Origin of the sequence: Glycomyces niveus (assembly GCF_017592475.1) — a bacterium.
GTDB classification, from domain to species: Bacteria; Actinomycetota; Actinomycetes; order Mycobacteriales; family Micromonosporaceae; genus Glycomyces; species Glycomyces niveus.
This window is the reverse complement of the sequence record NZ_JAGFNP010000004.1, coordinates 284,465-341,624: the sequence shown is the minus strand read 5'-3', so window position 1 is coordinate 341,624 and position 57,160 is coordinate 284,465. Positions and strand designations below refer to the sequence as shown.

Sequence of the window (57,160 nt, the reverse complement as noted above, 5' to 3'; positions counted from 1 at the left end):
TCGTGCCGCCAGTACGTGGAGGACATCAACGCCGCGCGCGCCGCCGTCGGCGACACCGCGCCGGTGATCGACAAGATCCGCCACTTCTTCGACCACCCGGGCTTCGTCGGCGGCTTCGCCGCGCAGCTCAAGCGGAGCCTGGGGGAGATCGAGGACCAGTCGAAGACCCGCGTGGTCTTCACCGCGCACTCGATCCCCGACGTCATGGAGGAGTGCTCGGGCCCCGAGGGCGCCCGCTACTCCGACCAGGTCGCCGAGGCCGCCGCGCTCGTCGCGTCGCACGCCGGCTGGACCGGGCCGTTCGACGTGGTCTGGCAGTCCCGGTCGGGTCCGCCGTCGATGCCGTGGCTCGCGCCCGACATCAACGACCACCTCAAGGTCCTCGCCTCTGAAGGCGTCGACACCGTCGTGGTCAGCCCGGTCGGGTTCCTCTCCGACCACATCGAGGTGCTGTGGGACCTCGACAACGAAGCCAAGGACACCGCCGCCGAACTCGGCCTGCGCTACCTGCGGGCGGGCACGCCCGAGGTCGGCGCGGACATCGTCGGCATGTTCCGCGACCTCATCGCCGAACGCGTCCAGGGCGCGCCCCTGCAGCGCCTCGGCAAGCTCCCGGTCTGGGACCCGATGGTCGAGGGCTGCTGCCCCGCCCGACGGCCCCCGGCTCCCGAAAAGCACCGCAGCCGCTAAGCGCTGATCGACCGGGCCCGCGTCCGCACGGACGCGGGCCCGGCCCGCAATCACCGCAGGTCGCTCCCCTCGGCGACGCTGGCGAGCCGGAAATGTGCTCCGCATGACATGCTTGTGGTGTGGAACCTGTCTTCTATTGGATCATCGCCGCTGTGATCCTCGGCGCCATCGAGCTCTTCACCGGCACCCTGGTCCTCGCCATGGTCGGCGTCGGCGCCGTCCTCGCCGGCATCGGCGCCTCCCTCGGCGCCCCCTTCTGGCTCCAGGCCGTCCTCTTCGGCGCCGGCTCGGTCGTGTCCGTGTTCGGTCTGCGCCCCTTCCTGAAGCAGGCCCTCGAAAACGACGCCCGCGGCGACAGCACCCCCCGCGCCTTCGGCTCGCGCGCCATCGAAGGCGCCCAGGCCCGCGTCGTCAAGAAGGTCGACGCCGACGGCGGCCTCGTCGAGATCGAGGGCGCGAACTGGACCGCCTTCCCTCTCGAGCCCGACCAGTCGCTGGAACCCGGGATGAGCGTGACAGTGGTAGAAATCAAGGGAGCCAGCGTCATCGTCTGGAAGCAGAGCTGACTGGTAGCCCCCGTATAGCCTTGCCGCACGAAGACCCGAAGCCAAGTGAAGAGCCCGCCGATCCCAGACACTGGAGGCTGAGAACAATATGGACGCCGTAGGCATACTGCTGCTGATAGTCGCGATCTTCTTCATCATCGTGCTGTTCCGCTCGATCAAGATCGTTCCCCAGCAGTGGAACTACATCATCGAACGCCTCGGCAAGTACCGCCGCACCCTCGAGCCCGGGCCCCGGCTCCTGGTGCCGTTCGTCGACAACGTCCGCGCGAAAGTGGACCTGCGCGAGCGCGTCGTCAACTTCCCGCCCCAGCCGGTGATCACCGCCGACAACCTCGGCGTGCAGATCGACACCGTCCTGTACTACATCATCACGCAGCCCACCGCGGCCGTGTACAACATCGACGACTACCTCGCCGGCGTCGAGCAGCTGACCACCACCACCCTCCGCAACGTCGTCGGCTCCATGGACCTGGAGAAGACCCTCACCAGCCGCGAGGAGATCAACGCCCGCCTCGCCGCCGAGCTCGACAAGGCCACCGACAAGTGGGGCCTCAAGGTCACCCGCGTCGAACTGCGCTCCATCGAGCCGCCGCTGAGCATCCGCGACGCCATGGAGAAGCAGATGCGCGCCGAGCGCGACCGCCGCGCCGCCATCCTCAACGCCGAGGGCACCAAGCGCTCCTCGATCCTCATGGCCGAGGGCGAGCAGCAGTCCGCGGTCCTGCGGGCCAAGGGCGAGCGCGACGCCGCGGTCCTGCGCGCCGACGGTGAAGCCAAGGCGATCCAGACGGTCTTCGCGGCCATCCACAACGCCAAGCCCACCGACCGGCTCCTGACCTACCAGTACCTCCAGACGCTGCCCACGATCGCCCAGGGCGACGCCAACAAGGTGTGGGTCATCCCCGCCGAGCTCACCAAGGCCCTCGGCGGCATCGGCAACGCCTTCGGCGGCGCCGACTCCTCCGGCCCCGCCCAGGAGGAGGAGGTCGAGGTCGACACCAGCGCCCTCGAACTCGACGACTCCGCCGCCCAGGCCCTCGAAGCGGCCCAGCAGGCCGCCCGCGAGGTCCAGGACCTCGGCGAAGGCAAGACCCGGGACGAGCTGCCGCCCGCCCCCGCTTAGCAGCACGAGACGCCCGGGGAGCCGCTCCCGAGAGCGGGCACCCCGGGCGTTCGCGCACCCGTAGGGCAGAATCACCGGGTGCCCGACGTCATCACCATCGAAGACCCCGAGGACGACCGCCTCGGCGACTACCGCGCCCTCACCGACCTGGCCCTGCGGACCCGCTTCGAGCAGCCCCACGGCCTCTTCATCGCCGAGGGCCACCAGGTCATCGGCCGGGCGCTGCGCGCCGGCTACCGGATGCGCTCGATGCTCATCGACGCCAAACGCGCCGACCAGCTCGCGCACCTCGCCGAGGACGCGCCCTGCTACACCGCCGGGCCGGACGTCCTCGAGTCCGTGACCGGCTTCCACGTGCACCGGGGTGCGCTGGCCTCGTTCCACCGCAAGGAACTCCCCGCGCCGGCCGACCTCCTCAAGAGCGTCGAACGCCTAGTCGTCCTCGAAGGTTTGAACAACCACACCAACATCGGCGCCGTCTTCCGGGTCGCGGCAGGACTTGGTTTCGACGGCGTCCTCCTTGCCCCCGATTGCGCGGACCCGCTGTACCGCCGGAGCGTGCGCGTGAGCATGGGGGAGGTGTTCGCGGTCCCGTACGCCTACCTGGAGCCGTGGCCGAGCGGCCTCGCTCAAATCCGCGAGGCCGGCTTCACCCTCCACGGCCTCAGCCCCTCGCGTGGTGCGATCGACATCGGCCAGGTGACCGCCGAGGAGCGCGAGCGCCCGGCCCTGATGTTCGGCGCGGAAGGCCCCGGACTGACGGCGGCAGCCCTGGACGCGTGCGACCGCACCGTGGTGATCCCCATGCACGCGGGCGTCGACTCCCTCAACGTCGCCGCGGCGACCGCAGTGGCCTGCTGGGAGCTGTCGCAGCCCACGCCCCGCTAGAGGCTCACCGTCGCGAACTCGGACTCGCAGGGCGGACCCCACGTGTACGAGAACCGCTTGGCGTCCAGTTCCAGGTGCGCGGCGAACGCCGTATGCGTCTGCAGCTCAACGGGATCGGTCTCGACCGGGTGACGGCAGAGCCCGAGCGGCCCGCCCTCGTGGTCCCGCATGGCGGCGTACAGCCGCTCGCGGGACACCGGCGACTCCTTGGCGAGCAGGGTCTCCATCCGGTCGCAGCGGTGATAGGTCGACACCCGCCCCGTCTCGAGCCAGCTCTCATAGACCCCGAGCGCGGCAGGATCCCGGAAGTGGTTGGCGTGCACCAGGGGAGCGACCCCGTCCTCGTAGATCACCCGAGACCCCAGGGGAGAGGTCTCAACGGTCAGAACCCCGTCCGCCGCGCTCCCCAGGAAGAAGTTGGCCGAGCAAGCGGGCCGAGGCGCGAGGGCATGCCCGACGGCCTCCCCAAGACTCGAGGACTCCAAGACCCGCTGCGCCCGAAGATGGAACGGCACGGTGTCGAGCCGCCAGTCGTCGGCTGAAGCCCCGAGTCCGTTGATGCACAACCCGATCCCATGGCTGTTGAGCCCGATCTTCGCCCCGGCGACACCGGCCTCGGTGAACCCGATCACCGTCGTGTCCCCGTGCTCCCACTGCAGGAGCGCCCCTTCGACCCCGGTGAACCAGTCCCAGTTCTGCCCGATCTGGGTGCCGCCGGAGGTGAACACGCCGTCGGAGCCGCCGAACGAGGTGCACTCGGACCGGATGCTGTCGACCGTGGGCCGCCCGAACTCGCTCCAGGCGCTGTACAGCAGCTCATACCGGGCGTTGAGCAGCACGATGTCGAGCAGATCCTGCCCCGACCCTTCGGCGATCCCGTCCATGGTCGCCCGGTAATCCGCGTCATACCGCGTGAACTGCTCTAGAAACCGCTGCGAACGCTCCGCCAGCTCCTCCTTCGGCACGCCTGAAGTGAGCATCCGGGACCGGTACACCGCGACATTGGTGCGGATCGCCTCCCGCAGGGCCTCGCCGTGCTGCAGCCCACGCTCGAGCGGGCCGCCTTCTAGGTGCAAGAGCGGAAGAGAAGTCATGGATCCGATTGTGACAAAAGCAATACGGATAATCCAGCGACTTCCTCAGCGGCCCATCAGGGCCTGCTCCACCTGCGAGTAGTGGATCGTCCACCACTTCACGAGCCCGGTTTGGCCCGGCAGCAGATGGTCGCATGCCGAGTTGTGCCGCACGTAGTGCCACTCGATGACCCAGTTGTCGGTCAGCCGGTCCCACCACAGCTGGTGCGTGGCCAACCCGATCTCGGGCTCCCCGACATCGAAAACCGACCGATAACCCCCGGCGAACGCCCGGATCCGATCACAATCCAGCCCCCGCTCATCGCCATACGTGAAGTAGAACACCGCCGCTCGCGCCATCTCCCTGGCGTACGACGACACCACCAACCGGTCCCAGTCCAGGATCGCCGAGATCCGGTCGTCCGGCCCGTGCAAGACGTTGTGCGGATGCAGGTCCCCGTGCGTATACCCCGTGTACTGCGGCAGCAGATCCGGCGGCCGCCGGTCCCCGAGCCTCACCAGCAGCCCGCGCTTCAATCGCAGCGTCTGCTCGGCAATTGCCTCGAACCCGGTCTTGTCACCCCGCCCGGCCGCGACCAGCTCCAACAACCGGTCGACCTTCTGCAGCGCCGCTTCAGTAGTCGGCGGATTCTCAGCCTTAGGAGCCCGATCAGCAGGAATGGAAGCGTGCAACGTCCGATGCAACCTGCCGATAACCGACCCGAGATCCCGGCAAGCCTCCCTCGACATGGACAAACCGGACCGGTGCCGTCCCCCCACCCACGGGAAGACGCCGAACTCCTCGCCCTCCAGAAAAATGGTGGTCCGCCCGTCCCGGCTGAGCACCGGCAGCACCACCGGCACTCCCGAGCCCCCGAGAGTCTGCAGCACATGGAACTGAAACTGCAGCTCAGGGCCGGTGACGTCCCGGAACAACTTGAGTAGATAAGACCCGGACGACGTATCGACCCGCCACGACCGGTTCATCAACCCGGTCTGGACCCGCTGCATCTGGTAGATCTGCCCGAGATCCCAATGTGTCAACGCCGCGTCGGGGAGTCGAGGCGCGGTCACGGTCATGCCCCCCAGCCTAGCCGCCGCCGGCACCCCCACCCGACCGCGAACCCCCCTTGGCGAACCCCCGAAAGCATCGTGTAAAGTTTCATCTCGTTGCCGGGGTGATCGAAAAGAACAAACTGGCAGCTCAACACAACCACATATAGAATCACTGTGCACGCGCGGGTGGCGGAATGGCAGACGCGCTAGCTTGAGGTGCTAGTGTCCTATTATGGACGTGGGGGTTCAAGTCCCCCCTCGCGCACAGATTAAAGGCCCTGGTAACAGGGCCTTTTTCGTGTCTTCGGGCGGCCCCGCGTGATGCCTTTGTAGAGGGCCGCGGGGAGCCAATAGGGGAGCCATTCGAGCCTGTTTCTGGAGCCGTTCCGAAGGCGCCGTTGCTGATCGGCTGTTGCTGGTCACGAGCAGGTCTGCCCTTGGACCGGGTTGAGGTGAGTATGGGCCCACTCCAGGGGCCGGGCTTCCTCGGTGCGGACGCCGGTGAACATCGACAGCGCGATGTATGCGTGGATCGGGCGGCCCTTGCTGGCTGACAGGAGCGCCTTGCCCTGGCGCATCGTTGGCGCGGAACCGCACCAATGACCACTAGTCCGGTCAACATGTCGCATCATCCTCGGCGATACGGGGTGATCGCCGAGGTCTCGATGTAGCCGCCGTCGCCGATCACCGTCGCATTGCGGACCGCGTGTTAGATGCCGGACTCGGCGAAGGCCGAGAAAACTCGGTGAGGAGTCGTGTTCCTGCAGGTTGGGGCGTACGGACTGTGACATGACCCGGGCGGGAGTTCAACCAATCGGGAAGAGCTAAGACCCAGTGCTCGACTCGGGGGTGCGCGCCGTGCATTCCTCTATCGCGGCGGCGACTTCTGGGTCGGCTTCGTCGAGCTGGGACTGGTCGTCGCCGAGTTCCACACCGCGCCCCGCGAGGCAGTCGCGGTAGGCGGCGGGATCATCGGGCTCGTCCGAGCCCGGAGCCTCGCCTCTGGGGAAGCCGCCGCCCACGGGCATCTCGTCCGTGCAGGCTTCTTGGGCCGCCTGCCAGTCCTCGTCGCTGACGCCTTCAGGGGCTTCGACTCCGCCGCCGAAGCCGCCGGAAGGCATGTCGCTCGGCATCCCCCCGGACATTTCAGTGGGCATATCCGTCGGCAGGTCCGTCGGAGCATTCTCAGGATCGAAGCTCGGCATTCCGCCGCCGAGGTCGGCCGCCCAGCCCTCGGGCAGCTCGATGCCCTGTTCCTCAATGCAGGCGACATAGGCGCTCATCGCGTCGCCGCTGGTAGAGGCGCTCTCGTCGGGGTTCTCGTCGGTTTCGACTCCGGATCCGCAGGCGGTCAGGAGAAGGCCGGCGGCCGTGAATGCAACCACGTGCAGGAGATGCCGCGGCAAGGAGGAAATGGTGCGCATAGCGGCATACTGTCCGCCCTTGACGTTGAGAACTGCTCGAACTCGGCTCAAGATCAGCTAGGAGTCGGATTCCGAGTCGGCTCTGAGGTCGGCTTGAGCCCGCACCCAGGAACGAAGTCGAAGATCTCCTGCATGGGATTGTCCTCAGCACAGTGATCCTCATATCCGCACCGGGCTCCTTGCTGCGACGCCTCGGCCGAGCCGGACACCAATGAACGGACTTCAGGGAGGAGCTTCGGTGAGCATCTCGCCTGAGCGCAAAGACCGAATTCTGGTCGTCGACGACGAGGAGAACATTCGCGCGCTGCTGTCGGCCACGCTGCGACTCACCGGCTTCGAGGTCGAGGTCGCCCAAGATGGTACCGAATGCCTGCACGCCGCCGACGAATTCGAGCCCGACCTGGTCATCCTCGACGTCATGCTGCCCGATATGGACGGCTTCGCTGTGGCCGAGCGGTTGCGTGCCGAGGGACGCCAGACCCCGGTCCTGTTCCTGACCGCCCGCCACTCGGTGCGCGACAGAGTCACCGGGTTGACCGTCGGCGGCGACGACTACGTGACCAAGCCGTTCGACCTCGAAGAGGTCGTCCTGCGGGTGCAGGCGATCCTGCGTCGCGTCACCTCCGCACCGATCGTCCTCGAACAGGAGGTGCTGCGCTACCACGACCTCGAACTCGACGACACCGTGCACGAGGTGCGCCGTGCGGGAAAGACGGTCGGTCTGTCCCCCACGGAGTTCAAACTGCTCCGCTATCTGATGATCAACGCCGGCAAGGTCGTCAGCAAGGACCAGATCCTTGATCGGGTGTGGGCGTACGACTTCGGCGGCAGCGGCCGCATCGTCGAGTCGTACATCTACTACCTGCGCAAGAAGATCGACATGGTCGACCCGCCGCTGATCCACACCGTCCGCGGCTTCGGATACTCGCTCAGGCTCCCGAGGGCCGATCAGTGAGACCCGCGCTCCGCCGGTGGCGACACTGGACGGTCCGCACTCGCATGGCCGTCACCACCGTCGCACTGTGCGCGCTCGCGCTGGCCATCGCCATAGTGTCCGCCACAGCCCTCCTGGAGGGGGTGCTGACCGACCGGATCGACGAACAGCTGCGGGGCGCCGCCGAGATTGCCGAACGGCGAGCCCCTGTCGACGACCTGCCCGGCGGTGGCCCAGTCCGTGACCCGTTCGCTCCGACCACCGACATGCCGGAGGTGCCGCGCGTCTATGTCTACGACGCCGACGGCGCCTTCGTGAACGCCATCGGCGACGGTGACGAGGAGGTCGACTTCCCCGCCCTGACTGATCTGGGAGACCTGGGGGAGCACACGGAAAGCGCGGCGCCTTACACAGTCGAGGACACCGACGGCAATGCTTGGCGTGTCCTCGTCGAGAAGGACGGCGACACCGGCTATGTCGTCCTCGCACTGTCGGTCGAGCACGTGGAGGCGGCCACCGAGAGCTTGCTGCTCATCGGCAGCGGTGTCAGCCTCGCCATTCTCGCGCTGCTCGCGGTCGGCGCGCTGTGGGTGGTCGGGATCGGTCTACGTCCTCTCGACCGCATGGAGGTCACCGCAGTGCAGATCGCCGAAGGGCGGCTCGACGAGCGCGTGGCCGACACCGATCCCCATACGGAGACCGGCCGGCTCGGCCAGGCGTTGAATATGATGCTCGCGCGCATCCAGGCTGGTCTCGACGACAGCGCGGCATCCGAAGGGCGACTGCGTCAGTTCCTCGCCGACGCCTCCCACGAGCTGCGTACCCCGCTCACCTCCATCACCGGCTTCGCGCAGCTCTACCAGCGCGGCGGCGCCCCGCCCGGCCCGGTCCTCGACGAGGCCGTCGGCCGCATCGTGGCCGAATCGCAGCGGATGCGGCTCCTGCTTGACGACCTCATGCTCTTGGCCGCGATCGACGAGCAACGCCCCTCCGGGCGAGGCGAGGTCGATCTCCTGGGCATCTGCGCCGACGTCATCGGCGATGCGCACCTGCGCGAGCGAGGCCGCTTCGTCTCCCTGGAGCCGTTGAGTGGAGGTACTGAAGACCTGCTTGACGCAGTCGCCGTCGTCGGCGATGAGCCGCGCCTGCGTCAAGTGGTCACCAACCTGGTGGCGAACGCGTTGCGGCACACCCCGTCTCAGGCTCAGATCGCCGTCCGCCTCGGTTGGAGCGGCAGTGCCGGACCGCCATGCCTGGCGCAGGTAGGGGAGGTGCCGCCGCCGCCTTGCGCGGTGGTCGAAGTCGTTGACACCGGCCCCGGTATTGCTGCCGAGCACGCCGAAGCCGTCTTCGAGCGGCTTTACCGCCTCGATCCCGGCCGCGCCCGAGTTACGACTGCAGATGAGGGTGGCTCAGGCCTGGGGTTGTCGATCGTGGCCGCGATCGTCACCACCCATGGCGGTTGCGTGCGCTTGGCGTCCACCCCTGGCGGTGGTGCGACGTTCAGGGTGCTGCTGCCCGAGAGGTGAACCTCCGAATTGCCTTCGAGGCCGCTCCGGAGCCCTGTCGAGGTGGCGGTTGCGGAGCTCTCCGACCAGGTCACCGCCACCGGGAAGGCAGGAGAGGAAGGCACGGTGTCAGCGAATGACGGGACCGAGATCGTCGCGTATCGCATCGACCGAGGGGCCGACGGATTACGTAGCGTCATCCCTTCCGCATGGATATTCCTTATATGGGTGTTTCTCTGAGGCAACTTTGAGTTCACCATGAGTTCACTGAAACCTTCGCCGGGTTGACTCGTCGACGTTCCCAAGCATTCAAGGAGCGTTGATGAGCCAACTCAGCGGAGGAGAAGCCGCGCACCTGCGCCGCACCGCCAGCGCGCTGCACTCGTTCAACCGGTTCGAGATCAAGTACCTGCTCGCGTACGACCAGGTGCCGAGGCTGCGCGAGGAGCTGCGGGCGCGCATGGAGGCCGACCCGTACACCGTGCGCGGCGGCTACCCGGTGACCAGCCTGTACTACGACTCGAAGTCCCTGCGGTACTACTGGGAGAAGATCGAGGGCCTGCACTTCCGCCGGAAGCTCCGCGTCCGCGCCTACGGCGAGCGGCACGAGCTCACCGACGAGACCCCGGTGTACGTCGAGATCAAGCAGCGGGTCAACCGGGTGACGCAGAAGCGCCGGGTCAAGGTCCCGTACCTGCTGGCCCGCAGGCTCTGCGACGAGCGGGTCCTCATCGACCACGAGCCGGAGCAGGGGCCGTTCCTTGAAGAGGTCCTCGGGCTGGTCGAGGGGCACGGACTGCGTCCGACCGCGATCACCGCCTACAACCGCGAGGCCTATCTCGGCTACGACGCCGATCTGGGGCTGCGGGTGACGATCGACCACCGCGTGCGCGGCCGCGATCGGGATTTCCACCTGGGGGCCGAGGTCGAGAACCGGCTGATCATCCCGCCCGCGAGAGCGGTGGTGGAGGTCAAGGCCAACGAGCGGGTCCCGTACTGGATCACCGACCTCTCGGCCCGTTTGGGCATGGCGGTCGTCCGCGTCTCCAAGTACTGCCAGAGCATCGAGGCGTTCGGCCAGGCGCCGCGCTCGGCGTTCCACGTTCCTGTCGAGGACGACTTCGCCGTCCACGCCAAGCAGGAGGGCGCCGGCGCACCGGCGGTCTCCGCTGTCCAGTAACCGATCGGGCATCGCCCACTAACTGCGGAAAGCAGCCGTCCAGATGGATTTCCTGACCAATTTCACCGACCTCTCGGGTGAGTTCAGCGTCGCCGACATCGCGATCTCGCTGTCGCTCTCGTTCGTGCTCAGCTGCGTGATCTCGCTGGTGTACCGCCGGACCCACCGGAACGTCTCCTACAGTCAGTCCTATGTGCAGACGCTGATCATCATGGGGATGATCATCGCGATGATCATGCTGATCGTCGGCTCGAACGTGGCGCGGGCGTTCGCGCTCGTCGGCGCGCTGTCGATCATCCGGTTCCGGAACGCGCTCAAGGAGACCCGCGACGTCGGGTACATCTTCCTGGTGATGGGCGTGGGCATGGCCTGCGGCACGCGGTTCTACCTGCTGGCGATCATCGCGACCGCCGTGATCTGCCTGGTGCTGCTCATCATGCACCGTTTCAACTGGTTTGCGCACAGCGTGGAGCGCCAGGTCGTCAAGGTGCAGGTGCCGGCGCACGAGGACCTGGCCGGCGAGGTCGACGACGTCCTGATCCGCCACGCCGACGAGTACGAGCAGGTGAGCATGGAGACGATCAGGGGCGGGGCGCTGACGGAGATGACGTTCACCGTGAAGCTCAAGTCCGGGAAGAAACCCGCCGACCTGCTCGCGGACCTGCGCGATGTGACGCAGGGCCAGCAGGTGACGGTGCTGACCGGCTACGACCAGACGGACCTGTAGCCATGAGCGCCAAGGCACTGCGGCACCGGATCCCGGTGAGCGTCCGGCACTACTGGCGGCTCATCGCCGGGTCGATCGGCCTGGTCGCGGTCCTGGTCCTGGCGGTCGGCACGATCCGTGTCAGCGCGGTGGTGACCTCGGAGGCGAACGAGGGGTTCGTCGTCACCAACGATGTCCAGGGCACTGTGGACCTGTTCGACACGACGGTGGCGCATGAGATCAGCCTCGAGTACAGCGAGGACGACTACCAGCAGATGATCGACACGTTCCAGGACTCCGGTGAGAAGGAGTGGGTCAAGGCCGACATCACCATTGACGGCGTCACGATCAACGACGTGGGCATCCGTCTGAAGGGCAACTCGACCTTGGCGAGCCTCGGGGGCGAGATCACCGTGGGCGGCCAGGAGATGCCGGAGAACATGGAGATGCCCGAAGGCATGGAGATGCCCGAGGGGATGGAAATGCCGGAGGGCATGGAGATGCCCGGCGGCGGCGAGGGCGGCTTCGGCGGCATGGGCAGTTCGCTGAGCTTCGAGGACCCGGAGTCGCTGCCGTGGCTGGTGGACTTCTCCAGGTTCGTCGAAGGCCAGGTCTACCAGGGCAACCAGCAGATCACGCTGCGCGTCGACTCGGGGATGGGCGGTTCGACCCTGACCGAGTCGGTCGCACTCGAGTTGATCGAGGCCAGTGGCGAGCCGAGCTACGACTGGACCTACTCCAAGGTCTCGGTGAACGGCTCCGAGGCGGTGACCCGCAGGGTCGTCGACGCGATGGACGTGACCTGGGCCGACGAGGAGTACGGCGCTAGCGAAGGCGTGCTCTACAAGGGACGGGCTGGCGGCCAGTTCGCCTACCAGGGCCAGGACCCGAGCGAGTACGAGGACGATTTCAAGCAGGTCACCATGGAGGGCTCCGCGGACGTGCAGCCGCTCATCGACTTCCTGGAGTGGCTCGACTCGGCCGACGACGCGACCTTCGACGCCGAGCTCGCCGACTGGGTCGACGTGGAATCCTTCGCGAACTACACCGCGCTGCAGAACTTGATCGTCAACACCGACGACATGGCTGGGCCCGGCAGCAACTACTACCTCTGGTACGACTACGACACCGGCCTGATCTCGGTCATCACCTGGGACCTCGACCTGTCTCTGACCAACGCCGAACTGGCGCCCGGCGAGTCCGGGTCCATCATGGGCGGCGGCGGCATGGGCGAGATGCCCGAGGGCATGGAAATGCCGGAGGGGATGGAGATGCCCGAAGGCATGGAGATGCCCGAAGGCGGCATGCCCGAGGGGATGGGCGGCGGGATGTCCGCCGGCGCGGGCGAGTTCAAGCAGCGGTTCCTCGACTCCGAGGCGTTCCAGGAGGTCTACATGGAGGCCTATAACGACCTCTATGAACGGATCTACGCCAGCGGCGCGGCCGAGGAGGCGGTCGACACCGTCTCTGCGGCGGCGGAACGCAACGGCGCCGCCGATGTGGCGTCGTCCGCGGAGTCGCTCAAGACGGTCATCCAGCAGCGCGAGGAGTTCCTGGCAGTACAACTCGAAGCAAGCTGAGGGATGGTCCGGCGCGACGGGGGCTCAGGCAGGGGGGATTGCTGCCGGCCCCCGTCGCGTCATCCGAGGCCGACCCACAGGCCGAACTTCGTACAAGCGCCGGTGCACGGTCCGCGCCAGGCGGCGGATCCGGAGCGTCGGCAGCCTGGTCGGCCGTCGCGATCAGGCCCCGTTCGTCTCGATCGGCCAGGAGCGTCGGTGCAACCCGGCGGGGAGGGCCCCGGTCTGGCCTGACGCGTGCTGGAGGATGCCGTCGGCGCCGAACGGGATCTGAACCTCGACCTGGAGGGCGTCCTCCGTGCGGGTCCAGGCGATCGAGGCGCGGCCGTACGGGGTGTCGTGGGCGGCCTGCGCCGCGGTGAGCCCGGTGACGGACTGGTGGCGATGCGCCGCTTCGACGACCCCGACGGGACCATCCTGATCTACACCCCCAACGAATGGCAGGCGTTCGTCGCCGGAGCCCGCGACGGCGAACTGAACCTCGCCGTGCTTGCGGCTGACGCCGAACAAGCCAGAGCTTCATAGGTTCGCCTGATAATCCATAGCCATAAGGACGCGCCGAGGGGACACCACGGCGCGTTCCTTTTGTCTGCTTCTGGGGTCCGGTTGCCGAACCGGCTGGCGGCGTCCGGCCCGCCATGCACGCCAGAATCAATGGTGGCGTCGATGTTCGCGCAGGTCATAGGCTCACTGGCATGAACGGGATCCATGATCTGACTGAGCGCGCCGCCTGGGACGAGCGGCTGCCGCACATGACCCGGCTCGGCGCCGACACTCTCGAACCTCGCGGCGGTCAGGGGTCCGGGGAGTCTGGCGGCTCCCCGGACTCCGCTCCAAGCCATCGACCGCGATATCTGGCCGTGGTCTTTTCAGAACTTCTATCCGACACCGTTCCGGGCCGCGCTCAGGTGGGGGCGCGGCGCGAGGTCACGGTGTCATGCTGCCTGTGCCCCAAGACGATCCGGTTCCCGGCCTCCGGCTACGGGGACATGGCTCGCAAGGCGCAGGCAGTGGGTTGGCAGTACACGCCAGGGCACCCTCAAGGTGAACGCGCCTGGTGCCCGGACTGCCGTCCCGATGCTGAGAGCGGGAACCGATGAGACTCGACACGACCGCTCCGGCATCGCCAGCCGCCGCTCCGGATACTGACCTGGAGCGGCGGCCGGAACCCAACGAAGAACCTCTTCGAAGTCTCCGCGACCGGCGAAGGCGAGCGTTCCACCAACGCCGGAGAGGTGCGCTTCTGTGACGGCTGAACCGAAGACACGAACACCGACTGGTGAGTACCTGGGCAGGTTCCAGCGAGCGCACGTCAAGTTCGTGGTCCTTCGGACCGCACCCGATACATACCGGGTCGACTGCGACGACGGAGTGGGACCGCGCGAGGTCTGCACCTTTACCGGCAGTGCGGAGCACCGCCGGTCTGGCGTGGCGCTTGGAACGGTGACGCGTGGTGCGCCTGGATATTGACTGAAGCCCGCAGGATCGTTCGGAACGCTCCGAGGTGAGACGGCCCCAGCCCGTCATCTACCTCGGGGATGGGCTTGGGGCACTTTCGGGTCGGCCGGTCGGTGGGGACCGGCCGACCCTTCGTCACCAATCAGGCGCGGTCGGTGCAGAAGAGGGTCCGGCAAGGGTTCGCCGCTTTCGGCGTTGGTGGTCAAGAGGGCGCCCTACTCCTCGCAGCGGATGCCAGTGATCTGGTCGGCTTCGGGCGGGATGCCGCCTTGCGGATCGAGGCAGGGCAGAGTGCCGACCCGTTTGACGCACCCGGTCTGAAGGTTCAACTCCATCGGGTCGTCCACGCCCAGGCCCTCGTAGACAGCCAGGCGCAAGTCCTCATCGTCGTGGACGACGATCGCCCAGTCGCCGTTCTGGTTCTGCCTGTCGAACTGCGCCTCGTACCCCTCTCCCAACCAGTATTCGCGCGCGGCCAGCCTGTACTCCGAACGGACCGCCGGGTCGGCTTGTACCGCATCCGAGAACTCATACGACAGCTCGTACCGGAAGTACTCGCCGCCACCGCGAAACTCTCCACCGCACTGGTTGACCTCGAGCGTCCGTGACCTGAATCCGTCGAATCCCGTGAACACAGGGACGACATCAGCCGCGGCGTCTTCGAGGTTCGACCACGCCTCGGACTCGTCGAAGTCGTGATCGCCGCGCTGGCCGGGGAACAAGATGAAGGACCAGACCAGCGCGAGCACCGACGCGATCACCGCGACAGTTCCGAGGAAGACCGCCAGATCCGTAGCAGCAGACTTGAATCGCCTCTTCGTGCCCGATCCCTCACCACGCGTCAGCCAGAGTTGCACTTCTGCTTTGGCGGCCAGCACGAATCCAGCAATCACGACGCCTGCGACGAGCACCGCTCCGCACAGGATCATCGGTACGGCGATGAGCCCAATCGCGTACAAAGCGAGCAGCAGGGCCTGCAGCGCGGCGACTACGCCAGCCATGAACAGGTACACGCGGGCCTTCCGCGGGTATCGATTGAAGTTGTACGCGGCCAGGAAGTTCAGTGGGGCCGATGGCCCGAACAGTGCGAGAAATAGCACCGCGGCGGATTGACCGCTATCGCCGACCATGGCGCTGAAGGCCAGAGTCAATAGCCACAACGGGAACCCGACTAGGACCGACAGCACGCCATGGATCATCAGCAGCGCCTTCAAGGTCAGTGCCGATTCCGGGTACGGAACCGCCGCCGCGCGGTCGGTGACGGATTGGGACGCCGAAGGTGCAGAGTCGATCTCACTCATGAAGAGTCCTCCGGTAGACAAGGGGTGGACAGATGGCTGAACAGGATTCAGGAAAGGGCCAGGCTCGTCAACCCGGGCGCCTTGATTCCAATCAGTACTGCGTACAGCACGGCCATCGCGGGCGAACCAGCGCTGTAGGCAGCAATGATCCGCTCAATCTCGGCCCGCTGCGCCTCGTTCATCGGCTCCACTGTGTGGTTGCCCGTTAGGCCGACGACGGGCCGAAACGATCGCGCCGCTCGGCTCCAGCGGAGAACGGAATTACCGCGGCTTGTGAGCCCTCGAACGGAGCGATCGCATCCGCTTCCGCAGTCGGCTCGTCGTAGTTTTCTCCGCAGGCTCGTCGACCCGCAATGTCGTTTTCGGGGGTCACGCCGCCAAGCGGTGGTGGGCACTCCGATGCGGGTGCCGTCTTCACGCAACCGGACTGGACCGTGAGAGAGACATAGTTGATCGCCCTGAACCAGTAGTTGATGCCGTCAGGACGGGTGACGTCGAGTTCGTAGAAAGCCGGTTCGCCAAATGCCTCGTCACGACGGATGTCGTAGCCTGCCTCGGTCCATTGCTCGCGCAACAGGTTCACGTAGTCCTCGTGGACGAGGTCAGTTGCGGAGTCCTCAGCACTGAATGTATAGGTGAGCTCGAATTGGGTGTACTCCTCGTCGGCCTGGCCGTTGCGGGTACAGCTAAGTTCAAGCAGCTTGCGCGTCTCGAATCCAGGAAAGTCCGGCAGGTCTGCAATCGCTTCGGCGGCGGCTTCCTCCATGCGGCTCCAGGCGGTGGACTGATCGAAGTCACGCTCTGGTGGCGTCTGGACAGGGTTGTCGTTGTTCATACATCCTCCCGTGATGATCGTTGCCAGCGCGGTGACAGTGAGAAGGCGGTGTCGACGCCATGAGGGCCGTCGGGTTTCTTTGGCGGAATTCACTGCTACTCTCCCGGCGGTTTGATGAATTCGGATTGGCCGGTGAGGATGAGCGCCATGTCCTTACGGGCGGCGTTGCCCTCGTCCCAGTAGCCGCCGTGGATTTCACCACCGTCCGCACCGCTTGCGGTGCTGTTGAAGACGTTCCCGCCGAAGTTCTCTCCTGTGGGGTCGTTGCCGTGGATCATTGATTCGCCCGCGGGGAAGGCAATGGCATCGCCTTCGGCCATCGTCGCCCACACGTTGTCTTCGCCGACAGCAAGTTCTGAAGCGCGATCGACGCCGAAACCGGGGGCGGCGACGCCGATGACTTGGTCAGCCCCGGTGTTCGGGTCTTGAGCAGCCTCGCCGACTAGTAGGCCACCGTAGGAGTGTCCGGCGATGGTCGTGTTGGAGGGCTCCCCCTCGTGGGTGGCGTCGAGTCCGTTGATGAAGTGATTGAGCGTTTGCGCGCCTTCCTCGGCCGCCGCGCCATCGCCGGCCTCGGGAGCAAGCTTGCTCAAATCCCACGTATCGCCCTTGAACGCTTCGAGGGGACTGGCCGATTGTGGTGAGTCGTAGTCGAGCCAGGCAATCACCGCGGTTTCCTCACCTGGAACACCGTAGTCCTGAGCATCGCTGGCCATTGCCGTGGCTCGTTCCAGCGCGCCACCGTTGCCTCCGAAGTTGTCGAGGGCCGAGAAGGTACCTGGTACGAAGATACCGGTGTTGGTGGCAGTGTCGGGGTTGCCGATCGAGACGATCGCGCCGCCGTCGTCTTTGGTGTCGAAGCCGAGCAGGTAATGATCCTGGCCGGTCGGTGCTGAGCCCGAGACCGCTTCCTGGAGGTTCGCCAAGGCGTCACGTTCATCGCGCTGTTCTTGCAGCTCGGCGAGTTGGGTTGCGAGCTCAGCGTATTCAGCGGATTGATGAGGGATACCTAGATTCCCCTCGTTGTAGTCGTATTGCTCTCCGTTGGCTTCCATCTCGGCGAGCTGCGCCTCCAACTCGGCGATGTCGCTGTCAAGGCTGGGGCTAAAGCGGTTGATTGCGGTGTCGAGCAAGTCGCGGTTGGCGGCGTCGCGAGTGTCGGTCGGGATGCCATCGACACCCGCGATGAGTGCCGGGTTTCCTTCGAGGATGCCGAGCTGTTCGGTCTCTGAGAGGTTGTTCCACCACTCGTTGATCGCCTCCGGAGAGGCGCCTGAATCGATGAGTTCCTGGAGTTCGCCCGCCTCGTCTTCAGCGTCGTGTGCCAACGCGAGACGTTCCGACTCGCTGAACGTCTCAGCCCACATGCCGACAGCAGCTTTTAACACCTCATTGGCATCGGTTGCCCGTTCCAGAGCAGCGGTGATGCGGGATTGAATGCCCTCGGCGTAGTAGATGTTGTCGGTTCCCGTTGAGGTGTCAGGGATGACCGAACCCGTGTCTGTCAGTGCAACGCGCTCACTGCCGATTTCGGATATCACGTCATTCAGATCTGCCTGGGCACCCTTGAACTCTTCTGCAGCGTCAGCTATGGCGACCGAGACTCTTCGGGCCGCAGCGGAGCGCTCGTCGAGAGCTAGGACGACGTCACGCACACGTTCGCGAGCAGCTTCCCCGGACTGGCCGTCCCAATTGTCGATGCCGAAAGGCGCGTCGTCTTTGCTCTTGAGCTCGACGAGTATCGCGGCTTGGTCGTCGAGGACCTGGTAGAGGTTCCTCCAAGATTCGCCGGTGGCTTCCAGCGCAGTGAAATCGGCTTCCAACAAGAGGTTGTACGTGATGGTCATCGGTTACACCGCCACGCTCTCGCCACCGCGCGGCATTTGGGTTGACGGGTCCGGGGCCGGGCGTTCGGGTGCCGGAGTTGTTCTGCCTTCGGGGAAATATGAGTCGGCGTACTCGCTGAACATCGAGGAGACGTACGTGTCGACCTCTTCGCTGCTCGCGGCACTGACCGCCGCGCACAAGGCGGCATCCTCGATGTCTGCTCGATGCACCGCGATGTAGTCGGATTCCCAGAGCTGCACGGCCTGTACGCATTCGGCGATTCCAGCGAACCCTCCCGCTTCAGCGGTTCCTTCGAGCTTGCCTGAAGCTTCCGCGAGGGTGTTCATTGCCCTGTAGATCTCTTCTGAAGCGGCACCAAGTGTTTCGGCACCTGACTGCACAATCTCGGGAGAGATGCTGAATTCACCCATTGCACGCTCCAGCGCTCGGTAGGTCGCAGTTAGTCAGCGACACTTTGAGTGGTCGTGTGGTGCTGGTCATGTTGTAGCTCAACTGGACTCCTCCTCAGCGACCTTCTGGGCGACGTGCTTCGCGGCGGCTTGGTTGTATAGCGCTTTGATCGCGGCCTCGACATATGAGATGCCATCCTCGGCTTCGGCGCCGAGGTGGTCGATGTCGATGGCGCAGACTCCGTCGGCTTCCAGGATCAAACGCACGAGGCCGTCGGAGGTGGTCTCGTCGAACCGCTTGGGGCTCTCGGGCGCGGGAGCACCTTGGGCGAGCACATCCAGGAGACGGCGCATGCCGGGGCCGGTGTGGAGTTCGGGATTCTCAGGCATCGAGTGATCCTCGGAATGTGCCGATCGCAGCTAGCACCTGGCTGCGAGCTTCGTGACAGGCGGAACGAAGCTCAGTCAGCAAAGCTCCGGCGGCCTGACCGACTTGCTCACAAAAGGCCCAATCCCGGGCGGTGTCGACGGGGAGGTGAATCGCCTCCAGGTGCAGCGCGAGGTTCATCGTGGCGCTGATCGCGAAGGTCGGCGTGGCGGCCGTGACGAGTGTCGAGGCAAGGCAATCCTCGACGACCTGGTCGACTTCGGCCGGGGTCAAGTCTGGGGTGAGGTCTTCAAGGCGTTCGGCGGCCTCGGTCAGGATCTGATCGAGGCTGGGGAGGTTCACCGTCATGGGGGATGCGGATTTCCTTGCGAGCGTCGGGAAGCAAGCCGGAGCGGCTCGCGACTGGGCCTGGCGGTCGGATCGGGGAGGATCGCGCCTGAGCCGCGTTCGACGTTGAAGCACGGCGGTAGGGGCACCGCTACCAGCGGTCAAACCATGATGGCACATTCGAGAGGGCTTGTGTGGTCCGGTCGGTTTGTCGCCTCTGGGTGTCCAGCCCCCACGATCGAACATTTTTGCCCTATTGTGGGTGTCGGTTCGCGTGACCGGCCGCCTACACCCACGAGCGGCACACGGTCCCAACCGTCTCCCACTGCTCGATCGCGACCACCCCAAGGAACCCTTTGTGAGCGACTACAACGACATCGTCGATGCCAATGGCGAAATCATCCACGTCAGCGCCGACGACTCGGCCGATGGCGTCAGGATGACGCAGGATGGCGAGCAGCTGGTGTTGGTCGACGAGGATGCCATCGCCGCGTTCACCACCAGAGCCGCCACCACGTTGACCGACCTGGACACCGCCCGCAGCGTGCTGACCGTCGGCGACATGAACGCGGTCGCGGGCTTGCCGTTCATCGGCGACTCCGTTTTCGTCCAGATCGACGCGAAGAATCTCAAGATCGGGACCTTCCCCGAAGCGCATGCGCTCGCGGAGGCGTACTTCCAGAACTTCTACCTGTCGAGCGCCGACCAGGTCGAGCGGATCTACCACGGGATCGGGACTGGCAAGACCGTCGCCGACGAGACCATGACCGCGTACTTGGACTCCGACGGGAACGTCTCGGCCGACATGTCCGCTCTCGCAGGCGAGTTCACCACGGCTGGTGGCGGTTTGACCGAGGCGGACCTGGCGGAGATGAATACTCACGAGGTCGCCGAAGGCGATGGCACCGGCGGTGAGACCTCGACCGACGGCGGTGCCGGAAACGACGAGGACGTTCGCATCATGTAGCGCTGCTTGGAGCTCCTACCTACCGTGCTCCTACTTGAACTCGCCGCGCTGCGGCTCCGAACCCCCGGAAGGAAACACCTGCGATGGCCGAACCGCTCGGTTTCGCGCACTACCGCGACAGCTACACCGACGAACAACTCTGGGACATGCTGGTGTCCCAGGGCAATCCCCAAAGCGTCAACCTCTCCACCTCGATTTGGCGGACTGCCCGCGGCAGCACCGCCGGCGTCCGCGAAGCGCTCGACGCGCACCTCGCCGAATTGGCGGAGTACTGGAGGGGGCCCGCCTCAGAGGAATTCCAGCACCGGATGCGTCTGGTGATCCAGTACAGCTCGGCTGCCGAAGCACGTATGGCGTTGGCGGAAAGCGAATACCTTCCAGGTCTAGCAGGCAAGTTGGCTGCTGCGCAATCGCGGGCCAAGGGTGACAACACGCTCGGGGAGAGTCTCGACCCAGCCACGGATATCACCGATGCCGAGGTGTGGATGGAGGAGGTCAAGGGGCTCTCGCGCGAGCAGATCGCCGCTCTCGACCCCCAGACCCGCACCACCTACAACAACCAGCACGCCGCCTGGCGCCAAGCTCGCCATGACGAGCTTGCGCAGACCGTCGCCGACCTCGGCGCGCAGTACGCCGACTACACGAACGGCGTCTTCGCTGAACCAGCCGAACCCGCCCCCGACGGGATGCCGGGCAACAGCACCTACCAGCAGCCAACCACCGGCGTCTTCGCTCCGACCACGGTCGACTCAAGCAGTGCCCCGACTGGATCGAGCACGAACTCGAGCACCCTGCAGCCGGAGGCGCCGGTCATCGGAAGCAACGATGATGACGATGTCGCCGATCCCTGGGAACTGCCCTCCTACACCGACATCGACGAACCCAACGGTGGTCTCGCCAGCGGCGGCACCGCTCCAACAGCACCGGTCGGAGGAGCGGGCCCGATAGGCGGCACCCCAGGAACCAGCGGCGGGACCCTCCCTGCAGGCGGGGGCAGCCTATTCGGCCCCGGACGCCCCAGTTCCGGGACCGGCGGCCTTCCCGGTCGCGGCACCGGCAGTACTCTCGGGCGCGGTCCGGCGACCACCGGGCCCACACGGGGATCTCAACCGGCCACGCCTGGTCGAGGCGGCCAACCGGGAACCCCAGGGCGAGGCACCTCCGGACGCGGTGGCCAGCCGGGAACACCGACGCGCGGCAGCACTGCTGGACGCGGTGGCCAGCCCGGAACCCCTGGGCGCGGCACTGCCGGACGCACAGGCACGACCGGGCGCGGGAACCCGCCGGGAACTCCGGGTCGCACCGGCAACACCGGCCGCAATAGCCAGCCGGGAGCCCCTGGTCGTGGCGCTTCCGGTAGTAACAACGGCGCCACCAGCCGCGGTAGCGGCACCCGAGCGGGAACCAGCTCCGGCGTCGGGAAGAACGGCAGCCCGGGCGCGAACTCGAAGCGCCGCAATGGCGAGAGCGAGGACGAAGAAACCCAGGCACGGGAGGCGAAGTACGTCCAGGCAGAGGACATCTTTACCGCCCCCTTCGACCCTGCCGTTGGCCCCGCACACGAGGGCGCGAAGCACCAGCGGGCCTGGAACAAGGAATACGACGCCTGGAAACGTCGTCAAGAAGAGGACGGTGGCAAGGACCGCGCCTGACCGGGCGTGCGAGAGACCGGATGCCTGGTAGCGGGGACCGTGCACCCCGCCGCCAGGCATTCTCATGCCTTACAAGGCAATACGCTTACTGCCAAGGCTGCACTCGGGCCTTCGAGCGAGAACGCGACCTGAGCACCAGCCACACCACCACCGCCGCTGCCACGAGCAGCAGTGCGACCGCGACGGCCATAATCGGCGTCAACCCCGAACCGGAGTCTGCTGCATTGTCTGCCGCGGCGTCGCTCGTTGACACGACTTCTTCGCTCGCCTCGGAGCCGGGCTCCTCGTCCGGGCTCGCGCCTGATGCGCCCGCTTCGCCCATCGGATACCCCAACGGGTTCTCAGCGACCGTTTCCACATCGGTGGCGGTGACCGCCGCTGCGGCATCGACCAACCCGAACCCAAGCTCCTCAGTCCGGCCCTGGCCGCCGTCATCGGCCGTGGTGATGAGCCGCTGGATCACGTTGCTCGCATCCAGATCCGGATGAGCCGCCCGCACCAGCGCCGCCGCGCCCCCGACAATCCCCGACGCTGCTGAGGTCCCAGCCGCCTGGAAGTACAAATCCTCTTCACCGAAGCTGACGATCTGCGGAATGGGGAAGATCATGGTGTCCGCTGGCCCTGCAAGCACGATTTCGGGGCCGGTGGTGTTCATCGACCAAGCATTGCCGTCCTTGTCGGTTCCGCTCACCGCAATCACGCCGGGAAACGAGGCGGGGTTCGGGACTTGATCAAGCTCAGGGTCGTTGCCGCCACCGGCGATGACCACGATGTCCTTGTCAATCGCGTACTGCACCGCCTCGAGAAACTCCGGAGCCGGCTCCCGATCCTCGCCCGCCATCACCTCGATCCACGGGATCACCATGACATTGGCTCCATTATCGGCCGCCCACCGAATCCCATCGAAGCGGTTCTGTCCAGCACCGGTGCTGAACCCGATATCGGCCGTTGTCGGATACACCCTCACCGGCAGGACAGTGGCCTCGGGCGCAGCGTAGAGAACCGCAGCTGAGACGCCAGTGCCGTGGCCATCGGTATCGAACCTGGCACTGTCCTCTTCGCTGAGTACAAACGACTCACCGTCGAGGATGTTCTTGTCCTCCAGGAACGGATGCTCCTCGGCGATCCCGGTATCGACTACCGCGACCGTCATGCCTTCGCCTTTGGTTGTCGCCCAAACATCTTCAGCATTGACCTGGTCAATCGCCCAGGCATTCTCGGCATACAGATCCCACTCCTCCTGCGCCAGCGCCGCCGATGGGAAGGCTGCGACTCCCGCGATCAAGGCAGCAGAACTGAGCGCGGCCCCAACGGTCACGGGTCGTGGAAGAGCAAGGGGTGGGGTCATCGGGGTGGCCTTTCCGTAGGTGCGCGGTTACGGCAGTGTCCGTTCGGGCCAACGATATCGTCATAGAACGTCCCTCGCGGTACCCGCGCTGCTCACTGTCTGCCGCCGTGATCGCGAAGGACTCGCTGGATGCTGCTGACGCTGATGTTGAACTTGGCCGCGAGGTCCTTATGGATGGTTCCGGCGGCGTAGAGGCGGACGATCGTTTCGATGTTGTCCGAGGTCAGGCGGTCATAGAGTCGCCATGGGCGTGTGGGGCCCGCCGCGACTGCTGTATTGGAGTCATCCAGGCGAGTCACCGCCGGGCCCGGTACGGCCGGTTTTGCGGGCGGGGCCGCCAATAGTGCCGTCAGGCGCGAAACCAGGGCCGTGACCTGCGGTGGCAGGTTCAGATAGGCCGTTGAGACGTAGCGCATATTAAAGGCCCTGGTAACAGGGCCTTTTTTGTGTCCCTTGGGGATCGGCACGGCCTTCTGCCGCACCGCTCGCGAGGGGCCTCAGGCAGCCAAAAAGCCAGCCATTCGTTTAGGTTTGAGGTCCCCGGGAGCCGTCCCGGAGGCCTCGGCGGGGAGTTGGGCGTCCTCGGTCAGCATTTGGCAATGGTGGTGACAGGAGAAGTTGCAGCAGGGCGCCGCGGTCGCGGCCCCGGTGAAGCCGGAGGACACGGGACGGCGCTGGTGACTGCGGGCCTCACATGGCCGGTTGCTACACGGCGGCCCGCCCCATAGTCACTCATTCAGTTTGCGCCGCAGCGGCTCTCGTCAGGATAAGCTCTGACCTGCTGAGCACTTCCAGCGAAAGACCCGTATCGTCGCACTCCTTCGCAGCAAGGTCCCGAAGCTCCCGGTGGATTGCGTCGGTTGCGGCCATGAGGTACACATCCGAGCCCAGCCGCTGAGCAACTGCCACATCCTTTCTTACCTGTTCGGGAGTAAATTCGGTCGCCTTGGTCTTCACCTCGCCGCAAACGACCCGACCATGCCAGATGCCGTAGATGTCAACCTCGTTCGGCTTCTCGGAACCCGGGAACTCGACCAGCACTCCAGGTAGCAGCGATGAATGTGGGGCCGCGGCCATGACGGTCGCAATGACCATCAGGTGGGGAAGGACTCCCTGGTCAAGTACCCTGTCGACGAGTGTTGAGCCGGTAGTAGAGTCAGCGTCGTTTGCGAGGCGTCAAACGCGGCGGGGGACTGGCACCCATCGGACTCACCCCTTGCACGACGTCGCGATTCTCCTCTCATGATCCCTCCCGACCACGTCCCGACCATGACGGGACCGGTTCAGAGCAAAGTGCGTCGGCACCGCTGAACGGGCCTCCATACTGTGGATTAGGCCGACTCGCTGGAAGTGCCCGCGTGCGACCGCGGTCCTGTGGAGCAACCCGGAACGGTCGCCCGCACCATCGCTGAGGGGCTCACCCCCGGATCTGAGGAGGGACCGCTCATGGCATTCATTTGGTTCATTGTCTGGTTCATTGCGAACCTTGTCGGTGCCCGCGAGCCGCTCCTGTTCGACCCGGTCAACATCTGGGCAGGGACTCTGATCTTGGCCATCGCTCTCGATCTGTCCGCCGCGCATGCCAGCGGGGCATCCAAGAGGCGGGGATGATCCGCCGTAACTGAAGTAAGGCCCCGAGGTTGAGGTCTGACGGAGTCAAGGAGCAGCGTCATGGACAGACTTGCAGGGCGAGTCGCCTTGGTGACCGGGGCAGCCAGCGGGATAGGGCGAGCCACCGCGATGAGGCTCGCCGACGAAGGCGCAACCGTGATCGTCGCCGATGTCCAGGATGGTCCCGGACAACAGGTCGCCGAGCAGCTGGCCGGCACCGGCGGCCCTCCGTCCTACCAGCACCTCGACGTGTCCGACGAGGCGGCTTGACGGGCAGCCGTGGATCGGGTGGTCGCCGATTTCGGGCGGCTCGACATCCTGGTCAACAACGCGGGCATTGGTGACATCGACACGATCGAGGAGACCTCGAAGGACGACTACGATCGCACGATCGCGGTCGATCAGACCGGCGTGTTCCTCGGCATGAAGACCGCCGCCGCAGCGCTCAAACACTCCGGGAACGGCTCTGTGATCAACATCAGTTCGATCTTCGGCGCCTCGGGCGGCTTCGGAACCTCCCCGGCGTATCACGCCGCCAAAGGCGCAGTGCGGATCCTGACCAAGAACGCGGCCCTGCACTGGGCACGACAGGGCGTGCGGGTCAACTCGATCCACCCGGGCTTCATCGACACCCCGATGCTCGACGTGGCCAAGGGGACCGAATTCGAAACGCAGATGATCGCGGCCACGCCAATGGGCAGGCTTGGTCGACCAGAGGAGGTCGCCGCATGCGTCGCCTTTCTCGCCAGCGACGACGCGGCTTTCGTCACCGGCTCTGAGCTGTACGTTGACGGCGGATACCTGGCACGTTGAGATGCCACAGCTTGACACGGGCACTTCCGGACCGTCGATTTCGAACAATGAGAGCTCGGCATCGTCAGTCCTGCTCCGTGCGGGCCGTGCTGACCGAGGTCGCTCCGCTGTCGATGACGATATCGCTGCTGGTGGAGCAGCCTCTGCCGATTGCCTGATCGGTCGGTCGCCCGGACGTAGCCTGGATTCGACGGACTCTGACCCCGTCGCCGCCTCGAAGAGGGTGATTCACAGACAGGGAATTCTGGAGTACTTCAGGCCAGAGTTCCGCCGGGCTCTTGTTGCTGCAAACGGAGGTCGGGGCGCAAAGCGAACATCGAGTATCGGTGTCGGTACACCTTCCAGGTGGGGGCGAGGTCCTTGTGGCCGAGCAGGTCGGCGATGAGCTCGACCGGGCGAAGCGCCCATCAGATCGCCCCTGCGAAGGAACGCCATCGTTCGCGCAGCGAGTGGGCCGGGTATGAGTCCTGCCAGGGCTTGTTCGGACCGGCGAAGTGCAGGATCTTCGCGTGCGCCTCGTCGGCGAGCAGGTCCTCGAGAGGGCCGGCCTCGGCGTTGTGGACGAAGTCGGGCAGCTCGGTCAGCGGCGAGGTCGCGAAGACGTTCCAGGCCGGGTCGAGGCGGTGCCAGTCGTCGTCGGCGGCGACGTTGAGCGCGTCTTGGTCCCACAGCTGCAACTGGTCGGGGTGTTCGTTCAGGAAGCGGGTCGCCTTCGTGAACAGTCCCGTTGCGGCGCAGCGGTCAAGGTCGAAGAGCATGACTCCGGCGTTGAAGTAGGTGCGTCCGGCGGGGATGCCGAGCGCCTCGTGCCCGGGCAGCGCCCAGTCGTCGCCGACGATCGGGTTGTGGGCGTCACGGACCGCGCCGAACGGTGCGCCGCCGAGGTCGGCGTCCAGGAGCGGCCGCAGGTCGGCCTGGACGAGCATGTCGCAATCGAGGTAGAGCACCCGCTCGGCGCCGGCGGCGGCTTCGGGGATCGCAAGACGCAGGTATGTGGCGGGGGAGAGCCACCCGCCGACAGGGTGTTCCGGTTCCGCTTCGACCTCGTAGAAGTCGAGGCCGAGGCGGATACGCGCGGCGAGGTTGGCGATCTCGCGGCGCGCGGCGCCGGTGAGTTCCGCGTAGATCACCCGCATGCGCAGCGACGCCGTGGCGGGGCCGTGCGCCGCGGCGATGGATCGCATGAGGGTTTGGAGGGCGTGGGCGTACCGTTCGTCGACGCCGCAGATGATCAGTGGGGTGGTCAAAGCCTGGACTCCTTCGGGTCGTGGTGACAAAAAACGGGTCGGATCGCTGCAGAGGACGTATGCCCGATTTAGCGGCAATCGTCTCACATCTGCCGTTACCATCGAAATGCTCGGCGGGCAGTGCGCGAGGAGGGCGCGGCGCTCGCCGCGCCCTACCCTCATGCGCTCAGGCGGTGATGCGAATGGTGTTCCAGCTCATTGCGGGAAGCTCGATGGTGATCTGGCCGTCCGCGACGGCGATCGACTTGTTCTCGACCGGGACGACCCGGTTCTGGTCCTCCAGGGTGTTCTTGGCATGCGGGTCTTCGTCGGTCAATGTGGAGCAGGTGACCGAGCCGACCGAGGCCGTGCCGGCGTCGAGGGTGAGCGACAGCGGGGTCTCGAGATCGCGGTTGACGGCGAAGACCGTCACTGAGCCGTCCTCGCCGGCCACGGCGACCGAGTGGAGCGAGGCGACGTCGCCGTACTTGCCGGTCGTAAAAATGGGGGAGTCGGCGTTGACGCGCAGGACCTTGCCGCGGCCGAACTCGCTGGCCTCCGCGAAGGGGTAGAAGGTGGTCTGGCGCCAGGCCGGGCCGCCCGGCTCGGTCATGATCGGGCCGATCACGTTCACCAGCTGCGCCAGGCACGCGGCGGTGACGCGGTCGCAGCGGCGCAGCAAGGTGATCATCAGAGAACCGAACACGACCGCGTCCATTGCCGAGTACCGGTCCTCGAGTTGCCGGGGCGCCTCGACCCATTGAGCGTGCTCGGTCGTCTCCCACTCGTCCTGGTACCAGACGTTCCACTCGTCGAATGCGATGTTGATCTTCTTGTCGGTCTTGAGCTTCGCGCCCACTGCGTCGGCGGTGGCGATGACGTCGTCGATGTACCGCTCCATGTCCTGCGCGCTGGCCATGAAGCTCGGGACGTCGCCGTCGCCGGGGTGGTAGTAGGCGTGGGCCGAGATGAAGTCGACCGATCCGTAGCAATTGGCGAGGACCTCGGACTCCCATGCTCCGAAGGTCGGCATGCCGTGCCAGGAGGAGCCGCAGGCGACCAGGTCGAGGTCGCGGTCCATCTTGCGCATGGCGCGGGCGGTCTGGTCGGCGATGCGGCCGTACTCGGTGGCGGTCATCTGGCCGACCTCCCAAGGACCGTCCATCTCATTGCCCAGGCACCACAGCTTGATGCCGAACGGCTCCTCGTCACCGTGGGAGCGACGCAGGTCCGACCAGGCGGTCCCGGAGGGATGGTTGGCGTACTCGATGAGGTCGAGCGCCTCCTGGAGTCCGCGGGTGCCGAGGTTGACGGCCATGTTCGGTTCGACGCCGGTGGCGCGGCAGAACTTCATGAACTCCGAGAGCCCGAACTGGTTGGTCTCGGTGACGCCCCAGCTGTAGTCGAGGCGGCGGGGCCGGTCCTCCTTGGGGCCGACCGAGTCCTCCCAGCGGAAGCTGGAGACGAAGTTGCCGCCGGGGTAGCGGATCATGGTCGGGCCCAGTTCGCGCACCAGGTCCAGGACATCGCCGCGCAGGCCGTCCTCGTTCGCGGTGGGGTGGTCGGGCTCGTAGATGCCGGTGTAGACACACCGGCCCAGGTGCTCCACGAAGGAGCCGTAGAGCCGGTCGGGGACCTCTGCGACGGTGAAGCGGGGATCGAATTCGATGCGGGCCTGCTGTGTGGCCATGCGTTGCCTTTCAAGGTCGGGGCCGCATCCAGTGCGCGGTTCACCGCTGAACACGAGCCGATTTTCGGTAGGAGGAAGTTCAGTGCTCTCCGTGCCATTGCCGCCAGAGCCGCGCATAGGCGCCCTCGGCGGCCACCAGTTCGTCGTGGGTGCCGATTTCGGTAATGCGTCCCTGTTCGACGACGGCCACCCGGTCCGCGTCCTGGGCGGTGTTGAGGCGGTGAGCAATGCTGATCACCGTGCGGCCCTTGAGCAATTGACGCAGGCCGTGCTCGACGTTGCTGGCCGCCGCGGGACTGAGCATCGATGTCGCCTCGTCGAGCACGATCACTTCCGGGGAAGCGAGGGCCAACCGGGCCAGGGCTACCTGCTGGACCTGCGCCGGGGTCAGAGGATGGTCGCGGCCGCCGACCCTGGTGTCGAGACCTTCGGGTAGCGAGTTCGCCAGGTCTCCCGCGCCGACCGAGTCCAGAGCCCGATGCAGCTCGGCATCGTCCGCGTCCGGTGCGATCAGCCGCAGGTTGCCGGCCAGGGTGTCCGTGAACAGGTGGAACTCCTGGGTCGCCAGCAGCACGAACCGGCGCAGGAGAATCGGATCGATCTCGGATGCAGGTGTGCCCCCGATCCAGACCTTTCCGGAGTCGGGCGCGTGGATTCCGGCGATCATCCGTCCGATCGTCGACTTTCCGGCCCCGGTCGGGCCGACCAGCGCGATCCGTTCACCTCGGCGGATGCGCAGGTTGACGTCCTGCAGCACGCGGCGGTCCGCGGTATATCCGAAATCGACTCCGGACAGTTCCACGATGGATTCGATCTTGCTGTCGGGTCGGGGCCCCGCGGCGGTCGAGGCGGGGCCGGCCTCGATGCCGATGAGCCGGGCCAGCGACACCGAGCCGCGCTGCACCTCCTCGAGCGCCAGGCAGATGTCGACGGCCGGCGTCGTGGCCATCTGCATGAGGAGCACGATGGTGGTGACCTCGGCCAGGCCTACCGCGCCGGTGGAGGCGAGCAGGCCGCCGAGGAGCAGGGTCGTCAGGCTCGGCAGCAGGACCGAGAAGTCCAGTACCGGGAAGAGGACCGAACGCAGCCGCAGCGTCGCGCGGGTGGCGTCCCAGACCGCATCGATGTCGCGTGCCGTGAGGGAGCGCCGTCGCTCCTGCCAGGACATGGCCTCGACGGTCCGGGCGCCGTCGATGGTCTCGTTCACCGTGCTGGTCAGGTCCGCCTGCCGAGCCTGCAGCTTGTGAAAAGCCCGGGTCGCGCGGGCGAAGTACCAGCGGAAAGCGAGGATGAGCGGGGGGACCGCGAGGAGCGCGCTCACGGTCAGCAGCGGTGAGATCCACAGCGCGCCGATGAGGTACACGGCCAGGGTCAATGTGCCGGCAAAGAAGCGCGGGACCTCGCCCGTGATCGCCATGTTCGTCTGGGCGACGTCCAGTGTGGTGCGAGAGAGCAGTTCTCCGGTTCCCGAACGCTCCACTTTCCCCAGCGGGAGTGCGGTGACGCGTTCGACGAAATCCTCTCGCACGTCGGCGGTGATCATCTGCCCCAGGGTCAGCACGCTTCGGGCCGCTGCGAGGGCGAGGAACGCCTGTGCGGCGATGGCCGCGGCGACGACCAGCAGCCGCCAGACCACCTCACGGGTTGGATCGCCGCCCGTACCGCTGAGGTGGTCGGCGAGTGTTTGGGTCATCTGCCCCAGCAGGTACGGCACGGCCATGGCGGCGAGTGCGGTGCCGACCGTGAGCACGACCGCTGCGGTGAACCGTCGCCGGTGGCGTCGAATCGCCTGCCGGACATAGGTCCGGGTCTGTGCCGGCGTGGCGATGGCGAAGTCGCTGGTCATCGGTTGACGACCTCCCTGTAGGCGGATACGGCCAGCAGTGTCCGGTGGGTGCCTTCCAGGACCGTGTCGCCGACGAAGACCACGCGATCGCACTGGGCGAGCAGGGCGGGCGAGTCGGTGGCGACGATGGTCGTGGAGCCGCCGCGGTGGGATCGCAGCCGATCGGCGATGCGCGCGTCGGTCTGAGCGTCGCAGGCCGAAGTGGGGTGGTCGAGGATCAGGACCTCGGGATCGGCGAGGAGGCCGCGGGCGAGGAGCAGACGCTGCCGCTCGCCTCCTGAGAAGTTCCGGCCGCGCTCCCCGACGATCAGGGTGAGGTCGTAGCCGTCGTCGGGGACCGCGTCGCGCTCCAGCCATGACGGGTCGAGGCCGACGATGTCCACCGCCGAGGCAGTGTGCAGCGCGCGCATGATGTCGGCGTCGGAGCGGGTGCCGTCGACGTCGAGCTGGTCTCGCAGGACCCCGCTGAACAGCTGCGCGTTCGCCTCGAGCAGCAGGACCCGGCGGCGGAGCAGATCGATCGGGAACGTGTCGAGGTCGTGGTCGCCGATGCGCGCCCAGGGCGTCGGTCCGTATCCGCCGAGGCGCTCGAGCAACGCGCGGCTCTCGGCTGCGTCCGGCACCATGACCCCGGTGATCAGGCCGGGCTGTGCTGTGACGCCGGTTGCCGGGTCGTGGAGTGGTTCGTCGCCGCCCCAGACCGGTCCTTCGTCAACGTCCGTTGCGCCGTCCGCGACACGGTGCAGGTGCTGGAATCGCCGCGCCGCCACTACCGCCCGGGTGAAATCGTCGATGAACAGGATCGTGAACGCCAGCGGGCGGATCAGGGAGATCATGTACCCGAACAGGGCTGCGAACTGGCCGACCGAGATATCGCCCGCCAGCGCCATGGCGGCGCCGACCGAAACCAGCAGCAGCGTCAGCGCCCCTGGCAGCGTGATCCTCGCGAACTCCAGCCAGGCGAGCGCGTGCCCCACCCGGATCCCGGCGTCGCGGGCCGATCGGGATGCCCTGCGGTAGCGGTCGGTGAAGTACCGTTCGCCACCGACCCCGCGGAGCACCCGGAGCCCGGAGACGGCGTCGGCGGCGATCGCGGTCTGCTCGCCGATGAGCTCGCGGCTCCGGCTGATGCGCGCTTCAAGATGCAGGAAGACCGGCCGCAGCGCCAGGATCAGCAGCGGCATGCCCAGGCCGATCGAGAGCGCGAACAGCCAGGACTCGGTGCTCAGGATCGCCACTGCCAGCGCGAGCGCGAACGCTGAGGCCAGGAACCGGACGAAGTTGCCGACGAAGTAGCCGAAGGTCGACGTGTCGGCGGCGGAGATCGCGACCACCTCGCCGGCGGCGATGCTGGCTCGCAGGCGCGAGCCGATTTCCATGACCGTCTCGACCAGGCTGCGCTGGGCGCGGAAGTTCGCACCGAGGTTCTCACGCGTGATCAGCAGGTTGCTGCCGACGCCGGTCGCGGTGACGATCAGGATGACCGCGCCCAGGGCTCCGGCCCACAACAGGAGCGCGTTGCGGTCGCCTGCCACGAGACCGAGGTCGATGGCCTTGCCGAGGATGAAGGGGACCAACTGGAGACTGCCCAGGAACAGGCACGTCACCGCGGTCGCGATCGCGAGGCGCTTCCATCGGCCGCGCATCAGCCAGCGCAGCACCTCCAGGACGGGGAATCGGGCGATCGGATCGGGGCGTCCCGGTCGGTCCGACGCGGCCGTCCCACTGTCCTCCTGACCGTGGCGGGTCTCGATCGAAGTGCTCATCGTGGTGTGTCGATCGAGCGGGATCGGCGGCTCCGGTCGCTCATGGCTCCGGAGGTATTGCGGCCCTGCGGATTTCCCGTATGCCGATGCGTCATCGCATCACAACCCTTCTTCTCCGGAGGGCCGTGCCTCATCGTGAGGTGTTGCGGCCACTCGCAGTCAGTCGGTTCGCTTCATCCTTTGTCATGTCTCACGGCTCGTCGACGCACTCGATGCGTCGCAAGGTGATCGAGTGGGAAGAGCGAGTCGGGAGGGCGGTCCAAAGTAGGCGCGGGGATCGCGAAACGATTTGGGCGCATGGATTCACATGTCTCCCAAGGAGTCTCGTTTGTCATATGTTGGCATAGAAACGTTCTCCGCGCAAACTTCCAGGTCACCCCGGAAATCTCCATCAGATTCGTTGCAGCCCTGGAAGAGTGATGTTGACAACGTCGATGAACTATGTTTCGATCGCATTCGTCGGTTTTGTGATGAGATGACCACGGGAGGATCGTGAAGGATCAGCAGTGGCCCACGAGTCGAGACGGCGAGGCGATCGCGGTCCTCCGAGGACTGATCCTCGACGCCGCCGCGACAGCCGGTTCCGGTCATAGCGGGACCGCCCTCGCCTTGACGCCGTTGATGCACGTGCTCTTCACCCGTTTCCTCGCACACGATCCAGCAGACCCGGACCTCGAGTCGCGCGACCGGTTCGTGCTGTCCGTCGGCCACGCCGGCCTGGCGCTTCATGCGCTGCTGTACCTGCGGGGGATCGGGGTTGGACTCGACGACCTGCGGACTTATCGCCGCCGCGGCAGCAAGGTGCCGGGGCATCCCGAGAGCTGGATGACCGAGGGAGTCGAAGTCACGACCGGCCCTCTCGGCCAAGGCGTCGCCAACGCCGTGGGGATCGCGGTCGCGCGACGGATCGCGGCCGCCCGCGACGGCGTCGACCCCGAACGGGTCTTCGTCGTCTGTAGCGACGGTGATCTGATGGAGGGGGTCGCACTCGAGTCCGTTGCTCTGGCCGGCCATCTTGGACTGTCGAATCTCGTTGCGGTGCACGACGACAATCGCGTGACCGTTGACGGACCGGTCGAGTTGTCCCGGAGCGAGGACACCGCCGACCTGTTCCGCGCCTTCGGATGGCGCGTGGTGCGAGCCTCCTCGGCAGAGGAGGTGCCCGCATTGGAATCGGCACTGGCGCAGGCCTGTCAACCGGACGATCGACCGACGTTGGTTCAGCTCCCGTCCGTGATCGGATGGCCTTGCGCGGAGATCGCGGGCACGAGCGACGCCCACGACGCCATCGTGGACTCGAACCTGGTCGCCTCGACCAAGAAGGCTCTCGGTCTCGAAGGCAGGGCACCGTTCCATGTGCCCGCCGACCTGGCCGACGCGTACCGGAGATTCGTATCCGTGCCGCCGCGTCGAACCGCGTCCGCTGAGCGCGCATCGTCGCAGCGGCGGGCACCGGTCCCGCCGCTCTGGGCGGCCGGTGAGCAGCTGTCGACGACGCTCGCCGCCATGTCGGCCGCGCGCTCCGCGTCCGAGTCGATGCCGCTGCTGCGCGGCAGCGCCGACCTGTCGGGTGACTTCAAAGTCGCCGGCGACGTGGCGCAGTCGCGCCGCACCCCGGAAGGGACCTTCATCCACTTCGGAGTGCGAGAGCACGCCATGGCGGGCATCATGAACGGTGTGGCGGCCGACGGTGCCTTCACTCCGGTCTGCTCGACGTTCCTCGCGTTCTCCGATTACATGCGGCCGGCGGTGCGACTGGCCGCCATGTCCGGGCTCCGCAGCATCTACCTCTGGAGCCATGACTCGCTGGCTGTGGGGGAGGACGGTCCCACCCACCAGCCGGTCGAGCAGCTCCCGTCATTGCGCGCGACGCCGGGCCTGACCACGTACCGACCGGCGGACGCCAACGAGGCGTCCCGGCTGCTCCACCTCGCGCTCGACCGTCCCGGACCCGCCGCATTCGTACTGACGCGCCAGAAACTCCCGGTGCTCGCCGGGACCGATCGCGCGCCGGTCGAGCGGGGCGCCTATGTCATCGAGGGAGACGACGCCGCCGTCCTCGACCTCATCGCCACAGGAAGCGAGGTGGCACTTTGCATCGATGCCGCCCGACTGCTCGAGGCACGAGGCATACCGGTGCGGGTGATCTCGATGCCCTCGTGGGAGCTGTTCGAAGAACAGGACGCGGGCTACTGGAACAGCATCATCCGGTCGGGGGTGCCACGGTTGGCGGTCGAGGCCGCCGCTGCTCAGGGGTGGGAACGCTACGCCTCCGCGGCGATCGGCGTCAGCTGGTACGGGCGCTCGATGCCGGGACCGGACCTCATGCGGGAAGCGGGTTTCAGCCCGGAAGCAGTGGCAGAGCGGGCGAGCGATCTGCTCTCGGAATGGCGAGGTGCTGGTGGCGCGCGAAGGAACAGCGAAGGGCATCGGGGTTCGGGAGCATGAGTGACGGCGACATCGGAGGCGTTGTGACCGAGTATCGGAAGCAGCGCTACAACGACATCGAAGTCAGCTGGCTGCCCGAGCTCGACGGCGGAGGGCGGCACTTCGGGCAGGACTTCATCCCTGTCGTCTCGCGGTTGTTCGGCAAGGCGGGACGGGTCTTCGAATTCTGCTCCGGCCCCGGGTTCATCGGCTTCTCGTTGCTCGCGCACGGACTGTGCGAGCACCTCACCCTCGCGGACGTGAACCCACGTGCCGTCGACGCCGTCATGGCGACGATCCGCTCGAACGGTCTGGAGGACGTCGTAACGGTGCACCTGTCCGACGGCTTGGACAGCGTCCCGATCAGAGCGCCGTGGGACCTGGTCGTCGGGAACCCACCGCACTTTCCCTTCCCGGTGGGGCATGTCGTCGGGGACAGCGAGCCGGTCCTCCTCTCGGAGGACCTCGACTGGCGGCTGCACGAACGGTTCTTCCTCCAGATCCGGCCCTATCTCGCCCCCGATGCCTCGATCCTCCTGCAGGAGAGCGGCGAGGGCAGCTCGCCGGCGACCTTCCGCGACCAGATCGAGGCGGGCGGGCTCATCCCCATGCCCTCCTTCCGCTACGTCTCGGATCCTGACGTCGGCGATAGGGCCGACTCGCCGCGGAGCACCTACTACCTATGGGCGCGGAACGGCATCTCGGGCCTGAACTTCGACACGCCGACGCGCGTCGATCTCGCGGTGCCGCTGGAGCAGACGGTCACCGTCCCGGCAGGTGCGCCAGTCGCCCTCCACCTCACGAACCGTTCCACCGAGAGCATGGTCGTGCAGCTGTGCGAGGCTGATGGGAAGCCCATCTTCTGGCTGCCCGTCAGCCCGCTGCCGCCCAGGTCCCGACGGCTCCTTCCGGACGTCGTCCTGCCGCCCGGGACCTACCGGCTCGTCGACATCAGCGAGGCCCGCGCCGAGCAGAACCGAACCCTGGCGTCGATCCACGCCGGCCTGACACCGCCGTTTCAGCACGGATGACTTCCCCAGGGGGTGAGCGATCATGTTCGATTTCAGCGGCAAGACCGCCGTCGTGACCGGAGCGAGCCGCGGCATCGGCGCGGCGTGCGCGCGAATGTTCGACGCCGGGGGCGCGCGCCTCGCGCTGGTCGCCCGCGGCACCGAGGACATGGAGACGTTGACGGCCGGATTCGCGCGTGCCTCGGTGGTGGTCACCGCTGACCTCGGCGACGACGGCGATGCCGCTGCGGCGCAGGTGCTCTCGATGGTCGACGGCGTCGATGTGCTCGTCAACAACGCCGGCGTGAACTGGAACGAACCGCCCGAGGCGATCACGGGTGAGCGGCTCGACGTCCAGTTGAACGTGAACCTCCGCAACCTCATCCTGTTCACGTCGCGACTGCTGCCGTCGCTCATCGAACGTCAAGGGGCCGTGGTGAACATCTCGTCCGTGGCGGCCTGGGGCGGTGGCAGGGAGGAGTCCGTCTACGCGGCGACGAAGGGCGCGGTCAACGCCTACACCGCCAACCTCGCAAGAGCGCTAGGCCCCAAGGGCGTGCGCGTCAACGGCGTCGCGCCGGGCCTGATCGACACGGCCATGTGGAGCACGCGATTCGCGACAGGTGGCAGGCATGCCGTCATGCGAGAGCTCGCCGAGGAGGTGCCGATGCGTCGCTGGGGAGCGGCCGAGGAGGTCGCGTCCGTCGTCGGCTTCCTCTGCTCCGGCGCGGCCGCCTATGTCACCGGCGAGACCGTGCGCGTCGGCGGTGGGCTCGCATGACCTCGCAACCGATGCCTCCGCGGCGGATCGCCGTCGTCGGCGGCGGCCTGGCGGGACTCGAGGTCGCGGTCGCGGCTGCCGAGGGCGGCTCCGACGTCGAGGTATTCGAGCCGGGGCCGCGAACCCGGACACGACATGTCTACTGGGACACCACCATCCACGCCGGGGACGAGAAGACCCGGTCCTGGACGAGCGAAGGCTGGGCCGCGAGTGGCGGGCTGTCCGAGCGGCTCGGCGGGCGTTCACTCTGCTACCACGGCGTGCTCCTCGGCCTCGAACCGAACGCGCTCGCGAGCTGGGATCCGGTGTGGGCCCGCCGGCTCGCCGGCGGCGGCGGCCTGTACGCGTCGGTCCTCGACGGTCTGCGCGCGGACTTCCCGGAGCTCGTGGCGAAGGAACCGTATCCGGAGCTCGAAGCCTTGGGCCTCAGGCATGTCGCCCAGGCGGCGCGCCTCGACGACGCCGGTCGTTTCGAGGCGTACGGCCCGCTCGCCCGCACGCTCGAGCTCGCGGCGGCGGGCCGCATCCGACTCACCCGTGCGCGAGCGCACGCGGTCGCCTCGGAACCGGAAGGCTGCGCCGTCCAGATCGAGCGTCCTTCGGGGACCGAATGGCGACGCGGCTTCGACGCCTGTGTGCTCGCCTCGTCCGCCGTCGGCAACGTGCAGCTCCTGGCCGCGTCGCTCGGCCGCGACATCACGACCTCTGTGACCGATCACTTCTGCGTCGGGGCGATCGTGCGCCTCCCACCGGGGCCTCCGCTCACGCCGTTCCGCCACGCCATGCTCTGGAGCGGCTTCGTGCCGCTTCCTGAGATCGGCACGAACCTGTTCTTCCTCGAGCGACCGCCGCTGGCCAGCGGCGACCGGATCGTGGAGCTCAACGCGGTCGTCGAGCAGCAGGGTGAGTTGCGCTCGTTCAGCGAGCTCAGCGTCCAGGTGCTGCCTGACGGCATGCGCTCGCACATCCGGGCGCGGGTGTCCGACGCGAGCGCCGCGCTTGTGGACGCCGCACGCGGCGAGGTCCGCCGGTGGGCCGAGCGTCTCGCGGGCGGTGCCGTCACCGAAGTGGTCCGGGACCCGTCCCGATCGGCGGCGCGCGGCACTGCTTCCTGGTCCGACCATCGCGAGGCGCTCGAAGCGATCGCCGCGGCGGCCGCGGGCGCCTTCTGCGAGTACGAGGTCCCCTACGGCGCGTTCGAACACGAGGCGTGCACGCACCCGATCGGCGTCGGCGGTCCGGTGCCGGTCACGCCGGATCTCGAGGTCGTCGAGCTGCCCGGGGTGCACGTCGCCGGGCCGGGCGCGTTCCCGCGCCTCGGCGCCGCCAACCCGGCGCTCACGATCATCGCCATGTCGCGTTGGCTCGGCGAACGAGTGGGGCGCGGCAAGGTGAGCGCGCCCGGCATGCCGACATGACGCGACAAGAGTCTCTGACCAAGCAACATGAGGTGAAGGAGCCTACGAGATGTTCACTGTCCTCGGGTTGAACTTCGGCCACGACGCGTCCGCCGCGGTCGTCGAAGACGGCCTGGTCCTTTCATACGTGGCCCGGGAGCGCCTCTCGCGAACAAAGCACGCCCTCGGGCTGGACATGCGGGTCATCGACGTCGCCCTCCGGGAAGCCGGAAAGCAGCTGTCCGACCTGGACGCGGTAGCCGTGACCTCCACGCAAGGCATCGAACTCATCAGCGACGATCCGAGCAGGCTCGCCGTCCGCTACGCCGGCGCCGACCCGTTCGGCCGCCCGTTCTGCGACAGGTTCGCGGGACTCGACCATGACGCCATCGCGGCGATGGGGGTCCGGAGCCTGGGGGCCCTGAGCAAGGACCCCGCGGAACGGGACACGCCGTTCGGCCGCTTCTATTCGCAGGTCGTCCTTCCTGAGGACGCCGAGCGCCTGCCGCGTGGCGACGCCGTGCCGTGGCTCGACACGTTCGTCGTCCATCCGCAGTGGGCGGCACCGCTCACTTTGGACGAGCTTGACGGGGTGACGCCGGAGGCATCCGAAGCGCTCCGCTACGGGTTCCACGTACCCGTCGTTGTCACGATCGACGGCCACGAGCTCAATGGTTACGGGATCCATCACCATCTCGGGCACGCGGCGAGTGCCTACTACCTCTCGGGCTACCCCTCCGCCGCGGTCTTCACTCATGACGGGTACGACCTGCTGCGGGGTGCCGCGCACGACATGCAATACGACGGCGGCATGTTCTACCTGGGGTCCGAGCAGGCGCTCTATCCGATTTGGCCGCACGGGCTGGCCCTCGGCCACCTCTACGACCGCGTGGGGATCGAGCTCGGTCTCTCGGTGGTCGGGGCCTCGGGGAAGCTGATGGGACTCGCCGCGTATGGGAGGCCGACGGATGTCGACGACCGGTTCGTGGACAACGCGAGCGGCCTCAGCGCACGTTTCGCCGACCCCGAGCGGGCATGGCTCGACCATTGCACGGCCGCGGCGAGCGCCGCCGTCGACTCCGGCGCCGCCGACGACCACCCGGGAGTGAACGCCCACGATGCGGCCGTCGCAGCCAGTACGCAGGCCCTCTTCGAAGTGACGCGCCGCAAGGCCGTCCGGAGCTTGAAGCGGATGCTCTCCAACGCGGGCTGGTCCGCGGAGCGACTGTGCATGAGCGGCGGGACGGCCCTCAACTGCCCTTCGAACTCCGAGATCGCCGCGTCCCCCGATTTCGACGAGGTGTTCGTGGAGCCGGCCTGCGACGACGGGGGACTCTCCGTCGGGGCGGCGCTCGCGGTGACCCACAGCATCCTGGACAGACCCCTCCCTGAACGGGCGGGCGCCAACAGGTCGCCCTACCTCGGGCCGAGATACGGCGAGGAGGACGTGGCGCGGGCACTGGAGCAGCATCGGGACACCGTCATCGCCGTCCGTCCCGCCGACGCCGCGCGAGCCGCCGCGGAGGATCTCGCGGCGAACCGCCTCGTCGCCTGGTACGAAGGCCGCAGCGAGATCGGTCCCCGCGCGCTGGGGCATCGTTCGCTCCTCGCCGATCCCCGCCGCGCCGAGAACTGGGCGCGGACGAACGTCGCGAAGGACCGGGAGCGGTGGCGGCCGTTCGCCCCGGCGGTGTTGGAGCAGCATGCCGAGGAGTGGTTCGCGGGTGCGCCCTCTGCGTCGCCCTACATGCTGTTCAACGCGAAGGTGAAGAGCGCCGACATTCCAGCGGTGACGCATGTCGACGGGACGGCCAGAATCCAGACCGTCGCCGAATCCACTGGCGGCTTTTATCGCGTGCTGCAGGAGTTCCATGAACTCACGGGCGTGCCGATCGTCTTGAACACGTCGTTCAACGGCCGCGGCGAGCCGCTCGTCGAGAGCCCGCTCGACGCGGTCAACTGCTTCGTGAACTGCGGCATCGATGTCCTGTACCTGGAGGGGTATCGGGTCACGAGACGAGAGAACTAGTCTCCGCGTCCGTTCGGTTTCGATGAAACCTCAAGGGCCCCAAAATATTCCATATTGACGTAGCCCGGATTGTCACTTATAATTACGAATATATCGATACGTACCAGATACGCAGAGATGAGGCGACTCGGAATGAAACCAGCTGCCGAACCAAGCACATCGATGATCGAGATCCAGCCCGAAGAAGCCGACGCGCTCTGGGGCGCGATCAGCCGGCTGATCGACGGCAGGGACCTCGACACGCTCACCCCGGACGAATTCGTCGATCTTGCCCTTGAGGCGAACGTGCTCCTGCCGGCCGAACTGCGCCGCCGCGTGATCGAATACCGGCGCTACGCACCGGAAGGGGACGTGGTTCTCCTGCGCGGGCTCCTGCCGAGGGACGTGGCGTTCCCGCCGACCGCCGAGGCCCCGTGGGCGCGGACGACGGGTGCCGGGCAGCAGGCGGCACTGCTGCTGACCTCCGTGACCGTCATGCTCGGCGAGCCCTTCACCTACTCCTCCCTCTACGAGGGTCGCATCGTCCAGAACATGGTCCCTGTGCAGGGCATGGAGTTCACCCAGACGAGCCAGAGCAGCACCGGGATCCTCGACTGGCACTGCGAGGACAGCTTCCGCGACGACCGGTGCGACTACGCGGGCCTCATCTGCCTGCGAGGCGACCCCTCGGCCGCATCGATGTACGCCCCGGTCAACGCCGTCGAGCTCGCGCCCGAACTGGTCGCGACGCTTCGGGAGCCGCGCTACAACGTGCGTCCCGACCCCGCGCACGTGCTGGCCGACGCGCCGCTGCGCCGCGCGTCGATCCTGTCCGGGTCGGACGAATCGCCGGAGATCGCCTACGACACGCACCACATCGCACCCGATGAGACCGACACGGAAGCGGCGCATGCACTCCGGGAACTGGGCGCAGGCCTCGACAAGGTCGCCATCTCGCACGTGATGGAGCCGGGCGACCTGCTGATCTTCGACAACAAGCGGGTCGTCCACGCCCGCACGCCGTTCGCCGCACGATTCGACGGGACCGACCGGTGGCTGATGCGGAGCATGATCTGCGCGTCCGCCCTCACATACCGACGCTGGGGCACTCGCATTCCCGACTAGCCGATACTCGGGCGGCGGATTCGCACCGCCCGGTGATGACCGACTCGTGAGTTTCAAGAGGAGCCCGGCCGGCGGAGGTCTCGGCGACGAGACCGCTCCGCCGGCTCGGCACGCGGGCAGAAGGAGCACATCACATGGTAGATCTGCAAGGCACGCACACCGCGGCCGATTCCAGCGCCGCCCACGGGGCGAAGGCGGTGAACTCCTGGGACGAGTTCTCGCCGCTTCGGGAGATCATCGTCGGCGACGCCACCCGCGCGGGGGTGCCGCCCCAGACCGACGTATCGGCCTGGCTGAACGACTACCCCGAACTGTCGCCGACGGAACGCGAACAGGTCGGTGGTCGCTTCCCGCAGCAGGTCATCGAAGAGTCGAACGAGGACCTGGCCGACCTGGTGACCACCCTCCGCGACATGGGGATCGTCGTCCACCAGCCGCCGACGGCGGACAACGAAGCGGAGTTCGGCGGACCGGGCTGGCGGACCCGCGGTCGCCATTCGTACTGCCCCCGCGACCTCGCCCTCGTCGTAGGCTCCGCCATCATCGAAACGCCCAGCCCTTCGCGCGCCCGGTACTTCGAGTTGTCCAACCTGAGGGGACTCTTCCAGGACTATCTCGAGCGCGGAGCGCAGTGGCTGGGCGCTCCCCGGCCCGAGCTCCGCGACGAGCTGTACCTCACGGACGCGTCAGGCGCTCCGGTGCTGGGCGAGGTGGAACCGGCATTCGAGGCCGCCAACGTCGTGCGACTCGGACGGGACGTCTTCTACCAGGTATCACGCAGCGGCAACGAGATCGGGCTGCGCTGGCTGCAGTCGACCCTGAAACTGCTGGGGGACATCCGAGTGCACCCGCTGCGCGGCCTCTACCAAGGGACGCACATCGACAGCACCATCTGCTTCCTGCGCCCGGGGCTGGTCCTGCTCAACCCCGAACGCGTGCGGCCGGACACCATTCCGGAGGTGCTGCGCAACTGGGACGTGATCTGGTGCCCGCCCATCGAGGAGCCGAAGGCACCGCTCCTCTCCAGGACCCTAAGCACGCCTTGGGTGGGCATGAACCTACTGATGGTGAGCCCTGAAACGGCGATCGTCGACGGCAACCAGACGGAGCTGATCCGCCTGCTGGAGGCGAAGGGCATCACCGTCGTCCCGCGCAGGCTCCGCCACTCTCGAGTGCTCGGCGGCGGATTCCACTGCGTCACATTGGACACCGTTCGAGACGGCGGACCCGAGAACTATCTAGATTAACCAAAGTAGACAGACGGGGTGGATCAGGATGAACACCCATGACGCGAGGCGGTGGAAGTGGTGACAACCGTACGTTCAGGCCGACGACCGATCTTGAGCTTGGCGGACCTCAGCGCGGAGGACATAGCGGAACTCGGCGAGATCGCGTTCCGATACGGACAGGCACCACAGCTGTTCGAAGAGCGGTTGACGGGCACGCGGGTGGGTCTGGTGTTCACCGCACCGTCCACCCGGACCCGGACGTCGTTCTGGAGTGCCGCGATGACCCTCGGCTGCGATGTGCTGCACCTGGGCCGGGCCGATCTCCAAGTCTCCACCGGCGAGACGTGGAGCGACACGGGCGCCATGCTCGCGAACTACCTCGACATCGTCGTCGCCCGCACCAACGGCCCGCAGCACGAACTGGTCGAACTGGCCTCCCAAGTGCCGGCGACCATCAACGCCTTGACCTACCACGAGCACCCCACCCAGGCGATTGCCGACCTCTGCGCGCTGCGCGAGCATTTCGGCAAGACCGAGGACCTTCGATTGGCCTACCTGGGCGAGGTGAACAACACCGCCCGGTCGCTGGCGCTGCTCGTCAGCACGCTCCCCTTCAAGAGGCTCGACGTGTACAGCCCGGCCGGCACGGGCTTCACTGCCGAAGAGATCCAATCGCTCAACGCCATCCGCGGTGGAGAGGCGGTTCGCCAACATCACCACGTGCCCGACTCACCTGACCCCGTCGACGCGGTGTACACCACGCGCTGGCAGTCGATGGGCGAGCCGCGCAAGGAACCCGACTGGCTCTCCCAGTTCGCCCCGTTCGCCGTGACCAAGGAACTGATGGATCGTTTCAGCGGATCGACCGAAGCGGTGTTCATGCACGACCTGCCGGCGGTCCGCGACCAGGAGGCGACCTCGGACGTGCTGGACGGGAAAGGCACGACCTCCCTCGTGGCCCGGCAAGCCTTCCACAAGGCCTCCGCCGCTGCGGCGGCGCTGCTGTGGTCGATGGAGACGTCGTGAACCCGGTTCCGGCCTGAATCGGCATGCCACCCCATTCTTCAACGCGATCCCCGCGACATCGACAGGCGGATTTATCCATTGAGCATCTTCGAGCGGCGAGAGTCAGCCGTGCGCAGCTACAGCCGGAACTGGCCTGTCGTGTTCGACCGGGCCGAGGGCAGCTGGCTCTACAGTGTGGACGGCACACCGTACCTGGACTTCTTCGCCGGAGCCGGCACCCTCAACTACGGCCACAACGACCCCGTGCTCAAGCGGGCGCTCATGCGCTATATCGAGCAGGACGGGGTGACGCACGCCCTCGACATGTGGACGGCGGCCCGCGCGGATCTTCTGGAGGCGCTGGAGGAGCAGATACTCACTCCCCGCGGACTGGACTATACGGTCGTCTTCCCCGGCCCCGCGGGCGCGAACGCGGTGGAAGCGGCGCTCAAGTTGGCGCGCAAGGCCACCGGAAGACAATGGGTGGCCTACTTCGAGAACGCGTTCCACGGCATGACCATGGGCGCGCTGTCGGTGAACGGCAACCGAGCGGTACGCCGCAGCGCCGGCATCCCGCTGTCGCACAGCGCCCAACTGCCCTACGACGACCACCGCACCGACGTCGCCGGCATCGAGGCCCAGCTGGCGTCCAGCGCCGGCGGCCTCACCGGGACGGCCGCCGTCATCGTCGAGACCGTCCAGGGTGAAGGCGGGATCCACGTAGCCCGAACCGAGTGGCTGCGCGAGCTCGCCACCGTGTGCAAGCGCCACGGCATCCTCATCATCATCGACGACATCCAGATGGGCTGCGGCCGCGTCGGCTCCTTTTTCAGTTTTGAGGAAGCCGGCATCGAACCGGACATCGTGTGCCTGTCGAAGGGCATCAGCGGATACGGACTGCCGATGGCGCTCACGCTGATCCGGCCCGAACTGGACATCTGGAAGCCCGCGGAGCACAACGGCACCTTCCGCGGGTTCAACCTCGCGTTCGTGACCAGCGCCGCGGCGATGCGCGCGTACTGGAGCGACGACGAGTTGGAGCTTTCCGTGCGGGCCAAGGGAGCACGCGTCGCCGAGGGCCTCGAACAGATCGCGGCCTCCTTTCCCGAGGCGACCCCGACGGCCCGGGGCCGCGGTCTCGCACACGGCTTGCATGCCGCCAGCGGCGAGATCGCCAAGCGGATCAGCACAGCGGCATTCGAGCGCGGCCTTCTGGTTGAGACCTGCGGCTCGGACGGAGCGGTCGTGAAGCTCCTGCCCCCGGTCACCGTCTCCGGCGGTGATATCGACCGGGCACTGGAGATCCTCCACGCGTCCGTGAAGGGCGCGCTCGCCGGGCATATCGGCGCCGGCGACGACGGGGGCGCGCCTTGAGCGGCGACGACATCCTGGTGCTGACCACCAGGGAGAAAGAGTGGTGGCTGAGCCTTCAGGAGATCATCCCGGCCATCGACCGCGTCTGGGCGGCCGTCGGCCGGACCGGGCTCGAGCACGTCCGCACGCTGTGCGTACCACTGACATCGGAACTCGAGCAAGAGCTGCACACCTCTGCCGCGCAGTTGAAGCGCATCGTCATCACCTCCGTGACGCCCGGGACGGTCGAGGTCGCACTCCTGCTGCGGTCGCAGCTGAAGGCGGCGGCGCCGATGACCGTCTACATTCACGGGGACGCCACGGAAGGCCTCGAAGCCTTCCGCGGCCTCTCGGACATCGTGAGCGAGAGGGACACGTTCGTGGTGTCGTGCCAAGCGGAAGCGGTCGCGATGCGCGCCTGTTTCCCGAACGCCAGGATCGAGGTCATCCCGTTCCCCCTGGTGGACCAGTTCAGGGTGCGAAGCGGCGGGCGGGATCCCGAGCACGGGACCACGCGATTGGCCTACGTCGGGCGCATCTCGGAGCAGAAGAACCTGCACACCCTGCTGTTCGCCCTCTGGCTCATGCGCACCGTCCTCGACGGCGCGCCGAACGTCACCTTGGACGTGTACGGCGGCGAAGACGATCTCGGAAGCCCGAACATGGGCCTCAAGTTCCCCGGCTACGGCGCCTACCTTCGCGAGCTCACCGAGTCGCTGGGCCTGGCGGACGTGGTGCGGTGGCACGGGCCCAAACCCCGGGACTGGCTCTTTTACAACGTGCATCAAGAGCCGCATGTCTTCGTGTCGCCGACGGTGCATTCCGATGAGAACTTCGGCTCGTCGGTACTGGCGTCCCTGGTCAACGGCCGTCAGGTCGTGACCACGGCGTGGGGCGGTCATTTCGGGTTCCGAGAGTGGTTTCCCCGGCAGTTGACTCTGGTGCCGGTGCATCGATCGACGATGGGCCCCGTGGTGCATCCTGTCTCGCTGGCAAACGCCATTATGGAAGCGGTCGAGAGCAAGCCGACGGCTGCGGACGACGCCACGCTCGATCGGGCTCGCGTTGAGTTCTCGGAGCGCGAAGTGGTGGCACGCACCATTGAAATGCTCGGCAGGCCCGACGGCGATCCCGTGCCGCTGAAGAGGTCGACGACCCAGGACTACCTCGACGCGCGGAGGGCCCGGTTCGGCGGGACGCGCAAGATATACGCCGGCTATGAGGATCCCATCGCGCGAATCTTCTTCGAGGCGTACGGCATGGAGGAACCGCTCGCCTTCGACGAGCGGTCGACCTACATCCTCGCGCCCTGGGTGAGCTATTCGGCCGGGCTTTTGCTCATCGCCGATCCGCATCGCGGACTGCGACCGGTCCGCCTCGGCCCTGCCGACTCGAATCCACTGAAGGTCATCACTTGTCCATCCATGGATACATGGCGTCTGCCGGAAGACGTCGTCAGGAGCTTGGCGGCGCAAGGGTCCGCGTTCGCACTTCCGTCGACATGAGCGACACCGGCAATCCACACCGAGCGAAGGAGCACTCGCATGGCGATCGCTTACGGCGCCGACTACAACCCCGAGCAGTGGCCGCGCGAGACCTGGGCCGAGGACATGCGCCTGATGCGCGAGGCGGGCGTCAACCGCGTCACCGTCGGCATCTTCTCCTGGGCGCTACTGGAACCGGAAGAGGGCCGGTTCGAGTTCGGATGGTTCGACGAGCTCCTGGACCTCCTCGCCGCCAACGGGATCGAGGCCTGCCTGGCCACCCCGACCGCGTCCCCGCCGCCGTGGTTCGCCGCGACCTACCCCGAGGCGGTCATGGTCGACGCCGGGGGCCGCCAATTGACGCACGGCTCCCGCCAGGGCTTCGACCCGTCCTCGGACGTGTACCTCGCCAAGGCCCTCGCCGTGACCGAGCAGCTGGCCTGCCGCTACTCGGCGCACCCGGCACTCGCCTTGTGGCATATCCACAACGAGTACGGCTGCCATAACGCCCGCTCGTACACCAAGGCCGCCACGGCGAAGTTCCGGATGTGGCTGCGCGAACGGTACGGCGACCTGGACGGCCTCAACGCCGCGTGGGGCACCGCGTTCTGGTCGCAGACGTACTCCGCGTGGGACCAGGTGTACGCGCCCCTGCCGACCCCCACGATGCCGAATCCGGGCCTGGTGCTCGACTGGAAGCGCTACTGTTCTTGGCGGCTCAAGCAGAATTACCTCGCCGAGGCCGCGGTCATCGGAAGGTATTCGGACAAGCCGATGACCACGAACTTCTTGACCGGCGCACACGAGAACACCGACTTGTGGGAGTTCAGCGGGGCCGTCGACATCGTCTCGACCGACCACTACCTCGAGGGCGAAGACCCGCACGTGAACCTAGGTTTCGCCGCGGACTACGCTCGGTCGCTCGGGAACGGCAGGCCGTGGATCCTCATGGAGACCTCCACCTCCGCCGTCAATTGGCAGGGCCGCAACCGGGCGAAGGCCCCGCGCGAAATGCTCCGCAACTCGCTCGCGTATTTCGCGCGCGGCGCGGACGCGATCATGTTCTTCCAGTGGCGGGCTTCGAAGCAGGGCGCCGAGAAGTGGCACTCGGGGATGGTCCCGCACGCGGGCACGGACTCCAAGATCTGGCGCGAGGTCTGCGAGCTGGGCACGCGCCTGGGCGAGCTCGCCGAGGTCGAGGGCTCGCGGGTGGACGCCGACACCGCGATCCTGTGGGACTTCCCCAATCGGTGGGCGCAGGAGCACGAGACGCGTCCGACTGACGAGTTCACGGCGCAGGGCATCTTCAATGTCTACTATGCAGCTTTGTGGCGAGCAAGGCTCACTGTCGATGTCGCCGAGCCTGAAGGGGACCTGTCGAAGTACAAGTTCGTGGTCGTTCCCGCAATCTATTTGATGTCGCGCAAGGGCGCGCAGAACCTGCGGCGGTTCGTGGACGGCGGCGGCACCGTGCTTGTCACCCCATATTCGGGGATCGCGGACGAGACCGACACGGTCTACCTGGGCGGCTACCCTGGCGCGTTCCGCGACGTGGTCGGGGTGCGCAGCGAGGAGTTCTACCCGCTGATCGGCGGAAGGGTCGAGCTCGCCTCGGGCGGGCACGGCACGATCTGGAGCGAGGCGGCCGAGCCGACGGGTGCCGAGGTCCGTGACACGTATGCGGACGGGAGTCCGGCTTGGCTGGTCAACCGATTCGGACAGGGCACCGCGCACTATCTGACGACCTTCCCCGACGATGCCACGCTCGATCGCATCGTCGCCGCGGCCGCCGCCGATGCCGGGGTCGCGCCCGTGGCGGAGGCGCCGCTGGGCGTTGAGGTCGTGCGCCGCGCCCACGAGGACGGCCGCAGCTGGCTGTTCTGCATCAACCACACGGACGCCGACGCGAAGGTCAAGAGCTCCAAGTCCGTGGTCGACGTGCCAGCTGGCGAAGTCGTCGTGCACCGTGAGCGCAAGGATGCACAGCATTAGCCCATCGGCAGGTCCGAACCGAGCTGCCCGACGCGGGCGAGAAAAGGAACGGCCACTGGCCGAAGACCCGAAACCGCGGTGAGGCGAGCGCGAGCCCAGCACGAGTGACGCTGTGCCCCAGCCGGTGCCGGCGGCCGTATTCAAAGGACCATAGGAACGGGAACGTCAGCGCAAGCTCCCGGCAAGCAGGGCTACCGGGTCTGGATCGCGGGCCGCAGCATCGACAACGGTGAGTCCGCCGTCCAACAGCTCCGTCCCGATTGCTCTGCCGGGGTGGCGTTCCTGCCGTTGGACGTGACGCGGTTCAAGGGGATCGAGGAGTTCGTCCGGGAGCTGCGGCCGCAGCTCGGCGGTCGGCTGGTCAACTGTGGCGGGTTCGGCCTGTTTCCCCTCTCTTGAGAGATCACAATGGTCGGCCTACCAAACACGAACTCGCTCATAAGTCCGGTGTCAGCCTCAGCACCGTCAAACGCATCCTCCGCATCCCCTCCACGGACGAAAGAAAGGTGCTTCGACAGGATCCCTGCTCGGATCCGAGGGCCGGCGTCTGCGGAGGGCGCTAAAGGATTCTTTCGGTGCCGCCCACTGCGAGGTTCCCGGGTTGAGAGATTCCGGAACTGGAGACAGTCCCGACCGACCGCCACGTACCGTCGGTCCGGCGGATGGAGAACCTCACGACTTGGGTGTTACTGGCAGTGATCTCGATGATTCCGACATGGATTTCGCCGCCGATGTCGGCGGCGCAGATCTCGAAGGGATGGTAGTTGGCGAAGACGCTCAGCTTGCTGAACTTCCGCCAGGAGCCGTCACCATTCCGGACGGCGTGGTAGGCCACCCCGCCGTTCTGACTGAGCGCGAAAACATGGAGCTGACTGCCGAGTCCGGCCAAGGCCACCCGGTAGAAGCCGCCGATCTCACCTGCCGCGCTCCCGATGTTGCCCCAGCCGGTCCATGTCCCATCGGGGGCTTGAATGGAGTGGCGAAGCACGTCATCTTCGGTGAGGACTGCGGTGTCGATCGTCGTGCCGACGCGGGTGGTGGCGACCTGCCTGATGCTCGAGAAGGACCTCAGGGCCGTCCAACTGGGCGACCAGTTCCCATCCTGGTTCCGGACGGTTTGGTACAGGGTGGTTCCTCCTTCGGAAGCGCCGAAGACATGGAGTTGACGGGAGCGCGCGGTCACCGCGACGCTCGGGATACCCGTCGGCGGCGGGCACAGCAAGGAGCGACCGGGTGAACGTCCGACGGGCTAGTGGGGCCATGTCCGACTCCTAGGTAGTTGAATGAAGTCGCGAGTCGACGCATTGCAGTACGTTTCAATGCGTTTCGCAGCCAGGAAGGCGATCTTGGCGCAGGAGGCCGAGTCGATCAGCACCAGTCTGATGGCGAGCAGCGTCGTTTACAAGGCGAGATACCGGCAGAACAGCGGCAGCAACTGGTGTCGAGGCGGCGAGTCTTAAGGGAGCGCTGTTGGTCGTTGGTTTTGGAGCCGTTTCCGAAGCCGCCCTTCGGATCGGGTCATCCTGGGGCATGGCGGGCGTTGCGGGGCCGTAGTGGTCCCGGGGCGTTGGAGAAGCGTTCGAGTAGCTCCGCCGGTGAACGCGCCCTTTCCATCGCCGAGTGGGAACGACCCGGCAGCGGTCGTGCGCGAACGCACCGCGCCGTTGCCGGAAGAACACGAAACCCCTGAGGCCGGACCCGTCCGCTCGCTCCTCGAAGCCGCCGGACACCGCGTGGTCGTGGTAGACGCGACCGCCGAACACGTCCGCTCCGCCGGCCTTCACGTGATCCGAGCGCTGGCGCCGGGTCTGCCGGGCATGCAGCCGGCCGCCTTCCCGTTGGCACCGGACGGACGGATCGCCCGCGCACAACAGCTGGGCTGGGCCGGCATCGAGATGGAACACCTGCCTTATCCGGGCTGGTGATCCGAGACCGCCGGCCCGCCCGCGGCATGACCGGGTCGGAGTGGAGGAAGTCGGTCTTCTCCGGCGATTTGTCAACCGGCCGGCGTTCGCGGCTCAGGTCGGCCGGGAGCCACCAGTTCCCGCAGCACCGGGCACTCGTCGACCGGATGGGCCCCAGGGCAGGTCAAGGCGTGCTCGAGGAACGCCGCGGCTTCCGTGAGGCCCTTGATCTGCGCGTGCACGCGCTCCAGGCCCGAGCTGACGGCGGGCCGCCAGTCCCGGCCCGATGCGGGACCGTGGAGCAGCTGCGCGATCTCGTCGAGGTTCAGCGTCCCGGCCCGCTGGAGCGTCCGCACCACGGCGAGCCGGTGGAGTTCGCCGGGCCCGTAGTGGCGCTGCCCGCCCCGGCGGGCGGCGGGCCGGACGATGCCGCGCTCGTCCCAGTACCGCAGCGTCGCCACCGAGACGCCGGTCCGCTTCGCCGCTGTCCCGATCGGCACGAGGTCGTCGTTGTCCATTTCGTTATTTGACCTCAAGCCGACTTGAGGATGCACGCTTACCCCATGGTGTTCTTGGTAACGATTGTCAATACTGCCCGGCGGTCGCCATGACGGCCCCGACCGCCGCGACCCGGATCGGCGACCTCACCCGCCCCGTGCGCGGGCGCCTCTGGGCCGGGACGGCGCTCGCCTTCATCGCCTCCGCGGCGGGGCTGCTCCCGTACGCCGCCATCGCCGAGATCGCCGCGCTCCTGCTGGACGGCAACGGTTCACAGGCCTGGGCATGGGCGTTCATCGGCGCGGCGGGCGTGGCCGTCCGGCTCGGCCTCGGGGTCACCGCCGCCCTCATCACCCACTACGCCGACGCCGACCTCCAGCGCCACCTGCGGCTGCGGCTGGCCCGCCACGCCGCCTCCGTGCCGCTCGGCTGGTTCGGCGGGCGCGGCTCCGGCGAACTGAAGAAGGCCGTGGACGACGACGTCGAGGACATGCACCACCTCGTCGCCCACGCCTCCCTCGACATCGCCGGCGCGCTCGGCCTGCCGCTGGCCGCCATCGCCTACCTCGCCGCGGTCGACTGGCGCATGACGCTCGTGACCCTCGCGCTGCTGCCCATCGCGACCTACACGATCCAACGCGCCCACCGCACCCTCCCCGACCGCATGGCCGAGCTGACCGCCGCGCAGCTGCGGATCAACAACGCCGTCATCGAGTACGTCGACGGCATCCAGGTCGTCAAGGCCTACGGCCGCCGAGGTCGCCGCTACCGGCGCTTCGCCGAAGCGGTCGACGACTTCGGCGACACCCTCGCCCGCTGGACCGCCGAAGCGGGACGCGCGATGTTCGCGAGCCTCGCGATCCTCTCTCCCGCGGCGGTCCTCCTCGTCGTGGCCGGCACCGGTACCGGCATGATCGCCGCCGGATGGCTCGCGCCGGTCGACCTCCTGCCGTTCCTGCTCGTCGGCGTCGGCCTCCCCGCGCCCTACATGACCCTGCTCCAGAGCACGCAACTGCTGCGCAAGGCCCAGAACGCCGCCGCGCACGTCGGCCAGGTGCTCGCCGTGCCGCCGCTGCCCGCGCCCGCCGCTGCGCGCACTCCGCAGGCGTTCGACCTCGCGTTCGAGGATGTGTCGTTCGCCTACGACGACGACGCGCCGGTCCTGCGGGGCGTCTCCGCACGCTGCCCGGCCGGCTCCACCACCGCGCTGGTCGGCCCGTCCGGCTCGGGCAAGACCACCCTCGTCCGCCTCATCCCGCGCTTCTTCGACCCCGACGCCGGCACGGTCCGCATCGGCGGCACGGACGTCCGCGACCTCGACCCCGCGACCCTCCTGCGTTCGGTCGCGATCGTCTTCCAGGACGTGACGCTGATCCGCGACACCATCAGGGAGAACCTGCGCCTGGGCGACCCGGACGCCAGTGACGCCGACGTCGAGGCGGCCGCCCGCGCCGCCCACCTCCACGAGGCGATCCTCGCCCTCCCCGACGGCTACGACACCGTCGTCGAGGCCCACGGCGGGGCGCTCTCCGGCGGCCAGCGCCAGCGGCTCACCATCGCCCGCGCCCTCCTCCAGGACGCGCCGATCGTGCTGCTCGACGAGGCCACCGCCCACATCGACCCGGAGAACGAGGCCGCCGTGCGCGCCTCGCTCGCGCGGCTCACCGAAGGGCGCACCGTCATCGTCATTGCCCATCGGCTGCACACGATCACCGAGGCCGACCAGATCCTCGTCCTCGACTCCGGACGGGTCGCCGAGTCCGGCACTCACGAACGGCTGCTCGCCGCCGACGGCGCCTACGCGCGCGCCTGGCGCTCCCAACACGGAACGGAGACCGACCGATGATCCGACAGCTCCTGCGGCTGTGGCCCCACGCCGCCGAGGTGCGGCGCCTGACCGCCGGATACGCCGTCGTCGGCGTCCTCCAAGGCGCCCTGCTGCTCGCCCTCGTCCCGCTGCTGCGGGCTCTGCTGGCCGACCCGGCGCGGACGGGGGAGGCGTTCGCGTGGCTCGCGGTCATTCTCGGGCTGGGCGGCCTCTACCTCGCCGCGCAGGCCCGAGTGCGGGTGGCCGCGTACCGCACCGCCAACCGCGTCATGCGCGACCTCCAGCACAGCGCGGGCGACCACCTGCGGCTGCTGCCGCTGGGCTGGTTCGTCGGCAACGCCTCGGGACGGCTGGCCCGCGCCGTCGCGCAGTCGGCGCCGACCGCGGCGGGCACCGTCTCGCACATCTGGCCCGAACTGGTCGCCTCCATCGCCACGCCCGCCGCCGTGATCGTCGGCGTCTGCCTCCTGGACTGGCGCATGGGCATCGCGTTCCTCGTCGCGGTCCCGCTCGCGATGCTCGTGCTGCGCCGCTCCGGACCGGTCGTGCGCCGCACCCAGGCGGACATGGACGCCGCCTCGGCCGAGGCCGCGGGCCGGACGATCGAGTTCGCGCAGGCCCAACCCGTCCTCCGGTCCACCGGCCGCGCCCTGGCCGGCTTCGCGCCGCTCGAACGCGCCCTCGAAGGGCAGCGGCGGGCCTTCCGCCGGTCGCTGACGCTCCACACCGTGCCGCAGTTCGCGTACACCGCGATCGTCCAACTCGGATTCACGGCGGTCCTGCTCGCGGGCGTGTGGCTGGCGGTCGGCGGGCAGCTCGCCGCGGCCGATGCCGTCGCGCTGCTGGTGCTCGCGGCCCGCTTCGTCGAACCGCTCGCCGTCGTCGCGAACCTGTTCGGGGCGATCCGCGCCGCCGAGGTCGCGATCGACCGCATGGGGGACATCCTCGAAGCCGAGCCGCTGCCCGAACCGGCGCATCCGCGTGAGCCCGCGCCCGGGTCGGGCGCCGCGATCGAGTTCGACGCGGTCGACTTCGCCTACCGGGACGTCCCGGTCCTCACCGGACTCACGCTGTCGGTGCCCGCCGGGGCCTCCTGCGCGCTCGTCGGCCCCTCCGGTTCGGGCAAGACCACGATCCTGCGGCTCATCGCCCGATTCTGGGACGTCGACGGCGGCGCCGTCCGCCTCGGCGGCGTCGACGTGCGGGAGCTGTCGACTGCGACCCTCATGGAACGCGTCGCCATCGTCTTCCAGGACACCTACCTGTTCGACGACTCCATCGAGGAGAACCTGCGGATCGCCGCCCCCGAGGCGACGCCCGCGCAGCTGCGCACGGCCGCCGCGGCGGCCCGCCTGGACCAGGTCGTCGACCGGCTTCCCGACGGCTGGTCCACCCGGGTCGGCGAAGGCGGGACCTCCCTCTCCGGGGGCGAGCGCCAGCGGGTGGCGATCGCCCGGGCCCTGCTCAAGGACGCCCCCGTCGTCCTCTTGGACGAGGCCACGGCCGCGCTCGACGCCGAGAACGAGGCGGCCGTGGCGGCGGGCATGCGTCTCCTGTCCGCTCAAGGCAAGACGGTGCTGGTCATCGCGCATCGACTGTCCACTGTCACCGGAATGGACCAGATCGCGTTCGTGGAGGACGGCCGTGTCGTCGAACAGGGCGGCCACGAGCGACTGCTGCGAGCGCGAGGCCGCTACGCCGACTTCTGGAACCGCCGCACGGGAGCGCCCGCAGCGCTGCCGGCCGAGGCCGGAAAGACGCGTTGATGTGGCTCTTTCGCCGAGTGTGGGCGCTGCCGATCGCTCACCCCTTCGTCATGCGGATGACCGCGGTGCCTCCCAGGAAGTCGAGCTTTCCGAGGACGAGCACGCCGGCCTCCGCCTCCGGTGCTGGCGCCTCTCGCCGCGATTCGACGGCACCTTCTCTCAACGCGGTACCGCTGCTGCCGACGGCTAGAGTGGGCGCATGTGCGAGCAGAAGCGGTGAGACCATGCCCTTGACGACGTCTTCACCGACCTGGGGGCGGCAGACCGAACGATGGTTCGTCCGGCAGGGGATGCCGACGATGATCGAGGGGTACGGCTTCGTCTCGCATGTCCTGCCCCGGATGCTGCCGGCGCTGGCGTTCGTGACGCTCGCCAGCCTGGTCTGGCTGGTGCCGCTCAAATCCCTGGGCTCAGAGCGCTGGGTCGCGCTTGCGGTGGTCGCCGTGGTGACGGTGGCCGTGTGGCAGGCGGTCTCGGTGTCCGTCCGGCGCCGACCACGGTTCTCGCGCCCAGCCGCCGCGGTCGTCCTCGTCGTCTACGCCGCGATGCCGATCGCCGTCCCGTTGCTGCAGTTGCTGGTCGACGACGCGATCACGCCGCCGGGGAACAGCACGGTCGGGCTGCTGGGCTTCGTGATCTTCTTCGCGGTCGCGTTCCTCGCCACCGCGCTGGCCACGACCTACGGCTTCGGCACACTGCTTCGGCGGGCCATCCGACACCTGCGGTACGACCTGCGCAACAGTCTGCATGTGCTGGGCCGGGCGATGCCCGCGATCCTGTTCGTCACGCTCTTCCTGTTCTTCACCGGTGAGATCTGGCAGGCGATGAACCGGCTCGCGTGGTGGCGGGTCGCGCTGGTGGTCGGGCTGTTCGCCGCGATCACCGTGCTGGCGGCGTCGACTCGGCTGCGCGATGAGATCGGACGAGTGGAGCAGGACCTGCGCCCGTCCGTGCTGGAAGCGGCGTGCAAGGGGACGCCGCTGGCCGCAGTGCCGATCGACCGGTTGACCGATGGCCACACCCTTCCGGCGACCCGGCTGAACCGGCGCCAGGGCCGAAACCTGCTGGTCATGCTCGCGATCCGCCAGTTGGTGCAGGCGGCGTTCATCGGCGTCGCCTTGTTCGCGTTCTTCCTCCTGCTCGGCATCGCCGTGGTCATGCCCGAGACCGCCGAGCAGTGGATCGGGGCACCACCCGTGTATTCGACGCTGTGGCCGCAGATGCCGGTCGCGTTGCTGCGCAACTCGACCCTGTTCGCGGCGTTCGGCAGCATGTACTTCGCGGTCATCTCCATGACCGACGCGGAGCACCGGCGGGAGTTCTTCGCTCCGATCATCGACGACGTCGAACGCACCCTGGCGGTCCGCGCGGTCTACCTGGCCGTGCGCGCCACCCTCAAGCCTTCGCATTCGGAGTCAACGCCGGCCTGAGGGGCGGCGGGAGCCTCACGCGCTCTACCGGCGGGCGGTGACAAGGTAGTAGTCGATCAGGCCGTTCTCGTAGCAGCGCAGCCAGTTCCGGGCCCAGGAGACGCGGAACTCGGTCTGAGCGATCCACCGGTCGAGCTGTCGCCATACGTGCTCGCCGATCGACTCGACGGAGACGTCGGTGAATCCGGCGGCGGTCAGGTCGGCGGCGAACTCGCCTACCGGCCGGATCACGTCGGCACCGGAGGCGACGGTTTCGAGGAGATCGGCGACAGGAGCCGCATCCGCGCCGTCGGGCGCGAAGAACGTCGCGGCCGCGAAGCGCCCGCCGGGCTTGAGGACCCGGTGGGCCTCGCGCGCCACGGCGGCGAGGTCGTCGACGTGCTGAAGCACCTCGACGGCGTAAACACCGTCGACGGTGGCGTCGCCCCAGGGGAGATCGGTGACCGAGCCCTGGACGAACGAGAGCGCGCCGCCCAAGGCCTCGATCGCGTTGGCGTTGATCGCCAGCGCCCGTCTGAGCTGAGTTGCGGAACGGTCCATGCCGGACACGAGTACGTCGTATTCGGAGGCGACCAGTGCGGTGCCGACACCGAGGCCGCAGCCGAGCTCCAAGAGGCGGTCGCCGGGTTCGGGTCGGAGGCTCGTCGCCACCTTCCGGTACAGCTCGGCATGGCTCTCGACGCGCTCCTCCGCGGTGATCTCACGATCGGGTTCGAGGTCGCCCCAGTACCCGAAATTGATGAACGATCCCGAGAAGATCGACAGTGATCCGAGGTCGAATTGGCCGTACATGAGATCGCGCTGCGCCTGAGCATCAGATTCCGGTTCCATATCGCCCGATTCTGGCATGAACCCGATCCGGGTACCCGAACTTTCGCGTGTGCCCGATGGCTGGACGCGCGCGAGCGCGACTAACGATGAGCGTCTGCGGGTTGGTGGACCGGGGGCAGGCGGTAGTCGGCGCACTCGGCCGGTATCCGCACCCCGGCGAATCGGAGCTGTGCCAAGCGCGCGTAGAACGCCGCCCCGCGGAGAAGGCGCCCGGCGACTTCGGCGACGTGCCGGTTCCCGGGCTCCTCCAGGGCCGTTGACCGGGTCCAGAGGTTGAAGGCGCCCATGGCCGGGCCGCACCAGATCTGGTAGTCGCTGGACCGGGTCTCGTCGCCTGCGGCCGCCCGGCGGGAGCTCATGCCGAGGTAGGAGCGGAAGAGCAGCGCCATCCTGTGCCGCCCGTCGGATTCGGCCCGTCCGAGTTCGGCGGGCTCGTGGTGGCGGAGGTACGCCTCCACCTCGGCCCAGGCCCGGTCGAGTCCGTTGGGGAACACGTTGGCCAGCAAGCGGTCGAGTTCGATTTCGGGTAGGTCGTCAATGCCGTTGTATTCGCGGTAGAGCCGGTGGAGGCGATCGGCGCGCTGCGCAAAGAGGGTCCCTTTCTTAAGGACCTGCACGGTCGCACCGGCCTCGAACATGAACGCCGAGGGTGCCAGCGCGCAGGTCGCGCTCCGAGCCGTCGAACAGGACGCCCTTCACCATCCGGAAGCCCCGTAGGATCCGGTGCCGCCCTTACGCAGATTCCTTTCCCTGGGAAGGCTCAGTGTTTCGAGGTGGACTTTCGGCCCCGACCGGCACCGGTCGCGCACGGCTGCCGACACCCCTCCCCTCCTCAGTCCGAGTCCGGCCATGGGTCAGCTCGCTCTGCAGCACGAGGGCCGCTGCGCCGATCGCTGCTG

Annotated in this window: 52 protein-coding genes, 1 tRNA gene and 1 pseudogene (2 of these 54 cut by a window edge); 30 read left to right on the top strand and 24 right to left on the bottom strand. The window is 67.4% G+C overall.

The window, feature by feature from the left end; translation table 11 throughout:
- From J5V16_RS09945 to J5V16_RS09930, 4 genes are all read left to right on the top strand, one after another.
- Positions 1-690 carry the 3' portion of a ferrochelatase gene (locus J5V16_RS09945; RefSeq protein WP_208496179.1) on the top strand. 351 nt of this gene lie to the left of the window's left edge, so the window shows 690 of its 1,041 coding nt (coding positions 352-1,041); its start codon lies beyond the left edge, outside the window; the stop codon is at positions 688-690.
- 119 nt (positions 691-809) lie between these two features.
- Positions 810-1,256, top strand: a complete 447-nt coding sequence (locus J5V16_RS09940) for an NfeD family protein (RefSeq protein ID WP_208496023.1) — start codon at positions 810-812, stop codon at positions 1,254-1,256.
- Positions 1,257-1,344: 88 nt separating this feature from the next.
- Positions 1,345-2,379 (top strand): SPFH domain-containing protein, encoded by a 1,035-nt coding sequence (locus J5V16_RS09935; protein WP_208496022.1) that lies wholly within the window; start codon positions 1,345-1,347, stop codon positions 2,377-2,379.
- A gap of 78 nt (positions 2,380-2,457) precedes the next feature.
- Positions 2,458-3,267: a TrmH family RNA methyltransferase gene (locus J5V16_RS09930; protein ID WP_208496021.1), complete on the top strand. Its 810-nt coding sequence runs from the start codon at positions 2,458-2,460 to the stop codon at positions 3,265-3,267.
- On the opposite strand, the gene J5V16_RS09925 is transcribed toward J5V16_RS09930, so the two are convergent.
- Positions 3,264-4,361, bottom strand: coding sequence for a C45 family autoproteolytic acyltransferase/hydolase (locus J5V16_RS09925; protein WP_208496020.1), 1,098 nt, complete (start codon positions 4,359-4,361; stop codon positions 3,264-3,266). The genes J5V16_RS09930 and J5V16_RS09925 overlap by 4 nt on opposite strands.
- Positions 4,362-4,406: 45 nt before the next feature.
- A complete protein-coding gene (locus J5V16_RS09920; RefSeq protein ID WP_208496019.1) occupies positions 4,407-5,420 on the bottom strand; it encodes a phosphotransferase in 1,014 nt (337 codons plus the stop codon).
- A gap of 156 nt (positions 5,421-5,576) precedes the next feature.
- On the opposite strand from J5V16_RS09920, the gene J5V16_RS09915 reads away from it, so the two are divergent.
- Positions 5,577-5,661: transfer RNA gene (locus J5V16_RS09915), tRNA-Leu, on the top strand.
- Positions 5,662-5,815: 154 nt separating this feature from the next.
- Here the strand turns inward: J5V16_RS09915 and J5V16_RS09910 are convergent.
- A complete protein-coding gene (locus J5V16_RS09910; protein ID WP_208496018.1) occupies positions 5,816-5,974 on the bottom strand; it encodes a hypothetical protein in 159 nt (52 codons plus the stop codon).
- Between the two features lie 246 nt (positions 5,975-6,220).
- Positions 6,221-6,820 (bottom strand): hypothetical protein, encoded by a 600-nt coding sequence (locus J5V16_RS09905; RefSeq protein WP_208496017.1) that lies wholly within the window; start codon positions 6,818-6,820, stop codon positions 6,221-6,223.
- A gap of 238 nt (positions 6,821-7,058) precedes the next feature.
- Here J5V16_RS09905 and J5V16_RS09900 point away from each other — a divergent pair, with 238 nt between their 5' ends.
- The 5 genes from J5V16_RS09900 (at position 7,059) to J5V16_RS09880 (ending at position 12,728) form a co-directional block, all read left to right on the top strand.
- The gene (locus J5V16_RS09900; protein WP_307792911.1) at positions 7,059-7,775 is read left to right on the top strand and encodes a response regulator transcription factor; all 717 of its coding nucleotides are present in this window, start codon (positions 7,059-7,061) and stop codon (positions 7,773-7,775) included.
- A 44-nt stretch (positions 7,776-7,819) separates the two neighbouring features.
- Positions 7,820-9,283 carry a sensor histidine kinase gene (locus J5V16_RS09895; RefSeq protein ID WP_208496015.1) on the top strand — a complete coding sequence of 488 codons (1,464 nt, stop codon included), beginning with the start codon at positions 7,820-7,822 and terminating at the stop codon, positions 9,281-9,283.
- Between the two features lie 301 nt (positions 9,284-9,584).
- Positions 9,585-10,442, top strand: a complete 858-nt coding sequence (locus J5V16_RS09890) for a polyphosphate polymerase domain-containing protein (protein WP_208496014.1) — start codon at positions 9,585-9,587, stop codon at positions 10,440-10,442.
- A gap of 43 nt (positions 10,443-10,485) precedes the next feature.
- Positions 10,486-11,169: a DUF4956 domain-containing protein gene (locus J5V16_RS09885; protein WP_208496013.1), complete on the top strand. Its 684-nt coding sequence runs from the start codon at positions 10,486-10,488 to the stop codon at positions 11,167-11,169.
- A gap of 2 nt (positions 11,170-11,171) precedes the next feature.
- Positions 11,172-12,728, top strand: coding sequence for a CotH kinase family protein (locus J5V16_RS09880; RefSeq protein ID WP_208496012.1), 1,557 nt, complete (start codon positions 11,172-11,174; stop codon positions 12,726-12,728).
- 162 nt (positions 12,729-12,890) lie between these two features.
- On the opposite strand, the gene J5V16_RS25455 is transcribed toward J5V16_RS09880, so the two are convergent.
- On the bottom strand, positions 12,891-13,043 hold the full coding sequence (locus J5V16_RS25455; protein ID WP_307792920.1) for a hypothetical protein: 153 nt from the start codon (positions 13,041-13,043) through the stop codon (positions 12,891-12,893).
- Positions 13,044-13,112: 69 nt separating this feature from the next.
- Between J5V16_RS25455 and J5V16_RS25210 the strand changes: the two genes are divergently transcribed.
- The gene (locus tag J5V16_RS25210) at positions 13,113-13,253 is read left to right on the top strand and encodes a DUF397 domain-containing protein (RefSeq protein ID WP_208496011.1); all 141 of its coding nucleotides are present in this window, start codon (positions 13,113-13,115) and stop codon (positions 13,251-13,253) included.
- A gap of 1,148 nt (positions 13,254-14,401) precedes the next feature.
- Here the strand turns inward: J5V16_RS25210 and J5V16_RS09870 are convergent.
- The 7 genes from J5V16_RS09870 to J5V16_RS09845 form a co-directional block, all read right to left on the bottom strand.
- Complete coding sequence (locus tag J5V16_RS09870) at positions 14,402-15,487, bottom strand: hypothetical protein (protein ID WP_208496010.1); 1,086 nt, start codon at positions 15,485-15,487, stop codon at positions 14,402-14,404.
- A gap of 47 nt (positions 15,488-15,534) precedes the next feature.
- Complete coding sequence (locus J5V16_RS25000) at positions 15,535-15,669, bottom strand: hypothetical protein (RefSeq protein WP_255537317.1); 135 nt, start codon at positions 15,667-15,669, stop codon at positions 15,535-15,537.
- Between the two features lie 23 nt (positions 15,670-15,692).
- Complete coding sequence (locus tag J5V16_RS09865) at positions 15,693-16,322, bottom strand: hypothetical protein (RefSeq protein ID WP_208496009.1); 630 nt, start codon at positions 16,320-16,322, stop codon at positions 15,693-15,695.
- Positions 16,323-16,417: 95 nt separating this feature from the next.
- On the bottom strand, positions 16,418-18,169 hold the full coding sequence (locus tag J5V16_RS09860; protein WP_208496008.1) for an alpha/beta hydrolase: 1,752 nt from the start codon (positions 18,167-18,169) through the stop codon (positions 16,418-16,420).
- 3 nt (positions 18,170-18,172) lie between these two features.
- Positions 18,173-18,580 (bottom strand): hypothetical protein, encoded by a 408-nt coding sequence (locus tag J5V16_RS09855; RefSeq protein ID WP_208496007.1) that lies wholly within the window; start codon positions 18,578-18,580, stop codon positions 18,173-18,175.
- A 78-nt stretch (positions 18,581-18,658) separates the two neighbouring features.
- On the bottom strand, positions 18,659-18,949 hold the full coding sequence (locus tag J5V16_RS09850; RefSeq protein ID WP_208496006.1) for a hypothetical protein: 291 nt from the start codon (positions 18,947-18,949) through the stop codon (positions 18,659-18,661).
- Positions 18,942-19,295 carry a hypothetical protein gene (locus J5V16_RS09845; RefSeq protein WP_208496005.1) on the bottom strand — a complete coding sequence of 118 codons (354 nt, stop codon included), beginning with the start codon at positions 19,293-19,295 and terminating at the stop codon, positions 18,942-18,944. Before J5V16_RS09845 ends, J5V16_RS09850 begins: the two co-directional genes overlap by 8 nt.
- Positions 19,296-19,632: 337 nt before the next feature.
- On the opposite strand from J5V16_RS09845, the gene J5V16_RS09840 reads away from it, so the two are divergent.
- Positions 19,633-20,241, top strand: coding sequence for a hypothetical protein (locus J5V16_RS09840; RefSeq protein WP_208496004.1), 609 nt, complete (start codon positions 19,633-19,635; stop codon positions 20,239-20,241).
- Positions 20,242-20,324: 83 nt separating this feature from the next.
- Positions 20,325-21,893, top strand: a complete 1,569-nt coding sequence (locus J5V16_RS09835; RefSeq protein WP_208496003.1) for a hypothetical protein — start codon at positions 20,325-20,327, stop codon at positions 21,891-21,893.
- 85 nt (positions 21,894-21,978) lie between these two features.
- On the opposite strand, the gene J5V16_RS09830 is transcribed toward J5V16_RS09835, so the two are convergent.
- The 3 genes from J5V16_RS09830 to J5V16_RS09820 form a co-directional block, all read right to left on the bottom strand.
- Positions 21,979-23,241 (bottom strand): S8 family serine peptidase, encoded by a 1,263-nt coding sequence (locus tag J5V16_RS09830; protein WP_208496002.1) that lies wholly within the window; start codon positions 23,239-23,241, stop codon positions 21,979-21,981.
- Positions 23,242-23,333: 92 nt separating this feature from the next.
- Positions 23,334-23,723 carry a helix-turn-helix domain-containing protein gene (locus J5V16_RS09825; protein ID WP_208496000.1) on the bottom strand — a complete coding sequence of 130 codons (390 nt, stop codon included), beginning with the start codon at positions 23,721-23,723 and terminating at the stop codon, positions 23,334-23,336.
- 250 nt (positions 23,724-23,973) lie between these two features.
- Positions 23,974-24,336 (bottom strand): hypothetical protein, encoded by a 363-nt coding sequence (locus J5V16_RS09820; protein ID WP_208495999.1) that lies wholly within the window; start codon positions 24,334-24,336, stop codon positions 23,974-23,976.
- 351 nt (positions 24,337-24,687) lie between these two features.
- Between J5V16_RS09820 and J5V16_RS09815 the strand changes: the two genes are divergently transcribed.
- On the top strand, positions 24,688-24,852 hold the full coding sequence (locus tag J5V16_RS09815) for a hypothetical protein (protein ID WP_208495997.1): 165 nt from the start codon (positions 24,688-24,690) through the stop codon (positions 24,850-24,852).
- 60 nt (positions 24,853-24,912) lie between these two features.
- A pseudogene (locus tag J5V16_RS09805) lies at positions 24,913-25,665 on the top strand (SDR family NAD(P)-dependent oxidoreductase).
- A 407-nt stretch (positions 25,666-26,072) separates the two neighbouring features.
- Here the strand turns inward: J5V16_RS09805 and J5V16_RS09800 are convergent.
- From J5V16_RS09800 to J5V16_RS09785, 4 genes are all read right to left on the bottom strand, one after another.
- Positions 26,073-26,912 carry a glycosyltransferase family 8 protein gene (locus J5V16_RS09800; protein ID WP_208495990.1) on the bottom strand — a complete coding sequence of 280 codons (840 nt, stop codon included), beginning with the start codon at positions 26,910-26,912 and terminating at the stop codon, positions 26,073-26,075.
- Positions 26,913-27,078: 166 nt separating this feature from the next.
- Positions 27,079-28,581, bottom strand: coding sequence for an arabinosylfuranosidase ArfA (gene arfA / locus J5V16_RS09795; RefSeq protein ID WP_208495988.1), 1,503 nt, complete (start codon positions 28,579-28,581; stop codon positions 27,079-27,081).
- Between the two features lie 79 nt (positions 28,582-28,660).
- Positions 28,661-30,427: an ABC transporter ATP-binding protein gene (locus tag J5V16_RS09790; RefSeq protein WP_208495986.1), complete on the bottom strand. Its 1,767-nt coding sequence runs from the start codon at positions 30,425-30,427 to the stop codon at positions 28,661-28,663.
- On the bottom strand, positions 30,424-32,193 hold the full coding sequence (locus J5V16_RS09785) for an ABC transporter transmembrane domain-containing protein (RefSeq protein ID WP_208495984.1): 1,770 nt from the start codon (positions 32,191-32,193) through the stop codon (positions 30,424-30,426). The genes J5V16_RS09790 and J5V16_RS09785 overlap by 4 nt, the downstream gene beginning before the upstream one ends.
- A gap of 492 nt (positions 32,194-32,685) precedes the next feature.
- On the opposite strand from J5V16_RS09785, the gene J5V16_RS25450 reads away from it, so the two are divergent.
- The 11 genes from J5V16_RS25450 (at position 32,686) to J5V16_RS09730 (ending at position 48,004) form a co-directional block, all read left to right on the top strand.
- Positions 32,686-34,641, top strand: coding sequence for a transketolase-like TK C-terminal-containing protein (locus J5V16_RS25450; RefSeq protein WP_208495982.1), 1,956 nt, complete (start codon positions 32,686-32,688; stop codon positions 34,639-34,641).
- A gap of 23 nt (positions 34,642-34,664) precedes the next feature.
- Positions 34,665-35,651: a methyltransferase gene (locus tag J5V16_RS09775; RefSeq protein ID WP_208495980.1), complete on the top strand. Its 987-nt coding sequence runs from the start codon at positions 34,665-34,667 to the stop codon at positions 35,649-35,651.
- Positions 35,652-35,673: 22 nt separating this feature from the next.
- The gene (locus J5V16_RS09770; protein ID WP_208495978.1) at positions 35,674-36,411 is read left to right on the top strand and encodes an SDR family NAD(P)-dependent oxidoreductase; all 738 of its coding nucleotides are present in this window, start codon (positions 35,674-35,676) and stop codon (positions 36,409-36,411) included.
- Positions 36,408-37,829, top strand: a complete 1,422-nt coding sequence (locus J5V16_RS09765; RefSeq protein WP_208495976.1) for an NAD-binding protein — start codon at positions 36,408-36,410, stop codon at positions 37,827-37,829. Before J5V16_RS09770 ends, J5V16_RS09765 begins: the two co-directional genes overlap by 4 nt.
- A gap of 49 nt (positions 37,830-37,878) precedes the next feature.
- A complete protein-coding gene (locus J5V16_RS09760) occupies positions 37,879-39,837 on the top strand; it encodes a carbamoyltransferase C-terminal domain-containing protein (RefSeq protein ID WP_208495974.1) in 1,959 nt (652 codons plus the stop codon).
- A gap of 162 nt (positions 39,838-39,999) precedes the next feature.
- Complete coding sequence (locus tag J5V16_RS09755) at positions 40,000-40,941, top strand: TauD/TfdA family dioxygenase (RefSeq protein ID WP_208495972.1); 942 nt, start codon at positions 40,000-40,002, stop codon at positions 40,939-40,941.
- A gap of 134 nt (positions 40,942-41,075) precedes the next feature.
- A complete protein-coding gene (locus J5V16_RS09750; RefSeq protein ID WP_208495970.1) occupies positions 41,076-42,188 on the top strand; it encodes a hypothetical protein in 1,113 nt (370 codons plus the stop codon).
- A 51-nt stretch (positions 42,189-42,239) separates the two neighbouring features.
- Positions 42,240-43,196 carry an ornithine carbamoyltransferase gene (locus tag J5V16_RS09745; RefSeq protein ID WP_408612400.1) on the top strand — a complete coding sequence of 319 codons (957 nt, stop codon included), beginning with the start codon at positions 42,240-42,242 and terminating at the stop codon, positions 43,194-43,196.
- Between the two features lie 78 nt (positions 43,197-43,274).
- The gene (ectB, locus tag J5V16_RS09740) at positions 43,275-44,549 is read left to right on the top strand and encodes a diaminobutyrate--2-oxoglutarate transaminase (RefSeq protein WP_208495966.1); all 1,275 of its coding nucleotides are present in this window, start codon (positions 43,275-43,277) and stop codon (positions 44,547-44,549) included.
- Positions 44,546-46,033, top strand: a complete 1,488-nt coding sequence (locus J5V16_RS09735) for a glycosyltransferase (protein WP_208495964.1) — start codon at positions 44,546-44,548, stop codon at positions 46,031-46,033. The genes ectB and J5V16_RS09735 overlap by 4 nt, the downstream gene beginning before the upstream one ends.
- Positions 46,034-46,072: 39 nt before the next feature.
- Entirely contained in the window at positions 46,073-48,004 is a 1,932-nt protein-coding gene (locus J5V16_RS09730; RefSeq protein WP_208495962.1) for a beta-galactosidase, read from the top strand.
- A gap of 559 nt (positions 48,005-48,563) precedes the next feature.
- Here J5V16_RS09730 and J5V16_RS09725 read toward each other — a convergent pair.
- Positions 48,564-49,187 (bottom strand): hypothetical protein, encoded by a 624-nt coding sequence (locus J5V16_RS09725; RefSeq protein ID WP_208495960.1) that lies wholly within the window; start codon positions 49,185-49,187, stop codon positions 48,564-48,566.
- Between the two features lie 460 nt (positions 49,188-49,647).
- Here J5V16_RS09725 and J5V16_RS09720 point away from each other — a divergent pair, with 460 nt between their 5' ends.
- Positions 49,648-49,929 carry a hypothetical protein gene (locus J5V16_RS09720; protein WP_208495958.1) on the top strand — a complete coding sequence of 94 codons (282 nt, stop codon included), beginning with the start codon at positions 49,648-49,650 and terminating at the stop codon, positions 49,927-49,929.
- Between the two features lie 71 nt (positions 49,930-50,000).
- Here the strand turns inward: J5V16_RS09720 and J5V16_RS09715 are convergent, their stop codons facing one another.
- The gene (locus tag J5V16_RS09715; RefSeq protein ID WP_208495956.1) at positions 50,001-50,426 is read right to left on the bottom strand and encodes a MerR family transcriptional regulator; all 426 of its coding nucleotides are present in this window, start codon (positions 50,424-50,426) and stop codon (positions 50,001-50,003) included.
- A gap of 89 nt (positions 50,427-50,515) precedes the next feature.
- Between J5V16_RS09715 and J5V16_RS09710 the strand changes: the two genes are divergently transcribed.
- From J5V16_RS09710 to J5V16_RS09700, 3 genes are all read left to right on the top strand, one after another.
- Positions 50,516-52,252, top strand: coding sequence for an ABC transporter ATP-binding protein (locus tag J5V16_RS09710; protein ID WP_208495955.1), 1,737 nt, complete (start codon positions 50,516-50,518; stop codon positions 52,250-52,252).
- Positions 52,249-54,000: an ABC transporter ATP-binding protein gene (locus tag J5V16_RS09705; protein WP_208495954.1), complete on the top strand. Its 1,752-nt coding sequence runs from the start codon at positions 52,249-52,251 to the stop codon at positions 53,998-54,000. Before J5V16_RS09710 ends, J5V16_RS09705 begins: the two co-directional genes overlap by 4 nt.
- A 290-nt stretch (positions 54,001-54,290) precedes the next feature.
- Positions 54,291-55,430: a hypothetical protein gene (locus tag J5V16_RS09700; RefSeq protein ID WP_208495952.1), complete on the top strand. Its 1,140-nt coding sequence runs from the start codon at positions 54,291-54,293 to the stop codon at positions 55,428-55,430.
- Between the two features lie 24 nt (positions 55,431-55,454).
- Here the strand turns inward: J5V16_RS09700 and J5V16_RS09695 are convergent, their stop codons facing one another.
- The 3 genes from J5V16_RS09695 to J5V16_RS09685 all read right to left on the bottom strand — a co-directional run.
- The gene (locus tag J5V16_RS09695; RefSeq protein ID WP_208495950.1) at positions 55,455-56,261 is read right to left on the bottom strand and encodes a class I SAM-dependent methyltransferase; all 807 of its coding nucleotides are present in this window, start codon (positions 56,259-56,261) and stop codon (positions 55,455-55,457) included.
- Between the two features lie 80 nt (positions 56,262-56,341).
- Positions 56,342-56,899: a beta/alpha barrel domain-containing protein gene (locus J5V16_RS09690; protein ID WP_208495948.1), complete on the bottom strand. Its 558-nt coding sequence runs from the start codon at positions 56,897-56,899 to the stop codon at positions 56,342-56,344.
- Between the two features lie 94 nt (positions 56,900-56,993).
- Positions 56,994-57,160 carry the end of an ROK family transcriptional regulator gene (locus tag J5V16_RS09685; protein ID WP_208495946.1) on the bottom strand. 1,147 nt of this gene lie beyond the right edge of the window, so 167 of the gene's 1,314 nt are visible here — the last part of the coding sequence; the start codon falls outside the window, past its right edge; the stop codon is at positions 56,994-56,996.

Excerpts from the sequence above, each read along its gene's own strand:
- J5V16_RS25210 (WP_208496011.1), top strand. The coding sequence starts at position 13,113 with ATGCGCCGCTTCGACGACCCCGACGGGACCATCCTGATCTACACCCCC.
- J5V16_RS09890 (WP_208496014.1), top strand. The coding sequence starts at position 9,585 with ATGAGCCAACTCAGCGGAGGAGAAGCCGCGCACCTGCGCCGCACCGCC.
- J5V16_RS09910 (WP_208496018.1), bottom strand. The coding sequence starts at position 5,974 with ATGCGCCAGGGCAAGGCGCTCCTGTCAGCCAGCAAGGGCCGCCCGATC.
- J5V16_RS09695 (WP_208495950.1), bottom strand. The coding sequence starts at position 56,261 with ATGGAACCGGAATCTGATGCTCAGGCGCAGCGCGATCTCATGTACGGC.
- J5V16_RS09820 (WP_208495999.1), bottom strand. The coding sequence starts at position 24,336 with ATGGTCATTGCGACCGTCATGGCCGCGGCCCCACATTCATCGCTGCTA.
- J5V16_RS09705 (WP_208495954.1), top strand. The coding sequence starts at position 52,249 with ATGATCCGACAGCTCCTGCGGCTGTGGCCCCACGCCGCCGAGGTGCGG.
- J5V16_RS09925 (WP_208496020.1), bottom strand. The coding sequence starts at position 4,361 with ATGACTTCTCTTCCGCTCTTGCACCTAGAAGGCGGCCCGCTCGAGCGT.
- J5V16_RS09895 (WP_208496015.1), top strand. The coding sequence starts at position 7,820 with ATGGCCGTCACCACCGTCGCACTGTGCGCGCTCGCGCTGGCCATCGCC.
- J5V16_RS09920 (WP_208496019.1), bottom strand. The coding sequence starts at position 5,420 with ATGACCGTGACCGCGCCTCGACTCCCCGACGCGGCGTTGACACATTGG.
- J5V16_RS09935 (WP_208496022.1), top strand. The coding sequence starts at position 1,345 with ATGGACGCCGTAGGCATACTGCTGCTGATAGTCGCGATCTTCTTCATC.
- J5V16_RS09770 (WP_208495978.1), top strand. The coding sequence starts at position 35,674 with ATGTTCGATTTCAGCGGCAAGACCGCCGTCGTGACCGGAGCGAGCCGC.
- J5V16_RS25000 (WP_255537317.1), bottom strand. The coding sequence starts at position 15,669 with ATGAACGAGGCGCAGCGGGCCGAGATTGAGCGGATCATTGCTGCCTAC.
- J5V16_RS09850 (WP_208496006.1), bottom strand. The coding sequence starts at position 18,949 with ATGCCTGAGAATCCCGAACTCCACACCGGCCCCGGCATGCGCCGTCTC.
- J5V16_RS09830 (WP_208496002.1), bottom strand. The coding sequence starts at position 23,241 with ATGACCCCACCCCTTGCTCTTCCACGACCCGTGACCGTTGGGGCCGCG.
- J5V16_RS09855 (WP_208496007.1), bottom strand. The coding sequence starts at position 18,580 with ATGGGTGAATTCAGCATCTCTCCCGAGATTGTGCAGTCAGGTGCCGAA.
- J5V16_RS09815 (WP_208495997.1), top strand. The coding sequence starts at position 24,688 with ATGGCATTCATTTGGTTCATTGTCTGGTTCATTGCGAACCTTGTCGGT.
- J5V16_RS09690 (WP_208495948.1), bottom strand. The coding sequence starts at position 56,899 with ATGTTCGAGGCCGGTGCGACCGTGCAGGTCCTTAAGAAAGGGACCCTC.
- arfA (WP_208495988.1), bottom strand. The coding sequence starts at position 28,581 with ATGGCCACACAGCAGGCCCGCATCGAATTCGATCCCCGCTTCACCGTC.
- J5V16_RS09885 (WP_208496013.1), top strand. The coding sequence starts at position 10,486 with ATGGATTTCCTGACCAATTTCACCGACCTCTCGGGTGAGTTCAGCGTC.
- J5V16_RS09790 (WP_208495986.1), bottom strand. The coding sequence starts at position 30,427 with ATGACCAGCGACTTCGCCATCGCCACGCCGGCACAGACCCGGACCTAT.
- J5V16_RS09700 (WP_208495952.1), top strand. The coding sequence starts at position 54,291 with ATGCCGACGATGATCGAGGGGTACGGCTTCGTCTCGCATGTCCTGCCC.
- J5V16_RS09760 (WP_208495974.1), top strand. The coding sequence starts at position 37,879 with ATGTTCACTGTCCTCGGGTTGAACTTCGGCCACGACGCGTCCGCCGCG.
- J5V16_RS09880 (WP_208496012.1), top strand. The coding sequence starts at position 11,172 with ATGAGCGCCAAGGCACTGCGGCACCGGATCCCGGTGAGCGTCCGGCAC.
- J5V16_RS09715 (WP_208495956.1), bottom strand. The coding sequence starts at position 50,426 with ATGGACAACGACGACCTCGTGCCGATCGGGACAGCGGCGAAGCGGACC.
- J5V16_RS09860 (WP_208496008.1), bottom strand. The coding sequence starts at position 18,169 with ATGACCATCACGTACAACCTCTTGTTGGAAGCCGATTTCACTGCGCTG.
- J5V16_RS09765 (WP_208495976.1), top strand. The coding sequence starts at position 36,408 with ATGACCTCGCAACCGATGCCTCCGCGGCGGATCGCCGTCGTCGGCGGC.
- J5V16_RS09755 (WP_208495972.1), top strand. The coding sequence starts at position 40,000 with ATGATCGAGATCCAGCCCGAAGAAGCCGACGCGCTCTGGGGCGCGATC.
- J5V16_RS09870 (WP_208496010.1), bottom strand. The coding sequence starts at position 15,487 with ATGAGTGAGATCGACTCTGCACCTTCGGCGTCCCAATCCGTCACCGAC.
- J5V16_RS09835 (WP_208496003.1), top strand. The coding sequence starts at position 20,325 with ATGGCCGAACCGCTCGGTTTCGCGCACTACCGCGACAGCTACACCGAC.
- J5V16_RS09845 (WP_208496005.1), bottom strand. The coding sequence starts at position 19,295 with ATGACGGTGAACCTCCCCAGCCTCGATCAGATCCTGACCGAGGCCGCC.
- J5V16_RS09710 (WP_208495955.1), top strand. The coding sequence starts at position 50,516 with ATGACGGCCCCGACCGCCGCGACCCGGATCGGCGACCTCACCCGCCCC.
- J5V16_RS09750 (WP_208495970.1), top strand. The coding sequence starts at position 41,076 with ATGGTAGATCTGCAAGGCACGCACACCGCGGCCGATTCCAGCGCCGCC.
- J5V16_RS09730 (WP_208495962.1), top strand. The coding sequence starts at position 46,073 with ATGGCGATCGCTTACGGCGCCGACTACAACCCCGAGCAGTGGCCGCGC.
- J5V16_RS09785 (WP_208495984.1), bottom strand. The coding sequence starts at position 32,193 with ATGAGCACTTCGATCGAGACCCGCCACGGTCAGGAGGACAGTGGGACG.
- J5V16_RS09905 (WP_208496017.1), bottom strand. The coding sequence starts at position 6,820 with ATGCGCACCATTTCCTCCTTGCCGCGGCATCTCCTGCACGTGGTTGCA.
- J5V16_RS09865 (WP_208496009.1), bottom strand. The coding sequence starts at position 16,322 with ATGAACAACGACAACCCTGTCCAGACGCCACCAGAGCGTGACTTCGAT.